Source organism: Streptosporangium sp. NPDC002524, assembly GCF_040295985.1.
GTDB lineage: Bacteria > Actinomycetota > Actinomycetes > Streptosporangiales > Streptosporangiaceae > Streptosporangium.
The window spans coordinates 226,796-284,018 of the sequence record NZ_JBEOWK010000004.1 but is presented as its reverse complement, the minus strand read 5'-3'; the positions used below and the strand labels follow the sequence as shown (position 1 = coordinate 284,018).

Here is a 57,223-nt window from a genome sequence, read left to right as displayed (position 1 = left end):
GCGTGCCGACACAACGGCGCCCGCGAGCCTCTACGACTCCTATGCCGAACGTCTCAACGACTACGCCCACTCGCTGCTGGGCGATCGTGAGGCCGCGGCGGGTGCCGTGCACGACGCCCTGGTCGCGGCCCAGGGCGGCGTGGACCGCCTGCGCGAGCCCGGCCGCCTGCGCGCGTGGCTGTACGCGCTCGTGCGGGTCCGGTGCGCGGACGAGGGACGCGGCGGCTCGCGGGGACCGGCGGCGCCGCCGCCCGACATCCACGACAACCCGGGCGAACGGGAGCTGGCGGCCCTCGTCCACGAGGCGATGGCGGAGCTGAGCGCGCAGGAGCGCGAGGTGCTCGAACTGTCGCTCCGCCACGACCTCGGCAGCGGCGAGGTCGGCGCGGTGCTGGGGCTGACCTCCCGCCAGGTCACGGCGAGGCTCGGCCGGGCCCGCGACCACCTGGAGAACGCGGCCGCCGCCGTGGTGCTCGCCAAGGTCGGCCGCGCGCACTGCCCCGACCTGTCGGCGATGGTGGACTCGTGGGAGGGGCCCCTCACCACGCTGCTGCGCAGGCGGCTGTCGGCCCACATCGGCCGCTGCGAGGTCTGCGTCGAGCGCAGGGACCGGCACGTCTCGGCCGGGCGGCTGCTGGACCTGGTCCCCCTGGCCTATCCCCCGCTCTCCCTGCGCCGCCGGGTGATCGAGACCTGCGTGAACCCGGAGGCGCGCGAGGAGCGCGCCGCCATCGTCGCCGGGAACGGCTTCGACAAGGCCGGTTTCCCCACCGCGGCCGAACGGCGCTCCGGGGGCCGCCGGTGGGGCGGGCGGAAGGGCGCGGGCAGGCGGGCGCGCGAGACCCAGGCCGCCGGAGGAACCACGCCCCCCGACGGCACCCGCTCCCGGCACGCGGCACCCTCCCCGGACGCGGGAACGTCACTCCCGGACGTGAGGGCATGGCAGGCCGGACCGGAGGCGCGGTACGAGGAGAAGTGGCCGGCCGGGACGGAGGCTCGATACGAGGAGAGCCGGGCGGGTCACGCGGAGACCGGGACACGCTCCCCGGAGAGCGTCCCGCGCCATCCCGGGACCGGGGCGGCGCCGAGATACGTGCTGCCCTCGCCCCCGGACGGCGAGCCCGGACGCGCGGCACCGTGGACGGACGCCGAGACCCCGCGCGCGTCATGGCCCGCGGACGGCCGGGCGCGGCACACGCCACCACCCGGGAACGTCGAGGCCTGGCCCGCGCCTGCCGTGAGCGCGGAGGCGTGGCCTGCGCCGACGACGAACCCCAACGCCTGGCCGGCGCCTCCCGCGGACGACGAGGCGTGGCGCACCGCACCGCCCGCGAACCCCGAGATGTCACCGGCGCCGTCCTCCGGCGGCGAGACCTGGCGCACGCCGCCGTACGCGAACACCGGGGCCTGGAACACGTCGGCCCCGGACGACGAACCGTGGTCCGCGTCATCCGCGGACGGCGCGGCATGGTCGGGAAAGTCCCGCGACGGCGCGGCCTGGGCAGGGGAATCCCAGAACGGCGACGCATGGTCCGGAGAGTCCCGCGACGGCGCGGCGTGGTCCGGGGAGTCCCAGGACGGCGAGGCGTGGCCCGCGTCGTCCCCGGGCGGCGGTGCGGCGTGGCCCATGTCGTCGGCACCGTCCGTATCGTCCCCGTCCTCCCCCTCCTCCACGTCGTCCGCGTCGTCCATGTCCTCCGCGTCCTCTGTGTCCTCCGCGTCCTCTGGCGACGGCGAGACGTGGCTCGGGGAATCCCCCGCGAACGGTGAGGCCCGGCTCACCCCGCCGGCCGGGGGCACCGAGGTCTGGCGTGCGTCACCGGCGGAGACCTCCGGAGTTTCCGGGACTTCCGGGACTTCCGGGACTTCCGGGACTTCCGGGGCCTCCGGAACTCCCGGCGCACGGCGCACGCCACCGGCGGGAAGCCCCGGCGCCCGGCGTACGCCTCCCTCCGGTGAGGGGAAGCGGAGGACGGAGACGCCTACCGCGCGGCGGCGGCGCGGGCGCAGGGGGCCCGTGCTGCTGGCGGCGGTGTGCGTGCTCGCCGCCACCGGGGCGGTGGTCGTGGTGGGCGGGCAGGACCTGGCCGGAGGGGCGTTGAGGGACCCCCAGGTCGCGCCGGGGACGGAACCCGCGCTGATCACACTGGAGCCCGGCCCCGGGACGGAGCCCGACCCGCTGCTGGAGGACCCGGAGGCGGAGGCCGCGCCGACGCCCACACCGAAGAGGAGCCGGAGGACCGAGGCTCCCGCTCCCGCCGTCCCCACCGCCACCGCGGCGCGGCCCGCGCCGAGCCGCGCGCCCACGGCGGGACGGCCCCGCCCCACCCGTACCGCCACCTCGCGGCCCGCGGCCGGGCGGCTGAGCGTCTCGTGTCCGGGCGACATCGGGGAGGGCGCCGGGCAGATCCGGCTCGCGGCGCGCAACGCGACGGTCTCGTGGTCGGCGAGCACCTCCGGCGGGCTCGACGTGCACCCCGCGCAGGGGCAGCTGAGGGCCGGTGCGAGCAGCGTGATTTGGGTCACTGCCAAGGACCCGTCGGAGAGCGGCGCCGGACGTGTCGCGTTCAGGTCCGCCGGGGGCAACGCGGGATGCGCGATCTCGTGGGAAAGCCCTGAACCCGACGCCTCCACGCCTCAGGACGACCCGCCCCCCGACCCGACTCCCACCCCCTCCGCCGGGGCGAGCTCCGAGGGGGCCACGGGCTGATTCCCGCGTCTCGTTTTACCTAACACCGAGACTTCTCCCTGGGATCCGGTAAACCATGGACTGGTGCCGAGCGTCGGCATTGACGTCCATGCTGAGTGATTGGTCACATGAAGAGCGCGATCAGTCACATCATTACCAACCAGGAGCTCGGAGATGTCGAAACGAAGGGTGCTCAAATGGGCACTCACCCTCGCATGTGTCGCGGGGGCCGTGATCGCCCTGGCCGACATCGACACTCCGTTACGCTTGATCCTTACGCCCCTGTTCCTGTTGGTCGTTCCCGGCGCCGCGGTGGTAGGACTGTTGCGTGATCGTGACCCGCTTGCGGCACTATCAGTGGGTGCGGCAGCGAGCCTGGTGGTGAACGTTCTCCTGGCCGCTGCCATGCTTACTTTTGACGCATGGTCGCCCCGTGCCGGAGTCGCGACGATCGCGGTGCTCGGCGGCTTCATATACGTACTACGCGTGTTGTATCGGGGGAGCGGGAGCTTGCAGACCGAACAGGGGGCCAGGTCAAGGTGAACATCGTCATCGTTCGCCCGGGTGACCTCGGAGAGTCCGAGATCTCGCGATGGCGGGAGTTGCAGGTGGCGGATCCGTCGCTGGACAACCCCTTCCTCTCCGTGGAGTTCACACTCGCCATGGGGCGGCTGCGTGACTACGTCCGTGTCGCGGTCGTCCAGGACGGCGGCAAGATCGTGGGTTTCTTCCCCTACGAGCGCCACAGCTTCGGGATCGGCAAGCCTCTCGGCGGTTTCCTGACCACCTGCCACGGGCTGATCGCGGTCCCCGGCCTCAAGCTGGACGTCCGGACCCTGCTGCGCGCCTGCAGGCTCTCCGTCTTCGACTTCGACCACCTGGTCCCCGGCCAGCCGACGTTCGCGCCGTACGAGTCGGACGTGCGACCGGCCCCGGTGATGGACCTCAGCGTGGGGTTCGAGACCTACATCGAGCAGGTGAAGGCCAACTCCCCGAAGAACCTCAAGACGGTCCGCTACAAGGAGCGCAAGCTCGGCCGCGAGCAGGGCGAGATCCGCTTCGAGTGGTACTCCGCCGACCCGGGCACGCTGCGCACGCTCACCAACTGGAAGTCCGACCAGTACCGCAGGACGGGCCGGGTCGACCGCTTCGCCCAGCCCTGGATCGTCCAGTTGCTCGACGAGATGCACGCGGCGCGGTCCGAGAGCTTCGCGGGCGTCCTGACCATGGTCTACGCCGGAGACAGGCCCGTCGCCGGTCACTTCGGCCTCCGGACGGCGACGACCCTGGTGGGCTGGTTCCCGGCCTACGACACCGAGTTCGCGCGTTACTCCCCCGGCATCATGCACCACCTGCACATGGCCGAGCACGCCGCCGCCTCCGGGCTGCAGCAGGTCGACATGGGCAAGGGCGGACGCGAGTACAAGAGCTGGCTGAAGAGCGGTGACCTCTTCGTCGCGGAAGGACGCGTGTCGCGTCCCTCCCCGGCCGCCGCCGTCCACTGGATCGGCCGCACCCCGGTCAACAAAGCACGAACGATCGTCACGGATCGCCCGAATTTGTACAGGCTTGCTGACCGTGTACTGAAGGGTTTCGGCCGTATGCGCTCCCCCGCGCAGAACCAATCAGGCACTCCGGTCGTCAAGGAACCATGGGGAGTGGGCTAGCCCGCTTCCGTTCATCATCACACCACCCGCCAGGACCCTCGCATGCATCCCTCATCGCATTCGCCATTTCCGCCGATCGCCCCGATCGGCCGTGGCCCCGGGTCCGTCCGCCAGTCGCCCCTGACGACCGACCGCCCGGAAGGACATCCGTCACAATGAGTCCCGAGATCACCAAGCACTACAACAACAGGAAGCCACCGCTGAGGGCGGTGCCACCCATCGAGCGGTTCACCCCGATCACCCCCAACATGGCGATCTCCCCCACCGTCAGCGTCGTCGTCCCCGCCATGAACGAGGCGGAGAACCTCCCGCACGTCTTCGCGACGCTGCCGCAGTGGATCGACGAGATCGTCCTGGTCGACGGCAACTCGAAGGACGACACCGTGGCCGTGGCCAGGAGGCTGCGTCCCAACGTCCGCGTGGTGCACCAGACGGGCAAGGGCAAGGGCGACGCCCTGTCGGCGGGCTTCGCCGCCTGCACCGGCGACATCATCGTGATGATCGACGCCGACGGCTCCACCGACGGCCGCGAGATCATCCAGTTCGTGGGCGCGCTGGTCACCGGCGCCGACTTCGTCAAGGGCTCGCGCTACGCGTCCGGCGGCGGCAGCGACGACCTGACCTTCATCCGCAAGTTCGGCAACAAGTCGCTCACCGCGCTGGTCAACAGGATGTACGGCACCAGCTACAGCGACCTCTGCTACGGCTACAACGCCTTCTGGGCCCGCCACCTGGACGTCCTCAACCTCGACTGCGACGGCTTCGAGATCGAGACCCTGATGAACGTCCGCGCCGCCAAGGCCGGTCTCAAGGTCCACGAGGTCCCCAGCCACGAGCGCTGCCGCATCCACGGCGAGAGCAACCTGCACGCCGTCCGCGACGGCATCCGGGTGCTGAAGACCATCATCCGCGAGTGGCGGAGCAACCCGGCTCCCGTCGTCCACGAGCCGGCCGCCGCCACCCCGGCCGCCGATCAGGGTGCCGCGTAGCCATGAGAAGCAGCGTCGTCATCTGCGTCTACACCGAGGACCGCTGGGATGACATCCGGGCGGCCGTCGAGTCGGTCGAGAACCAGACGCACGAGCCGCACGAGATCATCCTGGTCGTCGACTACAACCCGGATCTTCACCTGAGGCTCAAGAAGGAGTATCCCGGCGCGATCGTGGTGGAGAACGCCCAGGAGAAGGGGCTGTCCGGTGGCAAGAACACCGGCGCGGCGACCGCCTCCGGCGACATCGTGGCGTATCTGGACGACGACGCCGTCGCGGAGCCTGGCTGGCTGGAAGCGCTGGAGGAGGGCTTCCAGGACCCGACCATCGTGGGGGTGGGCGGGCTGACCAGGCCGCTGTGGGGCACCGCGACCGGGCGGCGGCCCGGCTGGTATCCCCACGAGTTCGACTGGACCATCGGGTGCAGCTACCTCGGCATGCCCAAGGAGCGGGCCCGGATCCGCAACGTCATGGGCGGCAACGCGGCCTTCCGCAGGGAGGCCATCGGCGGTGTCGGCGGGTTCCACACCGGCATCGGGCGCAGCGTGCAGGGACGCAAGCCCCGCCCGCTGGGCTGCGAGGAGACCGAGTTCTGCATCCGGCTCTCGCAGCGGATGCCGGGCTCGGGAATGCTGTTCGAACCGGCCGCGGTGATCGGTCACAAGGTGCCGCCCGTACGCGCGACGTTCGCCTACTTCCGCTCGCGCTGCTTCGCCGAGGGCCTGTCCAAGGCGCTGGTCGCCCAGAGCGTGGGAGCGGGCGACGGACTGTCGAGCGAGCGTGCCCACGCGATGAAGGCGCTGCCGCTGGGCGCGCTGCGCGGGGTCGGCGAGGCGCTGCGCGGCGACGTGTCCGGCCTCGGCAGGGCCGGGGCGATCGTCGTCGGCCTCGCCTGGACGACCTGGGGTTACGTCGTCGGCTCCGTCCGGCTGAAGCTGAAGCGGGTGCGTTCGTCATGATCCGCGTGCCGATCCTGATGTACCACTCGGTCTCCGACCGGCCCAACGCCGAGACGAAGCCGCTGGCGGTGCGCCCCTCGGCCTTCGCCGAGCAGCTGGCCTACCTGAAGGAGAAGGGCTTCACGCCGCTGACGGTGGCCGACCTGGTCGCCTCGATGCACAACAACAACGGCCGCTCCATCCCGGAGCGGCCGGTCGTGGTGACCTTCGACGACGGGTACGCCGACTTCCACAGCGAGGCGCTGCCCCTGCTCGAACGCTACGACTTCCCCGCGACGGTCTTCCTGACCAGCGGATGGGTCCGCGACGCGGGCAAGGACGCGGCGGGCAGGCCCCTCGACACGATGCTGTCGTGGAGCCAGGCCCGCGAGGCCGCCTCGTGCGGCATGGAGATCGGCGGGCACAGCCACAGCCACCCCCAGCTCGACCAGCTGCCCGACGACGAGCTCCGCCAGGAGCTGCGCCGCAACAAGGCCCTGCTGGAGGACAAGATCGGCGCCCTGGTCTCGACGATGGCCTACCCGTACGGCTACTCCAGCGTGCGGGTGCGGCGCGAGGTGCGGAAGGCCGGATACTGGGCCGCCTGCGCGGTGAACAACGCCATCGCCGCCGACCGGCACGACGTGCTCGCGCTGCCGCGCCTGACCGTCGCCGAGGGCACGTCGATGAGGATGTTCAGCCGGGCGGTCGAGGGAAACCAGGTCCCGCTGATCTACATGAGGGAACGCATGCTGACGAAGGGTTACGCCGTCGTCAGGCGCACGAGATACGGCCTGCGCAAGGTGCGCGGCCAGGCCTGAACGACCGGGTACGCCCCCGGGTGACGCGCGATCCGCGGGACGGGTCGCGCACCGGTGGCCCGCCCGGTGTGATCTGCGGTCCTCGCTCCGTCCGGTGCCCCCTCCCCCCGGGAGCGGAGGCGCCGGGAGAGGGTCCGCCCGGCCGCGGCCCGGCCGCGGCACCGCTTCCCAACGATCTACGCGAAGCGCCCGGACATGACGGATCCCCGCGGTGACTCGTCACACCCTGGTCCGCGTAGCCGCCATGATGTTAGACGTGAGGCAACGGGCAGGTAATGACGTGACGACGACGGGGGCGGCGGAGACCGCCGAGGTCGGGGAGATCGATCCCACCCACCCCGCGCCTTCGGACGGCACCCGGGCCGGGTCCGGCGGCGAGCCCACCGGCACGGCGCCCTCCGAAGCGCCTGGCGACGAGGCTCCCGCCGAGCTCCCGGACGACGAGCTCGCCGAGGGCGAGGCTCCGGGTGGCGAGACATCCGACGGCGAGACATCCGACGGCGAGCCTTCGCACGACGAGAGTCCGCATGACGAGGCTCTCGGCAGTGGGACGTCCGGTGGAAGGTCGTTCGACGAGAGGACGTTCGACGACGGGACGTTCGACGGCGCCACGTCTGAAGGCGAGGGCGGCGAGGAAGCCGAGGACGCCGAGCAGGCTTCGGGGGGCGACCTCCGAGACCCCCGTGACGGCGACGCGGCGGACGACGACACACCGCCGGACTCCACGAACGCCTCGGACGCTTCGGACGCTTCGGACGCTTCGGACGACGCCGCCGACGACGACGTGAACTCCACCGATGACGGAGACGCTCCGGACGACGCGGACGACACGCCGGGCGCCGCGAACACCGCGAACACCGCGAACACTTCGTACGACGAGGACACTTCGTACGACGTGGGCGACGCGAGCGACGTGGATGACACGGGCGACGCGGACGCTTCGCATGACGCGGACGACGCGCCGGATGACAGCGTCTACGGCGACGACCCCGAGGTCACCGCCATCATCAGGCTCCCCCTCCGCCCGGTCACCCCACCCCCGGCCAGCACTTCCGGGACCGGAAGGGCCGAGGCCCCGCCCGCGCCCGCCGAGGACGCGGCCGAGGGCGAGACCGCGACCGTGGACCCGGCTGAGGGTCCGACCGAGAGCGAGGCCGAGGACGAGGACAGGGCCGAGACCACGGCGGAGCTGCGCCTGCCCGGCCGGTCCGCGCCGCTCCTCAAGCCCACCTCCCCCCCTCGGAAGCCCTCGGAACCCTCAGAAGCAGAGCTCTCGGAACCTTCAGAACCCGAGGCAACAGAACCCGCGGACCCCTCGGAGCCCGCGGCACGCTCGGCGTCCTCAGGACCTTCGGCGCCCCCGCAGCTCCCGGAACCCCCGGACCCCTCGCCGCCCTCGACCCCCTGGAGGCCCGCCGGACCCGCCGGGCCTGCCGGTGACGAGGCGTGGGGAAGGACCGCCGGGGCGCCCAGGCAGTCCCTGGAGGACTCGAAGTCCCTTCCCGAGGTCACAGGGGCCCCAGCGGCCCACCAGGCCCCACAGGGCACGCAGAGGAGCTCGGGGACCGGCTCCGGGGCGGGAAAGGGAGCCGGGAAGGCGACCGGTAAGGGAGCGGGCAGAGGAGCCGGGAAGGCGACACCGGCGACCAGCGCCATGCCTCCGTTCGCGGCGGTCCCCGTCGAGGCTCCGGCCGACGCGTCCGCCACCAGGCCCTCACGCCTGCAGACGGTGATGCGGTCGGCCATGGTGTGGCTGCCGCCGGTCCTCACCATCGAGGGCCTGATCATGTACGTGCTGGCCCTGCGCGTGGCGCCGGGCCCGCTGCGGGGCGTCGACCTGAACGACATCGACGGCGTCGGCCTGATCTCGGCCATGCCGCTGACCGCGTTCGCCGCGATCCTGCTGATGCTCGTCGCGTTCTTCGTCACGATCGGCCAGAACACCGACCGCAAGTTCCTGCTGCTCTTCCAGATCGCGGCGATCACCTTCGCCCTGCACGGGGCCGCCGCCCTGATCGAGGACGAGGCCAGGTTCCACACGGCGTACGTCCACGCGGGCTTCGTGGAGTACATCAACCGCACCGGCGAGTCGTCGGCCCTCCTCGACGCCCGCCTGGCGTGGCCGGGGTTCTTCGCGCTGGTGGGGTTCGTCACGAAGGCCGCCGGGGTCACCGACCTGACGATGATCATGCGGTGGACGCCGCTGCTGTCGAACCTGCTGTACCTCCTGCCGTTCGTGCTCATCCTGCGGCAGGTCGTCGCCACCACCCGGGCCCGCTGGTTCGCCGCGCTGCTGTTCGTCATCGTGCAGTGGATCGGCCAGGACTACTTCTCCTCCCAGGGCTTCACGTACGCGATCTACCTGGCCTTCGTGGCGATCGTGCTGCGCTGGTTCGGCAAGGTGGAGCCCCGCGAGAAACCGATGCCCGCCAAGGGGTTCGTCCGGCGGCTGCTGGCCCGGCTGGACGGGCTGACACCGGGCGAGCTGCCGCACTCCACCGGCGTCTACGACCGGGCCATCATGCTGATCGTGCTGATCGGCCTGTTCGCGACCGCGACCGCCTCGCACCAGATCACGCCGTTCATGATGCTCGGCGCGCTGACCGGCCTGATCCTGCTGCGGCGCTCCTCGCTCAGCTGGGGGCTGCCCTTCTTCCTGGGCCTGATGGTGCTGGCGTGGATCAGCTACCAGACGGTCGCCTTCTGGAGCGGGCACATCGACCAGCTCTTCGGCGGCCTGGGCCGGATCCTGGAGAACCTGCAGAGCAACACCGGCGACCGGATCGACGGCAGCGACCCCAAGCACGCGCTCGTCCTCATGGCCCGCCTGGGCATCTGCGGCGTCATCCTGACGCTGGCCGCCGCCGGACTGTTCCGCCGCCTGCGGCGCGGCGTCGGCGACCGCGCGGCCCTGCTGCTGCTGTGCGTCCCGGTGCTCGCCCTCGGCCTGCAGAACTACGGCGGCGAGATCGGCCTGCGCATCTACCTGTTCGCGCTGCCCGGCGCCTGCATCCTGGCCGCGTACGCCTTCTTCCCGAACCTCCCGGCGGGCACCGAGGACGCGCCCGAGGAGACGGTGCCGATCCGCAGGCGCAACATCCGGTTCAACCCGGAGCTGACGCGGCGGATCTCGCTGCTGCTCGCCGCCGGGTGCGCGATGGTGCTGGCGATGGTCTTCCTCGTCGCCCGGTACGGCAACGAGCAGTTCGAGCGGGTCTCCGCCAGCGAGGTCGCGGCGATGCACTACGTCTACGACCACGACAAGCCGAGCGCCCGCGTCCTATACCTGGTCCCGCTGCTCGGTGAGGAGGTCACCCCGAGCATCCCGTGGGGCGAACGCGACTTCGACAAGATCTCCTACCAGCAGGTGCTGGTGGACAAGAACCCGGCCCAGCTCTCCTCGGTGATCGACAAGCTCCGGGTGTCGCCGCCCAACACCTACCTGGTGGCCACCCGGGGACAGGCCGGATACCTGCAGCTCAACCACGGCTTCCCGACGGACTGGGCGCCGAGGTTCCGGGCCGCGCTCGACGCCAACAAGGAGCTCAAGCGGGTCTTCAACGGTGAGGACGCCGCCGTCTACACGCTCAGGACCTTCCCCGAGGGGGCCGAGATCCCCGAGCCGGGGGTGCCGCTCGGCGGCAGCGACCCGACCTCCCCGTGGACGCCGATCGGCCTGGGCGCGCTGGGCGTGACGTGGATCGCGCTGTTCGGGTACGAGGTCGTCCTCCTGCGCGGCCGCGATCAGACGGCCAGGACGAGACGAACGAGGAGACGCGTCCTGTTCGTCGCGGTGCCCGCGTTCGTGCTGGCCGTGGCGGTGATCGTGGAGAGGTTCATCGTCATCGGGTCCGGGCCTCTGTGACGCGCTCTCGGGTCCGGGCCTCCGTGCAGGGCTCGTCGGGCCCGGACCTCGGTGAAGTCGGGCTCGGACTTCTGTGAAGTCGGGCCCGGACCTCTGTGAAGGACTCGCGGGTCCGGGCCTCCGTGAAGGGCTCATCGGGCCCGGATCTCTGTAAAGGACAAAGTCCCCCGGCGGACGATCGGCGCGCGTCATACTGAGCACCGTTCGCCGGGGGGCGTACGTCTCGGAAGCTGCTCGAAGGACGGTCGGATGCTCGCAGGGGAACCCCGTGGCCGGGCGGGGGCCTCCACCGGGGTGGCGGGGCGGCGGATCGCGGCGGTCGACGCGCTGCGTGGTTTCGCGCTGTTCGGCATCGTGGTGGTCAACATCACCTATCTCGCCTCGGGCTACCGGATGGCGGGACTGGCGGCGCCGTCGTTCTCCGCGCCGCTCGACTGGGAGGTGCGCTGGGTCGTCTCGGTGCTCTTCGAGAACAAGTTCTATCTGCTGTTCGCCTTCCTGTTCGGCTACAGCTTCACCCTCCAGATCGACTCGGCCCGCAGGTCGGCGGCGGCGTTCGTCCCCCGGTTCCTGCGCCGCCTGGGCGGGCTGTTCCTGCTCGGCATGGCCCACGCGATCCTGCTGTTCCCCGGCGACATCCTGGCGACGTACGCGATCGTGGGGCTGGTCCTGCTGGCGGTGCGGCGGATCACCCCGCGCACCGCGATGATCGCCGCGCTCGCGCTGACGGTGGCGCTGGCCGTGGGGGTGCTGCTGCTGGCCGCGCTCGCGGCGCTGGGCACCGACGCCTCCGAGGCCGTGTCGGAGAGCGCGGCGCAGGCCGCCGTGTCGGACCGGGCCCTGCACGGCTCCGCGTCCATGATCATCAACGAGCACCTGCACAAGCTCGCCAAGATCTTCGTGTTGCGGGTCTTCTTCCAGGGGCCCACCGTGCTCGCCGCCTGCCTGCTCGGGCTCGCCCTGGGCAAGCTGCGTCTGCTCACCGACCTGTCCGGGCACACGGCCACGCTGCGGCGGCTGCAGTGGGCGGGGTTCACCGCGGGGCTCGCCGGGGCGCTGGTCTACGCGCACTCGACCTGGTCGGGGGGCGGGCACGCGTACCACATGGTCGGCCAGGCGGTGAACCTGGTGACCGCGCCGCTGCTGGCCGCGGCCTACGCCGCCACCCTGCTGCGCCTGCTGCCCGCGGTGCCCCGGCTGGCCGGGGCGCTCGCGGCGCCCGGCAGGCTGGCGCTGACGAACTATCTGGGGCAGTCGCTGATCAGCTCGCTGATCTTCACCGGCTACGGGCTGAGCCTGGTCGACCGGCTCAGCCCGTTCCACGTGGTCTCGATCGGCGTCGGCATCTTCGCGGCGCAGGCCGTCTGGAGCCGGTGGTGGCTGCGCCGCCACCGCTACGGGCCCATGGAGTGGCTGCTGCGCTGGTTCACCAACCGCCGCAGGCCCGCCCGCTCCCCGGACGCCACCCAGTAGGACCTCGTTGGTTCAAGATTGTTTGGCGTCGTTCTCGGGTGGCTCCCTGTCCGCCCCGAGGAGCAGGTAGGGCGGTGCGGGGCAGCGGCAGCTCGACGAGGCGCGGGACCGGCTCGCCGCCGTGGCCCGCTACGACGACGATTGCCCCACCGGGAGAGACGCGCCATGCACAACCAGCCATGGACCGCCGCGCACCTGGTCGCCTTCGATCTGGAGGGCACCGGCGGCCAGGACCGCGAAGACGAGGCGATCCTGGAAGTCGGGGCGGTTCCGCTGCCCGATGGGCGCCCGGACGTAGGGGGTGCTTACCACTCGATCGTGAACCCGGGGCGGCACATCCCGCGCCGCCCCTGGTCCTCGCCCGGTCTCACGAACGATGTCCTCGCCTCCGCTCCTTCGCTGGAGCACGTCGTCCCGGAGCTGACGGCCCGCCTGGATGGCGCATACATCGTCGGCCACAACGTGCACGTGGACTGGCGGCTGCTGTCGTCGCGCTGCCCCGGCATCCGCCCGGCCGGACTGATCGACACGCTGAAACTCGCCAGGCGCGTCCATGAGGGCAAGCGGCCGCGGAGCCTCACCGCGCTCCTTGAGCGCTACCAGCTCACCAACGAGGTGACCCGGCTCGTCGGCGGGCGACCACACCGTGCCCTGTGGGACGCGACCGGCGCCGGCCTCCTGCTCGGCAAACTCCTCGCTGATCTACCCGGCGGCGGCGCTCTCACCGTCGTCGGGCTTCGAGACGTCGCCGGCTCACCGCTCGGCGACGGCGGCGAACAGCCCCTGCCGCTGTTTTGATCTCGTACGGAAAAGCCTCAGGGCGAATCCGGGCCGGTGGCGGCCAACGGTGGCCAGTCGTGACCTGCCGGGATCGCCGAGGCCCCCTCATGTGGATTCCGGCCGGTCAGGGATTTCCAAGGGGAGGGCCGCCCGGCACGGTGACGTCGCGGTCAGCTCGGGAACGGCTCGTGGCCGCCCGGCGGGCAGGACGGGTTGCACAGTACGTCGACCCAGACGTCGGCGACCGGCGCGGTGATCCGCTCGACGGCCTCGGCCGGGAGAACGTCGTCCGTGATGTCGGCCCAGATCGTGCGTACGGCGGCGGCCAGCGTGACGATGCAGGTGCCGCATCGCACGCATACGCGCACGTCGCCGGGCATGTCCAGGACGGACAGCGGGCCGCTCATCGAGATCCCGGCTCCACGCAGACGAACCAGACACTCTTGCCCTCGGGCGCAGACTCGACCCCCCACCGGTCCGCGTACGCAGCGACGATCGCCAGCCCGCGCCCGTGCTCCGCGTCCGGGCCGGCCGGGAGCGGGTTCGGCCATACGGCGCTGTGGTCGGTGACCTCCCCGCACACGATCCGGCCGTGCCGGTGCAGCGAAAGCGTGATCGGCGCCCTCCCGTGCACGACCGCATTGCTCACCAGCTCGGACACGACCATGGTCACGTCCTCCGTCACGGCGGAGATGGCCCAGGCGGCGAGGGTTTCTCGCGCCAGCCGACGCGCTGCGCCGACCGTTTCGGGATCGGCGGGCAGATCCCAGTACGCCTCCCGGCTGTTTCTGTCGTCTCTCACAGGGGGTGGAGGGATGAAGCTAGGGTTCTTCATGGGTCAGAGGGCTCCGAGTTCCTGATCCAGTCCTCGGGCTGGTGGTTGCGTCACCATGCCCGAGGACGCCGAGAATTGTTTGCACTCGTTGCTACAGAAACGAGCGCATTGCAGGCCACACGGCGGATACGTCCGGCCACGTGCCAGGTAGGCCCACAGGTGCGTTGACCGTCGGTCTGAGTCGCGATCAAGACCCGTCGTGGATCTACCTCGCCTCGATCTCGATGGACAGCGCGCCACGCATGTGTATGACTGACGTGCTCTCTATGCGCCGCTCGCGATCGTTCACAATCAACTCCTCTCACGCACGGTTACGGGTACCCTCTCGATAGTGACCGATCGCATAGATACTTTCAAGGCGATAGTTTCAATGCGCTAATATGTCCCATTTCCGAAATAAGAGAGGAAATCATGGCGAGTCCCACAGTCCGCCGACGCCGTCTCTCCGCCGAACTCATCCGTCTTCGCGAGCAGACGGGACTCAGCGTCGAAGAGGCGGGACGCCGACTGGAGTGGTCACGTGGCCGCCTCAACAAAATGGAGGCCAACAAGTGGACCAGGCCCGACCTGGGAAACATCCGGGCCCTTCTGGACCTGTATTCGGTGACGGACCCGACACAGCGCGAGGCCGTCCTGACGCTGGCTCGCCAGTCACGAGAGAAGGGATGGTGGGCTAACTACCAGGACATTTGGCGTGGTTCCCTAGCCGGATTCGAAGCAGAGACATCCTTGATCAACACCTACGAGGATCTCCGCGTGCCCGGGTTGCTCCAGACCGAGGAGTACGCCACGGCGATGTTCAAAGGTGGCCGGGTGATGGAAGACGCCCAAATTCGTCGCCGCGTAGAGGCGCGGCTGGCGAGGCAGGCCATCCTGCACAGCGAGACCCCGCCCACGCTGTGGGCGGTGATCGATGAAGCCGCACTGACCAAAACGGTAGGCAGTCCGCCGGTGATGCGTCGGCAACTGCGGCATATCATCGAAATGAGCGCCAGGCCAAACATCTACCTGCAGGTCCTACCGGATTCAGTCGGAGCCCATGCCGCCATGGACGGCGCGTTCACCATATTGAATTTCCCGGATCAAAATGATCCGAGCATTGTTTACATCGAGACCGCGACAAGTGACCTGTACCTGGAGACCTCCGAAGAGCTTGAGCACTACAGGCTCATCTTCGACCTCATACGCTCGTCCGCACTCGGCCCAGACTCGTCCGTGGCACGCCTGTCCAACCTGATAGATCAACTAGGTTAAGAGGTATTCATGGATTTCCCCCAGCCCCTCACCTGGCGAAAGAGTTCATATTCCGGTTCAGGTGATAACTGCGTCGAGGTCGCGGCGCTCCCCGGCGGAGGGCAGGCCGTACGGGACTCCAAGAACCCCACCGGCCCCGTCCTGAGATTCACCCCGGGCCAATGGAACGGCTTCCTCAGAGACGTCAAGGACGGCGAGTTCGACTAGGCGTCCGCCGCTAGGCTCCCGTGCGCTCGCTCCACCTGACCTCGTACGGCTTCAGCTGGAACTGCTTGCCGTCGACGACGGTGACGGCGTCCGCGGCGGTGGTGTTGACCATCACGAGCTGGCGCTCCTGGGCCAGGACCCGCACCTGCGTGTTGGAGGAGGTCACCGGCTCCAGCGTGATCCCGAGGGGGAACCACTTGGTGAAGCCGCTCATGACGCCCGCCATGGGCATCTCGACGCCGGTGGTCGGGTGCCACAGGCAGCCGGGGCAGGCCTGGTCGTCACCGGTGGACTTGCGCTGGGGGTTCCAGAAGAGCGAGGTGGTGACGCCGCTGGTCGCGAACTCCATCATCGCGGCCGTGTGGACGGCGATGCGGCGGTCCTCCTCCCAGTCGCTGTTCATGGGCTCGACGTACCACTCGGCCCACCAGACCGGCAGGTCGCCGCTCTTCTCCCTGAGCCACCTGGTGAGGGCGCCGAACTTGCCCAGAGCGGTGAACTCGTCGGGGAAGGCCCCGGCCTCCTTGGTGACCGAGGCGCCGTCGACGACGATGAAGTCGGCGCCCTTCTTCTTCTCGATCCAGTACTCGACCGCCTCCAGGTCGCGCTGGACGATGCTCCCCCACGGTCCCTGGATCTCCGCCCCCTGCTCGGGGGTGCTGGTGCTGCCGACCGACACGTAGGGGCCGCCGACCTTGATGTCCTTGTCGACGGCCTTCAGCGCGTCGTAGACCTTGTTGTAGAACTCGGTGTAGCCCTCGATGTCCCAGCGGTTCTGGGCCGTGTTCCAGAAACCCTTGAGCTCGTTCCACACCATGAAGTGCTTGACGGTGGGATAGCGCCTGGCGACGGTCGCGGCGAGTTTGGCGTAGTCGTCGAAGTGCTCGGGCCTCGGCGCGGTCTCCAGCTGCGTCCAGTCGGTCCTGCCCGAGCTGCCGCCCTTCATCCAGTCGGGCGAGCAGCACAGCGTGATGATCGGGATGGACTGGGAGCTGGACATGAACCTGATCCGGCGGTCGAGGTCGCGGAAGTCGTTCTTGCCGGGAGCCGGTTCGGGGTTGCCCGCGCCCCAGCCCATGATGTGCTGGTTCTGCAGCATCGGGACCCGGCTGAGCATGTGGGAGGCGGCCTCGGTGACCTCGCCGCCCTCGTTGTCGGCACTGAACTCCGTGTGGGTGATGCCCCAGCGCGGCCACTCGTGGACGGCCGGGGGCGCCGCGAGCACGGGTGCCGCCTCCGTCGGGGCCATCGTCATGGTCTGTCCGCGCGGAACGTCCGGCTTGGCGGCATAGGCGATGATGCCGACCACGAGTGCCGCCGTCACGACCAACGCTCCCAGTGCGACCGGCCAGGCCGGGCGCCGTCGCTGGTGCCGTCCGTTAGTCGGTATCACCGAATCCTCGATCCTCGCAGGTCAACGTATGTAGCGTTCCATAGCGGCATCGGACGTGACGGTGCCCCGGCATGGTTCACAGGCAAGCGTTACCGGCCGCGTCGCAAGCGTATCGGCGGCGGCTTGCATGACGCTTGAAACTTCTACGGTACTTCCCGCCCGGCCCCGGGCCGCCCGCCCCCGTACCGCCGGGTCTCCCGGCCCCCGGGCCCTCCGCCCCCGGGCCTCCCTGCCCCCCGGACCTCCTGCCCCCGGACCTCCTGCCCCCCGGACCTCCCGGCCTCGGACCTCCTGCCCCCGGACTTTCCGCTGACGCGAGGGAGCGCCGGGCGGTTCAGTCTCCCAGGACCCGCAGTGCCCGGTCGACGAGCGTGGGGACGGCGGCACCGATGTGCTCGAAGCCCTCGCCGACGGTCTTGCCCTGGGTGAACCTGGCGTGGATGCCCTCCACGATGACGGCGAGCTTGTAGTTGCCGAAGGCCACGTAGAAGTCCAGGTCGGACAGGTCGGCGCCGGAGACCTTGGCGTAGTGGGCGGCGAACTCGCGGGCGGTGAGGAAGCCCGGGGCCACGGTGACGCCCGCCGCGACCGGGACCGAGGCGCGCTCCTCGTCGCCGGGGTCCTGCCAGTAGGTGAGGGTGAGGCCGAGGTCGGCCAGGGGGTCGCCGAGCGTGGACATCTCCCAGTCGACGACGGCGAGGATGTCGGGATCCGGGGAGAGCCGCACGAGGGTGTTGTCGAGCCGGTAGTCGCCGTGGACCAGCGTCGAGGCGGAGCGCGCGGGCAGGCGCTCGCGCAGGCGGGCCACCAGGCGGTCGTACGCGGGCAGCTCGGCGGTCCTCGACCGTTCCCACTGCTGTCCCCAGCGCTCCAGCTGGCGGGCCATGTATCCCTCGGGCCGCCCGAAGTCCCCCAGCCCCACCTCCCGGTAGTCGATCGCGTGGATCCCGGCGAGCACCTCGGCCAGCCGTTCCGACAGCCGCCGGGTCTGGGCGGGGGTGAGCTCCAGGGCGTCCTCCCGGGTCCGCACGGACGCGCCGTCCACGTGTCCCATGAGGTAGAAGGGTGCCCCGATCACCTCCTGGTCGCCGCAGAAGGCGACCGGCTCGGGCACCGGGACCGAGGTCGGCGCGAGCGCCGAGATCACCCGCCACTCGCGCCGCATGTCGTGGGCGGTCGGCAGCACGTGCCCCAGCGGGGGGCGGCGCAGCACCAGACGGCGCCCGGAGGTCTCGACGACGTACGTCAGGTTGGATCTGCCGCCCGCGATCAGGGAGACCCCGGTAGGCTCACCGGCGTCGGGGACATTGGCCGCGATCCATCCGACAAGGCGCGGCCAGTCGATGCCAGGGGTGCTCATAGCCACCCATTAGAACGTCACTCTGGTCAGCGGCGCCAGCCGGGGTCGCCCAATGAGATCCCGAAACGTTGTGAGGGACACCACCCGCCCATGGTTCCGTCCTTTATCGTTACATTACGTCCCTACCAGCATTCTTGAGCTTTACGGCATTCTTCACAGGATGACGTAGGGGACCCCGCACATCCCAGTAGGAGCTCATGCGCGTCTCAGTTGTTCAGCCCCGTGACCTCGGCCCCGCCGAGATCGACCGATGGAGAACCCTTCAGGGCGCCGACCCCGCCTTCGACAGCCCGTTCCTGTCGCCCGAGTTCACCGTCACCGTCGGCGCGCTCCAGGAACGCGTCCGGGTGGCGGTGCTCCACGACGGGGCGGACGTGGTCGGGTTCTTCCCCTTCGAGCGCCACCCGATGGGCATCGGCATGCCGGTCGCCGCGGGCCTGACCGACGCGCAGGGGCTGGTCCACGCCAAGGACGTGGAGATCGACGCGCAACGGCTGATCAGGGAGTGCGGCCTGGCCGTCTACGAGTTCGACCACCTGATCTCCGGGCAGCCGCTGCTCCAGCCGGGGCACAGCAGGCATCCCTCGCCGATCATCGACCTGCGCGACGGCTACGAGCCGTACATCGAGACGATCAAGGTCACCTCCGGGAAGACCTACCGCTCGACCGCGTACAAGAGCCGCAAGCTCCAGCGCGACGTCGGGCCGATCCGGCACGACTACGCCACCACCGGCCTGGAGCCGCTGCGCACGCTGCTCGGCTGGAAGACCGAGCAGTACCGCCGCACCGGCCGCACCGACCGGTTCGCCCGGCCGTGGATCGTGGAGCTGGTCGAGCGCTTCCTCGCCACCGACACCGAGCACTTCGGCGGGGTCCTCGACATGCTGTACGCGGACGGGAAGCCGGTCGCCGGGCACTTCGGGCTGCGCACCGGCACCACCCTCGCGGGCTGGTTCCCCGCCTACGACACCTCCTTCGCGAAATACTCCCCCGGCCTGATCCACCACCTGGCCATGGCCGAGAAGGCCGCCGAGGCCGGGATCCAGGTCATCGACATGGGCCGCGGCGAGAAGGAGTACAAGGAGAAGCTCAAGAACGGCGAGTACGAGGTCGCGGAGGGCCGGATCGCCCGGCTGAGCCCCGGCGCCGGGGTCCACTGGATGCTGCGCGTCCCGGTGCGCAAGGCGCGTGGCACGGTCCTGGCCAGCCCCCTGCTGCGCACCACCGCCGACCGCGCCCTCAAGACGTACGGCCGCCTGCGGACGTCCATGCAGGCGTGAACCGGTTCGCCGCCGCGGCGTGGGAACGGTCCTTCCCCGCCGCGACGGCCCCGGGGCCCTGTCGTCCCGTCGCGGCGAACGTGACCGGTCGTCGTCCCGTCGCGGCGAACCCGATGAGCGGCCGTCCCGTCGCGGCGAACCTGATGAGCGGCCGTCCCGTCGCGGCGAACCCGATGAGCGACCGCTCCGGAGAACGCGCGGCCGGTCCCGCGAGCCGCCGGCCGATCACCGGGACCGACCGTCCCCGTGACCCCGCCGGGCGGCCCGGAGGGACCCCGGTCAGCCGATCAGCTCGGCGACCACCGAGACGCCCCGCCTGACGTCGGCCCGCGACGCGGAGCCGTAGCCGATCACCAGGCCGTGCCGCAGCCGGGGCCCGTAGTAGTGGCGGGCCATCGAGTCGAGCAGCACGCCCCGGGCGCGGGCCGCCTCGACCAGGGGCTCGACCGTTCCCTCGGGCAACTCCACCATGACGTGCAGGCCCGCGGTGTCGCCCATGACCCGGGAGCCGAGGAGGTCGACGATCACGGCGCGGCGGCGCGCGTACTCCAGGCGCGTCCGGCGCAGGTGCCGGTCCAGGTCCCCGTTCTCCAGGAGCACCGCCACCGCCTGCTGGGCCGGGCCGCTCGTGCGGTCGGCGAGGGCGTCCCTGGTCACGGCGAGGGCCTCGACGAAACCCGGGCGGGCGACCAGCCAGCCGACGCCGACGTCGGGGGTCAGGGCCTTGCTCAGGCTGCCCAGCAGCACCACCCGGTCGGGGTCGAGGCCGTGCAGGGCGGGCAGCGGGGCGACGTCGTAGCGGAACTCGGCGTCGTAGTCGTCCTCCACGACGATCGCGCCGGTGCGGCGGGCCCAGGCGAGGAGGCGTTCCCTGCGCGGGATGGGCAGGCGCCCGCCGAGGGGGTACTGGTGGGCGGGGGTGGTGTACAGCACCCGCAGGTCGCCGGGGAGGCCGTCGACGACGACGCCGTCCTCGTCGACCGGGCAGGGCACGAGCTCGGCGCCCCGCCCTGCGAAGACGTTCCTGGCGACGCGGTAGCCGGGCTCCTCGACGCCCGCCCGGTCACCGGGCCGCAGGAGGGTGGCGGCGACCAGGTCGAGCCCGTTGCCGGTGCCCCGGGTGACCATGACGTTCTCAGGACCGACGGGGATCGCCCTGGTCCTGCGGAGGTGCTCGGCCAGCGCGGCACGCAGCCTCGGCAGGCCGCGGGGGTCGGGATCGCTCGCCGGAGGCAGGTCGGCCGCCCCCCGCCAGGCCCTGCGCCAGGCCGCCCGGTCGTAGTCGTGGACCCACGGCCGCCCCGGACGCAGGTCGATCATCCCATGCCCGTTCTCCCTGACCGGCGCGGGAGGGACGGGAACCGGCGCGGGAGCGGGAATCTCGGCGGGGACCGCCATGTCGGCCACGTAGGTGCCCGAGCCGTGCCGCCCTTCGAGCCAGCCTTCGGCGTACAGCTGCTGGTAGGCCTCCGTGACGACGGTGCGGCTCACCGCGAGCTGGCGGGCGAGGGCCCGGGTGGAGGGCAGGCGCTCCCCCGAGGAGAGGGCGCCGCCGCGCATGGCGTCCCTGAGCCGGTCGCCGAGCTGGACGGCGAGCGCCGTGCCGGTCGCACGGTCCACCGATACGGGCAGGTCGACGGACGGGCGCGGCAAAGTGGTCTCCTGTAAGCGTGTGAAAGTGGACGTGTTGTCGGTGTCCACTTCTCCCTAGGTTAGTGCCATGCTCTCCACGACTCCCCGCACCACCCTCAACCGCGCGAAGGACAGGGGCCGAACCTCCCGCGAGGACCTGTACGCGGTGCTGGACGCCGGGCTCGTCTGCCACCTGGGCGTCCTGGCCGGCGGCTCCCCCATGGTGATCCCCACCGGGTACGGCAGGATCGGCGACACCCTCTATCTGCACGGCTCCACCGGCGCGACCTCCCTGCGCACCGCCGACGAGGTCTGCGTCACGGTGACCCACGTGGACGGCGTCGTGCTGGCCCGCTCGTCCTTCCACCACTCGCTCAACTACCGTTCCGCCATGGTCTACGGCCGCCCCCGCCGGGTGGAGGACGCCGAGGAGCGCCTGGCCGGGCTGCGGGCGATCACCGAGCAGCTCGCCCCCGGCCAGTGGGACGCCACCCGCGAGCCCACCCGCAAGGAGCTCGCCGCGACCACGGTGCTCGCCCTCTCCCTGGCCGAGGCGTCGGTGAAGGTGCGCCAGGGCCCGCCGGTCGACGACGAGGAGGACTACGACCGGCCGATCTGGGCCGGGGTCCTGCCGCTCCACCAGGTCTGGGGCACCCCCGAGCCCGATCCCGCGCTGACCTGGGACCTGGCCGTGCCCGAGCACATCGCGTCGCGAACCATGCCCGTTCGGTAAACCTCCCCGGCAAACCCGGCCCGCGCGCCGCGCGTCTCCATGACGAGGCCCCTATCCGGCCCCGGATTATGGAGGCGGCCATGACGGCCATCGGCTGGACACCCCCCGGCTACACCGAGCTGCGCCGACTCGGCGCGGGCGGCGGCGGGCGGGTGGTCCTCGCCCATCACGACGAGTCGGGCACCCAGGTGGCGATCAAATACCTCGCCGAGTGGCTCAGGGACGACCCGGGCTTCCTCGCCCGCTTCCGCGAGGAGGCCAGGCTCCTGGTCGAGCTGGCGGACGAGAACGTGACCCGGCTGTACGAATACGTCGAGGCGCCCGGCGGCGCCGCCATCGTGATGGAGGCCGTCGACGGCGTCTCCCTGCGCGCGCTGCTGCGCGAGCACGGCCCGACCGGGCCCGAGGCGGCGCTGGCCGTGCTCAAGGGCTCGCTGTCGGGGCTGTCCACCGCCCACCGGGCCGGGCTGGTGCACCGCGACTACAAGCCGGAGAACGTGCTCGTCGACGCCGGCGGCACCAGCAAGCTGGTCGACTTCGGCATCGCCGTGCGGGCCGGGGAGGGCGGCCGGGCCGCGGGCACCCCGCCCTACATGGCCCCCGAGCAGTGGGCGGGCGCGCCCGCCTCCCCCGCCTCCGACGTCTACGCCGCGACGGCCGTCTTCTTCGAGTGCCTGGCCGGGCACCGCCCGTACCCCTCCACCGAGCGGGTGGTGCTCATGCACCGGCACATGACCGCGCCGATCCCGGTGGACGAGGTTCCCGAGCCGGTCAGGCCCCTGGTCGCCAGGGGCATGGCCAAGCGGCCCGGTGACCGGCCGGCCACCGCCGCGGAGTTCCTGGCGGAGCTGGAGAGCGTCGCGGTCGCCGGATACGGGGAGGAGTGGGAGGAGCGCGGGCGGGCCAGGCTGGCCGCCCTCGTGACACTGCTCCCCCTGCTGTTCCCGCCCGGCGGTCCCGGCCCGGTGGCCGGGACCACGCTGTTCAGGACGGTGCTGGGCACGCTGCGGTCGAAGTCCGCCGGGGTGGTGGCGGGCGCCGCGGGGGTGGTGCTGATCGCGGGCGGCGCCGGCGTGTACGCCCTCGCCTCGGGAGGGCCCGAGCGGCCCCGCGTGATCGACGTGGTCGCCGCGACGCCACCCCTGCCCCCCTCCCCCGGTACGCGCGGCCAGGTGACGCCTTCCCTGCCCGCGCCCTCCTCCGCGGCCCTCTCCCCTCCCGCGTCCGCGGGACCCGCCTCACCTCCCGGCCCCACCGCGGGACCGGTCCCGTCGTCCGGGGAGTCCGGGGAGCCTGGGGTGCCCGGCCCCACAGGGGAGTCCGGCCCTGCTCCCGGGGAGACGAGCGCTCCCCCCGCCACCGGCACGCCCGGCGGCCCGACGCCCTCGGCGTCCTCCCCCCTCCCGGCCTCGCCGACCCCGCCACCGTCCTCCCCGCCGACGCCGACGACCGGTCCCTCCACCGCGCCGCCCGAGGTGGGGGTGCGCCGGGTGGAGGTGGTGCGGGCCGGCGTCGACGCGCGGGGCGCGGCCGTGGTGTCGGTCTCGGTCGGCACCGCGAACGCCCGGCAGGTGCGCCTGCGCGTGGTCTTCCGCGCCGGTCGGGCCGTGCGGAGGACGGTCGTGCCGCTGTCGGGCGCGACGAGCTACTCGCGCACGGTCAGGTTCGGCTTTCCCCGGGTGGGGTGCGGGGCCGCCTGGAACGTGGTGGTGACCGGCCTCCCCTCGGGCCGCACGAGCGGCGCGAGCGGCGCGACCTCCCCGTGCGCCGGGCCGACGCGCACCCCGAGGCCGGCCCCGACGGTGACCAGGACGGCCGCGCCCACCTCCGCGCCCACTGCCAGGCCCACTGTCAGGCCCACTGTCAGGCCCACTACCAGGCCCACTGCCGTGCCCACTTCCAGGCCCACGCGGAAGCCCACTCCGAGGCCGACCGTCACCCGCCCCACGCGCCCCGGACCCGAGGCGACGGCCACCCGTCCCGCGCGCCCCGGACCCGAGGCGACGGCCACCCGTCCCGCGCGCCCCGGGCCGGAGGCGACGGTCACCCGCACCGCGCGGGCCGGCGCGAACCCGTCGGCCACCCGTAGCACAGGACCGGAAATCGGTATTCCGGTCACACCCCCCTCACCAGGGGAATCAGGCCGCTCGTAGCGGATAACCACTGATCAGCTCCACACCGTGAGACCGATTCGCGGTTAATGAGCGGAATGCAGCTATCTATCGCTAGGCTACGGTCCGTCTGTTATGGGTGGGGGCCCAGACAACTGAGGAGACCGTATGTACGGCACGCCATCGGCCTGGCGAGTCCCCGGATACACCGAGATCCGCGAGTTGGGCGCCGGTGCGGCCGGGCGTGTGGTGATGGCCCGGCACGACGCCGACGACGTCCTGGTGGCGATCAAGTATCTGTCCGACGAGCTCAGGAACGACGTCGGGTTCGTGGCCCGCTTCCGGCACGAGGCGCGGGTGCTCAACACCCTGAGCAGCCCGCACTCCGTCCGGCTGTACGACTACGTCGAGACCGGCGACGGCGCCGCCATCGTCATGGAGCTGGTCAACGGCGTCGCCCTGCGGGCGCTGCTGCGCTCGGAGGGCCCGACCGGCCCCGAGGCCGCGCTGCTCGTGCTCAAGGGCTCGCTGCTGGGACTCGCCGCCGCGCACTCGGCGGGTGTGGTGCACCGCGACTTCAAGCCCGAGAACGTGATGGTGGAGGCCGACGGGAGGAGCAAGCTCGTCGACTTCGGCATCGCGGTCCGCTCCGGCGACGGCGACACCCCCGCGGGCACGCCGCCCTACATGGCTCCCGAGCAGTGGGTGGGCGGCCCCGCCGGGCCCGCCACCGACGTCTACGCCGCCACCGTCGTGTTCTTCGAGTGCCTGACCGGCACCCGTCCCTTCCGTGCCACGAACATCGCCGCGCTGGCCCGCCAGCACCAGGCCACGCCGCCGCCGGTCGAGGAGGTGCCCGCCGCCCTGCAGGGGCTGGTCGAGCGCGGCCTGGCCAAGCACCCCGCCGACCGCCCGCCGACCGCCAGCGCCTTCCTCACCGAGCTTGAGGCGGTGGCCGCCGACGCCTACGGCCCCGAGTGGCAGGAGCGCGGCCGCCGCCGCCTGGCCGGGATCGCCGGGCTGCTGGCCGCGATGTTCCCGCTGGACGTGCCCGTCCCGGGGGCCGACACCTCACTGGCCATGACCGAGCTCGGCGGCGGCGACGGCGGCACCGGCGACGACGGCTGGGAGAAGACCTCCTCGATCAGCAAGCTGAGCGTCAAGATCCTCGTCGGCGTCGGCTGCATCGCGGTGATCGGCGGGCTGACCGCGGTGCTGGTCGGCTCGGGCGATTCCACGGAGATCCAGTCGCAGAGTTCCGTCACCTCGCAGAGCCCGACCCCCTCGGACCCGCTGGAGACGCTCGTCCCCGGCGACGAGACCGACGAGACCGACGAGCCGGTGGAGGAGTCGCCGTCCGCGGCCACGCCGACGCCGACCCCGACGCCGAGCACCACCGCCACCTCGGGCCTGCCGCCCGTGGCGCCCACCGCGACGTCGGCGGCCGCCACGCCCACCCCGTCGGTGACGCCCACCAGAAGGCCCACCACGCGGCCGACGAGGAAGCCCACGCAGCAGCCGACTCCGCCCCCCACCCCGGAGAGCGACTCCACCCTGGACGGCCCCCGCGACCCCGGCCGCCCCACGACCAGGCCGCCGTCGCCCACCCCGACCCGGCCGACCACCGCACCGACCAGGCCGACCACCGCCCCCACCCGGCCGACCAGCACGCCGACCCAGCCCACCTCCACCCCCACCAGGCCGACGGACCCGCCCACGGAGAACCCGCCCTCCGAGACGCCGGACACCAGCCCGCCCCCGACCCTCACCTCCTCTCCCCTGCCGCCCGTGGAGACCGCCCCGGCCGCGTTCCTCGCGCTGGGCCTGGTGACGAGTGGTGCCGTACCGTTCACACTGGCCGTCAAGCGCGGCATGGCGGGACGGCACCGGAAACGCCGGTAGACAGGGGAACGATCGCGATATGAGCACCGACCGGGGAGGGGTCGCCGGGTTCCGGCTGACCGGTCGCACCTGGGTGGACGACCTGGGGATCTGGTCGTCGGCCGTCACGGCCGACGGGCGGCCGGGGAGCGCGCTCAGGTTCGATCCCCGGCTGGTCGCCGACCCCTCGGCGCGCGAGCGGCTGGTCGCGGCCGTGATCGCCGACCGCAGGCTCGCGCAGGGCGGCACGCCCGGGCTGGTCCCGGTCGCCGACCTCATCACGGCCGGGGACGAGGTCTGGCTGATCACCTCGGAGCCGGTCAGCCCGACGGTGGGCGACCTGCTGTCGTCCGGCCTGCCCGGGATCCCCCGGCCCGACGCGGGCAGCGCGGCCACGGTCCTGGTGGAGACCGCGCAGGCGCTGCTGGCCGTGCACGCCTCCGGGCTCGCGCACGGGGAGCTCCACCCGGGCACCGTGGTGATCGCCTCGGACGGGTCGGCGCTGCTCGCGGAGCGAGGGCTCGCCGACGCCCTGCTCGGCCGCCCTCCCGCGCCGGAACGCGACGTGGCGGCCTGGGCGTCGCTCGCCCGGGGGCTCGCCGCGACCTGGGCCTCGGCCGACCGCGGGGCAGCCGGGCTGCTGGAGCGGGTGGCGGCGACGGCCTCCATCAGGGGGCTCGCCCCCGCGCGCGACGCGCTGCTCGCCGGGCGCGACGTGCTGCCGTCCGGGTTCACCACCCGCGACAGGCTCGTGGCGACCCTGCACCGGTGGCCGGGGCACGAGGCCCCCACCCTGGGCGGGCATCCGGCGCCCGTACGTCCCGCCCCCGACGAGGGGGAGATCGTCACGCTGCTGCACGTCCCGAGGCAGGGTGATCCCCGCACTCCGGGGGGCGGCCCGGCGGGCGGCGACCAGCGTGGCCCGGCGGGCGGCGAGCGCCGGCCCGAGGACGTGGTCATGCGGTTCGGCCCCGGCGTGCCGTCGGAGACCACGGCCGCCCAGCTGTGGCGGGCCGGCCGGGACCAGCAGCAGACCGAGCCGCCGGGCGGCAGGCTCGCCGCCGCCGCGGCTCCCCGCGCGCGGCGCAGGCGCGGCCGTACGATCCTCGCGTCGGCGATCCTCGCGCTGATGGTCGTGGCCGCGCTGGCGCTCTGGCTGTTCTGGACCCCGGCGGCGCCGCTGGAGGTGTCGAAGGTGGACGTCGGCGCCCCGAAGAAGGCGCAGGGGTGCGACACGACGGTTAAGATCATCGGCGTGCTGTCCACCAACGGCGCGGGCGGTGAGATCCGCTACCAGTGGAAGCGGAGCGACCGCAAGGAGCCGATCGCGCAGACCGACCGGATCGCGTCCGGGGACGCCTCGCACGAGGTGAGCCTGGAGTGGACGGTCAAGGGTGAGGGAAATTTCAAGGGAACGGCCACCCTGACGGTGCTCTCCCCGGTCCCCCAGGGGAAGAAGATCCAGGACAGAGCCACCTTCACTTACAAATGTTCATGAGTGATCACCAAGGTCCACAATGCGGCACAAAGCCGTTCTTACTACTCTGGCGGCCATGACCACGCAGACCCCCTCCGGTTGGTACCCCGACCCCTACGGCTCACCGCTGTTGCGGTGGTGGGACGGCAGTGAGTGGACGGACGCCACCCATCAGACGGACGCTCCCACGGGGCAGGGCACGGGGCAGGGACCGCAGACCGGCCCCTTCTCCCAGCCGCACCCGGCGGGACCCGGCCCCCAGCAGACGGGTCCGCATCCGGCCGGGCCCGGCTCCCAGCAGACGGGGCCGCGCCCCACGCAGGAGGGCTCCCCGGGGACCGGCCCCTCCGGCTCCTTCCCCTCGGGCCAGTGGCCCCCTCCGGCCGCGCACCAGCAGGCCGCGCACCAGCAGGCCGGGCAGGCACCGGCGGGCGCGGGACAGCCGCACTGGGCCGGGCCGCCGAACAGCCACACGGCGCAGATGCCCCTCCCGCCGTACGACGGCTACCCCTCCGGGCCGCCGCCGCGCAAGAGCAGCCCCCTCCCGTGGATCCTGGGCGGCGGGGGCGTGCTGATCCTGATCGTCGTGATCGTGGTCGCCGCGATGTACCTGATCAACCCCGTTGGCAGGAACACCGCGAGTGAACCCACCGGCCTCTCGACACCGCCCCCCACCGCGTCCCCGGAGCCCAGCCAGGAGCCGACCCCCGAGGCGACCCCCGCGCCCTCGGGGAGCGCGCCGCCCCAGGCCGTCGACGGGCGCGTCACGGACCCGGTGACCGGCCTGTCGTACGAGATGCCCGGTGAGCCGTGGGAGGTGCCCCCCAGTGTCGGGGGCGGGCTCGGGTTCGTCTGGACCAGCGCGGCCGTCGCCGTCGCCCAGGAGAACTTCGACGGCAGGGGCGGCAACTGGCTCGGCAACGTGCTGACCGGCGAGCTTCCCGACCAGTACGGCTACCAGGGCGTCGACAGCATGCGTTCGGTCGCCACGACGCTGCTGCAGGTCGTGGAGCCCGCCTTCTACACCCCCCCGCACCGCCGGAAGATCATCGAGGACAAGGCCGTCAAGGTCAGCGGCAGGGACGCCTGGCTGTTCGTCTTCGACCTGGACTTCTCCGAGCAGGCGGAGGCCAACGGCTGGAAGTGGAAGCGGGAACGGGCCGCGTTCGTGATCGTCGACCGTGGCGAGGGCAGGCGCCCAGCGCTGGCCTACGTCTCCGTACCGGACAATCTCGACATATCCGTAGCAGACAAGGTGATCAAGTCATTCAAGCTCTCGTGAAGTGAGTACTACCCTGAGGGCTATGAGTGACCTGCTGGTCTGGATCGACTGTGAGATGACCGGGCTCGACCTCGGACGTGACGCGCTTGTCGAGGTGGCCTGCGTGGTCACCGACGGCGAGCTGAACCAGCTTGACGAGGGGGTGGACGTGGTCATCAAGCCCCCGCCCGAGTCCCTTGAGCAGATGTCGGAGGTGGTGCGGGGGATGCACACCGCCTCCGGCCTGCTGGACGCGCTGGAGGGCGGCGTCACGCTGGCCGAGGCCGAGTCCATGGTGCTCGAATACATCAGGGGCCACATCCGGGAGCCGAAGAAGGCCCCGCTGTGCGGCAACTCCATCTCCACCGACCGGTCGTTCCTCTCCCGCGACATGCCGGCCGTGGACGCGTTCCTGCACTACCGGATGATCGACGTCTCCTCGGTGAAGGAGCTGGCCAGGCGCTGGTACCCCCGGGTCTACTTCGCCTCGCCGGAGAAGCAGGGCGGCCATCGGGCGCGGGCCGACATCGTCGAGAGCATCCGGGAGCTGCGCTACTACCGCGCGGCGGTTTTCGTGCCCCTGCCGGGCCCCGACTCCGCCACCGCCAGGGAGCTGGCCGAGGGCGTGTCCACGCACAGAGCTTGAGCGTTTCACGAGAAACCCGGTACGAAACGACTCCCAAAGACCGCTACACTTTTCATGTGCTGCTGCGGCGGCGATGGTGGGTGTAGCTCAGTTGGCAGAGCGCTAGGTTGTGGTCCTAGATGCCGGGGGTTCAAGTCCCCTCACTCACCCCACGAGAACGGCCGGTCCCCAGGGACCGGTCGTTCTTCATTTCCAGCCTCATTACCCCCCAAAAGTGGATATTGCAGGTTATGCTCGCTGCTATCGCTACGCCGTTAGTATCGGGGGTTTCGGCGACCTGACCGTGTTGCAGCCACGGAGGCCGGATGAGAGTCGACGACGCCCCGTTCGACGCAGAGCCCAGAGTCGTGACGGGTCTGAGCAGGCGTGAGACCGAGGTCATGGAACTGATCGCGACGGGTCGCTCCAACGGGCAGATCGCCCAGCACCTGTTCCTGAGCGAGAAGACCGTGAAGAACCACGTGAACCGGATCTACGCCAAGCTCGGCGTCGACTCGCGGGTCACCGCGATCGACCTGTGGCTGGAACGGGCGGCAGGCGAGGAGGCCCAGCACTACTAGCGCCCGCCGGAGGCGAAGCCCCCGGTGCCCCCGGTGCCCCCGGTGCCCCCGGGCGCGAGGGACTCCGATGACGCCGGGCGGGGAGCCCCGTACCCCGGGCGTGGGGACCCCGATGACGCCGAGCGGAGGAATCCCGTACCGCCGGGCGCGAGGAACCCCGGTACCGCCGAGGGGAAGGGATCCGCTTGAACGGGAGGACCCCCGGTACCGCCCGGCGCGAGGAATCCCGTACCGCTAGGCGGGGAGGCGCAGGCAGCGGGAGGCCTCCAGGGCGCGGGCGATGGCGGACGTGCCCTCCGCCAGCTCCTCCGGGGTGATCGAGAGCGCCGGGCGCAACCGCACCGACCGCTCGCCGCAGGGCAGGACCAGCACGCCCTCCTCGTCCCGCAGCCGGGCCACCAGGAGGTCGCGCTCCACCGCGTCCGGCAGGTCGAAGGCGCACATCAGGCCGCGCCCGCGCACGTTCTCCGCGAGGTCGGGGAAGCTCTCCTGGATCTCCCGCAGCGCCGCGAGGAGCTCGGCGCCGAGCCTGCCCGCGCGCGGGATCAGGCCGTCGCGCTCCACGATCTCCAGGATCCGGCGGGACCGGACCATGTCGACCAGCCCGCCGCCCCAGGTGGAGTTGATCCTGCCGCTGACCTGGAACACGTTGCCGGGCACCGCGTCGACCCTGCGGCCCGCCATGATCCCGCCCACCTGCACCTTCTTGGCGAAGGCCACGACGTCGGGGCTCAGGCCCAGCTGCTGGTACGCCCAGGGGGTGCCGGTGGTCCCCGCCCCGGTCTGCACCTCGTCCATGACGAAAAGGGCGTCGTGCTCGTGGCAGAGCCGTTCCATCGCGAGCAGGAACTCCGCCCGCATGTGGTTGTCGCCGCCCTCGCCCTGGATGGGCTCGGCGATGAAGCAGGCGATGTCGTGGGGGTGGCGCTCGAAGGCCGCCCGCGCCGCGGCCAGGGATCTTTCCTCGGCCGCCTCGACGTCGCCGAGGTGGATCGCGGGCACCTCGATCCTGGGCCAGTCGAACTTCGGGAAGCGGTCGGTCTTGATCGGGTCGGTGTTCGTCAGCGAGAGCGTGTAGCCGCTGCGGCCGTGGAAGGCTCGGGTGAGGTGGAGCACCCTGGTGCCGAGGTCCGGGGAGCGTCCCCGCGAGGCGTTGAGGCCGCTCTTCCAGTCGAAGGCGCACTTCAGCGCGTTCTCCACGGCGAGGGCGCCGCCCTCCACGAAGAACAGGTGGGGCAGCTCGGGGTCGCCGAGCACCCGGGCGAACGTCTCGGCGAAGTCGGCCAGGTGGGTGGTGTAGAGATCGGAGTTGGAGGGCTTGTTCGCGGCGACCCTGCCGAGCAGCGCCAGGAACTCCGGATCGTCGTCGAACGGGTTCACCCCGAGGGGCGCCGAGGCGAAGAAGGTGTAGAAGTCCAGGTAACTTCGGCCGGTGTGGGCGTCGACGAGACGGGACCCCCGGCTTCGTTCGAGGTCCAGCACGAGCCGGTAGCCGTCGACGAGCAGGTGACGGGCGAGACGGCCATGAACGTCCATGTCCCCTCCACGGTGATCCGAGAAGATGATCCCCCGTCATTGACACATCTACATGGAGACATTACGCATTGGATCCGATTCTCATGAAGATTTTCTTGTCCCCGTGCGGCCGGGACGCGGGAATCCGGGCGCCGGGACCGTACGGCCACCCTCCCCCGGGTGCCCCTTCCCTTCCCGAAGATCGCCCCTCCCGAGCCCACAGACCGGTCAAATCGGCTTATCGTGCGATAAGGCAGTACAACCGCCAGGAGGAAACCAGATGTCCCTTCGCGAATCCGCAGCCGACATGCGGGACGAGCTGGTCCGCCTCCGGCACGCCCTGCACCGGGAGCCGGAACTCGGCCTCGACCTGCCGCGCACGCAGGAGAAGGTGCTGACGGCGCTGTCGGGCCTGCCCCTGGAGGTACGGCTCGGCGAGGGGCTGAGCTCGGTCACCGCCGTGCTGCGCGGCGCCCTGCCGGGTCCGACCGTGCTGCTCAGGGGCGACATGGACGCCCTGCCGGTCACCGAGCGGGGCGACGCGGCGGTCACCTCGCGGCTGGCCGGGCGGATGCACGCCTGCGGCCACGACCTGCACACCACCATGCTGGCGGGCGCGGCGCACCTGCTGGCCGCCGGGCGCGACCGGCTCGCGGGGAACGTGATCTTCATGTTCCAGCCCGGCGAGGAGGGCCCCGGCGGCGCGAAGATCATGATCGACGAGGGCGTGCTGGACGTGACGGGTGAGCGCCCGGTCGCGGCCTACGCCCTGCACGTGATCAGCTCGATCCTCCCCCAGGGTGTCTTCGTGACGAGGAGCGGCCCGATCATGGCCGCCGTGGACAGGCTCACGGTGACCGTACGCGGCGCCGGGGGCCACGGCGCCTCCCCGCACCGCGCCAAGGACCCCATCCCCGCGGCGTGCGAGATGGTCACCGCGCTGCAGACCATGGTGACGCGCGCGTTCGACGTGTTCGACCCCGTGGTCGTCACCGTCGGCAGCTTCCACGCGGGCAGCGCCGACAACGTGATCCCCGAGGAGGCCCGCTTCGAGGCCACGGTCCGGTCGTTCTCCTCCGCCGCGCACGCGCGCGTCCAGGAACGGGCGGTGGCCCTGGTGAAGGGCATCGCGGCGGCGCACGGGCTGGAGGTGGACGCGGGCTACGAGGTGAGCTACCCGGTCACGGTCAACGACGACGCCGAGGCCCGCTTCGCGGGCGCGGCCATCCGCGAGGTCTACGGCGAGGGGCGCTTCGTCGAGGCTCCCCAGCCGTTCACCGGCTCCGAGGACTTCTCCTTCGTCTGCGACCAGGTGCCGTCGGCCTTCGTGGCACTCGGCGCCTGCCCCGCGGACCTCGATCCGGGCAGGGCCGCCTACAACCACGCCCCCGAGGCGAGGTTCGACGACGCGGTGCTGCCCGACGGGGCCGCGCTCTACGCCGAGCTCGCGACCCGCCGCCTCGCCCTCGCCGCGAGCTGAACCGCGAACCTGAGCCGCGAACCAGAGCCGCGAGCCCGAACCGCGAGTCTGGGCCGCGAGCCTGAGCCGCGAGCCCGAACCCCTGGCCGAGCGGACCGGACGGAGCCCGTACCACGGCGGCCCGTCCGGTCCGCGCCACACCACCGCGCCACACCACCGCGCCACACCACCGCGCCACACCACCACGTCACACGGCCGCGTAGACCACCAGCGAGACCGCCACGTACTGCGCCAGGTAGGCGGCGACGGTGAAGGCGTGGAAGACCTCGTGGAAGCCGAACCACCGGGGAGAGGGGTCGGGCCTGCGCGTGCCGTACACGACCCCGCCCGCCGTGTAGAGCACCCCGCCGAGGAAGATCAGAGCCACCGCGGTCACCCCCGCGCCCGCCACGAGCTGGGGCAGCACGAAGACGGCGGTCCAGCCGAGGGCGATGTAGAGCGCGGTCGAGAGCCAGCGGGGGGCGCCGGTCCACAGCACCCGGAAGAGGACCCCGGCGATCGCGCCGCTCCAGATCACGCCGAGCACCACCGCGCTCGCTAGCCCGTCCAGGGCGAGCAGGGCGAACGGGGTGTAGGTGCCCGCGATGATCAGGTAGATGTTGGCGTGGTCGAGGCGCCGCAGCACCTCCTCCGAGCGCGGGGAGAGCGTGCCGCGGTGGTAGGTGGCCGAGATGCCGAAGAGCAGGCCCGAGGTGATCGCGTAGATCGCGGCGGCGAACCTCGCCTCCAGGGTGGGGCCCAGCGCGACGAGGACGAACCCCGCGACGAGCGCCACGGGCAGCGCCCCCGCGTGCAACCAGCCGCGAAGGCGGGGCTTGACGGACTCTGCGAGCGTTTCGGCAAGGATCGGGGCCATGAACTTACGGTAGCGTAAGTTACGCAGCCGTAGGTTGTGATCTGTCCTACACCGACCTCAACCGGTCGCGACTGCGCATATGGTTTCCCCTTCGGGTTCACATCAGGCGGGTTCACATCGGGTGGGTTCGCATCAGGGAGAAGAGGACCGGACCGATGGGCAGGCGGGAAGCGCGGGAGCCGATGCCGGGACGGTATCCGGTGACCTTCGGCGAGGTCGATCTCCTGCGGGACCTCGACCGCCCCTCCGGCTGGGTGGTCTCCAAGGACGGCGTCCCGCAGTCGTACGTCGACCTCGACGACGCCACCTACCTCGACTTCGAGTACGTCCGGCTGATGGCCGACGTCATCGACCTCCTCGACGAGGGCCCGCTGGACGCCGTGCACGTGGGCGGCTGCGCCTGCACCCTGCCCCGTTACGTCGCGGCGACCCGCCCCGGGTCCCGGCAGATCGTCGCCGAGCCGGACGAGGGGCTCGTCCAGCTCGTCAGGGACCAGCTCCGGCTGAAGTCGGTACCACGGCTCAAGGTCAAAATCCTCGACGGCCGCACCGCGACCGCCGGTCTCGGCGACGCCTCGGCGGACCTGCTCGTGCTGGACGCCTTCAGCGGCGCCACGATGCCGCTCGACCTGGCCACCTCCGAGTACATGGGGGACGTCGCCCGCGTCCTGCGCGCGGGCGGCACCCTGCTGGTCAACGTCGCCGACGGCAAGGGGCTGGCCTTCGTCCGCCGGGTGCTCGCCACCGTCCGCGGCACCTTCCCCCAGGTGGTGCTGCTCGCCGAGCCCGGCGTCATGCGGGGACGCCGCTTCGGCAACCTCATCGTCGCCGCCTCCCGCGTACCCCTGCCCGTCTCCGACCTGACCCGGAGGGCCGCGGGCGGCCTCACGCAGGCCCGCTGCGTGTACGGCGAGGACATCGTCAACTTCGTCGCCGGGGCCCGCCCGCTGAACGACGGCGACGCCGTGGTCATCCCCGTCCCCCCACCGGCGGTCTTCGGCTGACCCGGTCGCCACGCCCCTCCCCCTTGGATCCGGCCCCTCAGCCCGGCGCGGGGACCCAGGCGCCGACCAGGGTGCCCTCGCCGGGCGCCGAGGAGACGTCGAGGCCGCCGCCGAGCGCGGCCAGCCGGTCGGCGAGCGCGCCCAGGCCCCCGTGGCCGGGCGCGCCCCGTTCGAAACCCCTGCCGTCGTCGGAGACCGTGGCCCGTAGCCGCCCGCCGGACCAGGCCAGCCGCACCTCGATCCGGGAGGCCCCGGCGTGCTTGAGCGCGTTGGCGACGGCCTCGCTGACCGTGAAGTACAGGGCTCCCTCGATCTCGTCGGGGAAGCGCCGCGAGCGGAGCTCCCGGTCCGCCGTCACGACCGTGGCCACCGGCAGCCGCGAGCAGCGCTCCTCGACCGCCTCCGCCAGGCCGCCCTGGCTGAGCACGGACGGGTGGATGCCCGCCGCCAGCTCCCGCAGGTCGGTGAGGGTCTGGCGGGCCTGCTCGCGCAGGAGCGCCAGGCTGCCGGGGCCGCCGCCGGTGGCGCGGGCCAGCTCCAGCCCCGCGATCAGCGCGACGAGCTGCTGCTGCGCCCCGTCGTGGATGTTGCGCTCGATCCGCCGCCGCTCGGCCTCCTGCGCGTTGACCAGGCGCGCCGCCAGCCCCGCGCTCTGGATCGCCAGCCCGATCGGCACCGCGAGCGAGCCGAGCAGCCTGCGGTCCTCGGCGTTGAGGCGCCCCGCGACCTTGGGACCGCAGGCGATGTGCCCCAGCCCCGCCGGGACGGTGAGCACAGCCTCCCCGCTCTCCCCGCCCGCCACGACCCGCGTGCCGTCCGCGAGCGTCACGGCGGCCCACCGCGTCTCCAGGCCCGCCCGTACGGCCTCCGCCAGCCTCCCCAGCTGCTCCACGGGGTCCGCCTCCTCCAGGCCCGGCCCGAGCTCCGTCAGGAGCTCGTCCACCGTCGGCCTGAGGTCGAAGACCAGGAAGAGCCTGGAGCCCCTGACCGCCACCCGGATGTCGAGCAGGTTGTGGCGGAACACGACGGTCGCGATCACCGCGGGCAGCGCGGCCACCGCCGTCACGACGCCGACCCAGCTCACCGCGTGGCCGCCCTGCCCGAAGATCATTGTCACCACGGAGCCGCCCAGGGCGGCCACCGTCCCGAGGATCATCCAGCGGAGGCGGCGCCGCTCGACGAGGGTGCCGCGCCGCCCTCGCAGCACGAGGGAGGCGAGCACCGACAGCGCCACGAGGAAGACCACCACCTGCCCGAGCCCGCCCACCGTGGCGGCGAGCAGCCCGGCGACGCCTTCGAGCCCCAGCGGGTTGCCGTACGAGAAGGCCGAGGCGTAGACCTCGTCGGGGCTCAGCAGGACGCCCAGCCAGTGCAGGAGGATCGCCACCCCCGCGATCCAGGCGACCGGGCGCCAGCGCGGCGAGGGCAGCCTGCCGTCGGGGAAGATCAGCGGGATGAACACCCAGCTCAGACCGTAGAAGCCGGAGAACAGCGAGGTCAGCAGCGTGCCGGTCACGGCGAGGGCGCCGTGGGCGTCGCCGTACGCCACCAAGACGCCCACGCCGAGGCAGCCGAGACCGAGGCAGACGGCGGTGGCCAGCAGCAGCCAGCCGTAGGGGTTGTCGGGGCGCCTGACCGCGATGAGCAGGCCGACCGAGGGCAGGATCGCGCAGGCCACGATGAACAGCCACTGGCTGAGCGGCGCGGGCATGCCGACCTCCAGCAGGCCGCCCGCGACCATTCCGGTCACCGACACCGCGGCCATGGACACGGCGAGGGCGCGGACCGGGGCGGACGCCGGCGGGCCCGGTGGCGGCGCGGGTGCCGGAACGGTTCGGGAGGCCGTGGACGTCATGGGACGTAGGGTGACCTGCCGCGGGCTCCGGCGTCCAGGGGGTTGTCCGCACATCCGGTGCGGTTCGCCGCACCCGCGAGACGGAGGACCGCCGGGTGTCGCGAGCCGGGAGCGCTTCCTAGTTTCGGACGAGGGCCATCGGGGAGGTGGCCGCAACGCCGGAGAACATCCCGAAGGAGCATCTCATGCGGTTGTCGTTCCGATCGAAGCGCCTGCTGGCCCTCGCCGTCGCCGTCGCGGCCGTCCCGGCGACGGCCCTGCCGCTGGCCGTCCCCGCGTCGGCTGTCGCGGCTGAGACGGTCGCGGCCGAGACGGTCACGGCCGAGACGGTCACGGCGGGGAGGTCCTTCGCCGGGCCGGAGATTCCGGACAGCCCCGCGGGCCGGCAGCTGCGCTGGTTCCTCGGCGCCCCGGACCGGGCACCGCTGCCGGAGAGCGAGCTCGGGGAGCACCTCAACTCCGGCTACCTCTCGTCGCTCACGGTCAACGGCGTCAACGCCTTCCTCAAGGCGTCGAAGGGGTTCCGCCTGGAGAAGCTGACCAAGGAGACGCCGTCCGCGCTGGCCGGGACCGGGGCGATCGGGGAGCAGCCGTTCACCCTGCAGCTCGGCGTGGACGGCGACGGGAAGATCAACCTGCTCGGGCTGACGCCTCCCGAGCCCTCCGTACCCGCCGCTCCCAAGAGCTGGAAGAAGCTCGACGCCCGGCTCCGCGAGGTCGCGCCCCGGGTGGGCTTCCTCGCCGCCGAGATCGACGCGCGGGGCAGGTGCGACGTCGCGCACGCCGTGGCGCCGGACACGGTCCGGCCACTGGGCTCGATCTTCAAGCTGTACGTGCTGGGCGCCGTGGCCGAGAAGATCCGCGACGGCGGGCTGCGCTGGGACACCAAGCTCACGATCAAGCCCGAGTGGAAGAGCCTGGGCGAGGACGGGCTGACGGGCCGCCCCGACGGAAGCACCACCACGGTCGAGGAGGCCGCCAAGCTGATGATCTCGATCAGCGACAACACGGCCACCGACATCCTGATCCACACGGTCGGCCGCAAGGCCGTGGAGGCCAAGGTACGGCTGTGGTCGGGCCATCCCGAGCGGAACATCCCCCTGCTCACCACGCGCGAGATCTTCCTGCTCAAGGGCGTGAACCACCCCGCGCAGGCCCGCGCCTACCTGGCGCTCGACACCGCCGGCAAGCGCGCCTACCTGAAGGACACGGTCGCCAAGCAGTCGCTGTCGGACATCGTGCTCTGGCAGAAGCCCAGGGAGATCGACACGCTGGAGTGGTTCGGCTCGCCTCGCGACGTCTGCCGCGCCTACGCCGGGCTTCTCAAGCTGGGCGGCAAGCGGGTGAGCGCGGTGATGTCGGCCAACGACGTCGGCCTCGGGCTCGACAAGAAGAAGTGGCCGCTGGTCTGGGCGAAGGGCGGTTCCGAGATGGGTGTCCTCGACCTGTCGTACCTGGCCCGCTCGGCCGGGGGGAGGACCCACGTCGTGACCGTGCTGACCAGCGACCCGGCCGGCGCGCTGGACGAGCGGGTCACGGCCCCCGAGCTGATCTCCCTGAGCCGGGGCGGGTTCGCGCTGGCCTCCGGGAGGTAACCCCGGCCGGGGACGCCGGGAAAGACCCGGCCGGGGACCGGGGAACCGCCACCGGCCAGCCGACGATCTTCACCCTTCACCCTTCACCGCCGAGACCGTGGCACCTCGTTGCCACGGTCTCGCTCGTCATGGTCTCGTTCGTCGCGGTCTCGTTCGTCGCGGAATAGTTGAAACATCAACTGAGTTATCACCGGCGAACATCGCAGGAAGGAAACCGCAATGCCGGCCGTGACCGTAGAGAACCCGCTGACCCTGCCCCGCCTGCCGCAGCCGCTGAACGCCACCCGCGAGCGCCAGGTGCTGGCCGTCACCACCGCACCGAGCGGATTCGAGGGAGAGGGCTTCCCGGTCCGCAAGGCACTCGCGACGATCAGGTCCCAGTACCTCGACCCGTTCATCATGATGGACCAGATGGGCGAGGTCGACTACGCGCCGGGCGAGCCCAAGGGCACCCCCTGGCACCCGCACCGGGGCTTCGAGACCGTCACCTACATGATCGACGGCGTGATGGACCACGCCGACTCGCACGGTGGCGGCGGCACGATCTCCGACGGCGACACCCAGTGGATGACGGCCGGCGGCGGCATCCTGCACAAGGAGGCTCCCCCGGAGTGGCTGGTCCAGAAGGGCGGCCTGTTCCACGGGATCCAGCTCTGGGTCAACCTGCCGGGCAGCGAGAAGATGGTCGCGCCGAAGTACCAGGACATCGGCAGGACCAACGTCGTGCTGCTCAGCAGCCACGACGGCGGAGCGCTGGTCCGCCTCATCGCGGGCGAGGTCGGCGAGTTCACCGGCCCCGGCTCCACCCGGACGCCGATCACCCTGCTGCACGCCTCCCTCAGCCCCGGTTCGCGGCTGACGCTCCCCTGGCGCAAGGATTTCAACGCGCTCGCGTACGTCCTGTCGGGACGCGGCACCGCCGGCGGTGACCGGCAGCCGATCGAGTCGGGCCAGCTGGCCGTCTTCGACGGTTTCGGCAGCCTTCCCGGGCTGGGCACCGACGGCGAGACCATCACGCTGTCGGCGGCGGGCACCCAGGAGAGCCGCAGCCCCAACCTGGAGGTCATCGTGCTCGGCGGCCGCCCGATCGGCGAGCCGGTCGCGCACTACGGGCCGTTCGTGATGAACACCCAGGCGGAGCTGGCGAAGGCGTTCGAGGACTATCAGGCCGGTCGTCTCGGCACCATCCCCGCCGGCCACGCCTGATCGCGTAGCACGGCCACGCCTGATCACGTAGCACGCGGCCCCCGCACCGGGATCCGGTACGGGGGCCGACGTGCGGGGTCTCCGGTGCGGGACGACGCCCGGGAGCCGACGCGAGGCCCGGCGTCCGGCGCGGATCGGAGCATCACGGCCGGTGAGGTCATCGCCCCGGCACGGGGCCCGGCTGCCGGGGCTAGCGTTCGGTGAGGGTGACGCAAGCGACGCGGGGGCCGGCGGTGCCGGCGTCGGCGCCGGTGGTGCGGGTGGGCTTGGCGTGGATCACGAGCGACCTGGGCAGCCGGCCGGGGACGAGCGCCCAGTCCTGGGTGGTGGTGGCGATGGCGTCGCCCCGGACGTCGGTGGTGAAGTCGAGCCAGACCTCGTTCTCGGCGGTCGCCTGGGTGTGGGAGTGCTGGTAGTGCGGCCCGGCGTCCTCCGGTTTGAAACCGCACGCGTTGACGTGCAGGTGCGCCCCGTACGTGCGGCTGTGCAGCATGCCCTTGACGACGACCCTGGCGGTGGCGAGGACCGCCCCCGACTCCATGGTGACCTGCGCCGACGCACCGGGGGGCACCAACGCGGTGTCGTAGACGATGGCGGAGGCGCGCGGCGCGGGACTGGTGAACGTGCCGCCCCCGGCGAGGCGGATCCCCTCGGCGCTCGGACCCGCGCCGGGGCTGTGCCCGGCCGGATGAGGCGCGGCGACCTGCTCGCCGCAGCCCGCGCAGAGCAGGACGACGACGGCGGCGAGAACTCCCAGAATGCGCATCCACGATCTCCTTGACCGGGCCGGAGAAGAGCAGCGCCCACCATATCGAGTGATCATATGACCACGCTGGGTATTGACCGCTCCCGGCCACGCCGCCCCGGAGATCCTCGACGGGAACCCGGCGGGGATGCGGTGATGATTCGGCGAGGATTCGGCGGGCGTCCGGTGAGGACCGCGCGATGTCCGTGCGGTGTTCGTGCGATGTCCGTGCCGCGCGTGGAAAGGCGGAGATCACGGCAAAGGGCGAGCCGCCCTCGCCCGGTCCGTCACACCGGAACCGCCTTCATCGAGCCCGTCACGACATCGGGCCCGCCACCACGTCCGACCCCTCACGACATCGGGCCGTCGCAGCGTCGAGCCCCTCACGACATCGAGCCCGTCACAACGCCCGGCCCGTCACGACATCGAGCCCGTCACGACGGCGACGATCGTGGTGTCCTCGGGGAAGGCCCCGCGTTCCGCGAGGGTGAGGACGCCCCACATCATCTTCGCCACGTAGATCCGGTCGAGTGACATCCCGTGCCGGTCGGCGAAGTCGTCGGCGAACGCGTCCAGCTCGGGAGCGCGCCTGGCGTAGCCCCCCGCGTGGAAGTCGTGGTCGATCGCCCAGTTGGCCGACACCTCTCCGTAGGTGGCCGCCTGGAGCCTGGCGACGTCGCCGTCCAGGGACCGCGCTCCCCTCAGGACGGAGAATCCCAGGGCCCGCCGCCCGGCGGGCAGCCCGGCGGCGATGCCCGCGAGCGTGCCTCCGGTGCCGACGGGGCAGCACACGACGTCGAACGGCACGCCGATCTCCCCGGGGAGCTCGGCGCAGCCGCGGACGGCCTGCTCGTTGCTGCCGCCCTCGGGCAGCAGGTAGAACCGGCCGAACCTCCGGCGGAGCGCCTCGACGACGGGCGCGGTGTCCTTGGCGCGGTAGGTGGTGCGGTCCAGGTAGACCAGCCGCATCCCCGAGCCCGCCGCGAAGGCCAGGACGTCGTTGAGCGGCAGGTGCTCCTCGCCCCGGATGACGCCGACGGTCCGGAACCCGAAGCGGGCCCCGGCCGCGGCGACGGCCCGCACGTGGTTGGAGTAGGCGCCGCCGAAGGTCAGCAGGGTCTCGTGGCCCAGCTCTGCGGCCCGCGCCAGGTTGTACTTGAGCTTGCGCCACTTGTTGCCCGGCAGGAGCGGGTGGATCAGGTCGTCGCGCTTCAGGATCACGCGTACGCCCGCGCGGGCGAGGCGGGGGTCGTCGAGCTCCACGAGAGGCGAGGGCGGCGTCCGGCCGAACTCCGCGAGGGACGAGAGCGACATCCGGTCGGGCTCCCTGAGGGGTGAGGGCGGCGTCCGGTCGAGCTCCGCGAGGGACGAGGGGGACGGTCCGCCGAACTCCGCGAAGGGCGAGAGCGACATCCGGGCGAGCCCCACAGGGGACGGGGAAGACGTCCGGCCGGGCCGCGGCGGTCCGGGTTCCGGGTGGGTCATGGTCGGCCGGGGAGCGGTTCAGGCGTTGGCCGCGGCTATCTCGTCGATGCGGGCGGCGAGGGTGAAGTCGAGCTCCGTCAGGCCGCCCGCGCTGTGCGTGCTGAGCGCCAGGTGGAGGGTGCGCCAGCGGATGTCGATGTCGGGGTGGTGGTCGAGTTGCTCGGCCTCGACCGCGATCTCGTCGACGATGCGGATCGCGGTCGGGAAGTCGGTGGCGTCGATCGTGCGGCGGATCTCGTCGCCCTCGCGCCGCCACTCGGGCAGGCCGGTCAGCCGATCGTCGACCGCGGAGTCGTCAAGCAGGTTCATCCTCCCAGGAGATCATGTCTCCGGCGAAGACGCCAAGCCTGGGCAGGCTTCCGGCGCGCCGGGCCATGGCCATGATGCCCTGGGCCATGGACGTGGCGTGGCTGGCCTGGTCGAGGAGGGGCTCCAGCTCGGGCAGCAGGCCGGGCAGCCGGGCGAGGCTCCACTCGTGCCAGTCCGACAGGCGGGTGCCGCCGCTGTCGGGGTCTTCGGCGCGGTAGGCGGCCAGGACCGGGCACTCCCGGTGGATGCGGAGCAGCCATCTCTCGATGTCGGCGTTGAGGGCGGCGATCCGGGAGGGGGCGGCGTACAGCCAGCCGTCGTCGCCGATGCGGTCGGACTCGCCGGGGGCGGCCGGGTAGGAGCGGACCACCGTGCCGTGCAGGAACAGCCCGCTGGCCACCATCAGCTGGCGGCCCTCGCACCAGTCGAGCGCCCCGCGCAGGGGCACCGGGACGGTGTCGACGATGACCGCGCGCTGGGAGGTGCTGGGCTGCCGGGCGAAGCGTACGTGCACCTCGGCCCACATGTAGTAGCTCGCCTCCCCCGCGCCGAAGAAGGGGAAGGGGAAGTCGGGGTCGTGGTGGGCCATGTGTCGGGTTCTCCGCGGGGAGGGGACAGGAGTCGTTCCGAATATGAACGACTCCCGACGGCACTCCCGGGATTACTCGCCGGAACTCTTAATCTGACCGGATCCGGTCATTTGACGGCGCCGGAGGTGAGACCCGACTGGATCTGGCGCTGGAAGATGATGTAAATGATCATCACGGGGATGATGGCCATGCTCAGCGCGGCGAACAGGCCCGGCCAGTCGGCCTCGTACCCGGCGCTGGTGGAGATGTTGGCGACGCCCTGGGTGATCACCCACTTGTCCTCGACGTTGCCGGAGAGCAGCACGATCGGCAGGAGGTACTGGTTCCACTGACCGAGGATGTTGAAGATCGTGATGCTGATCAGGCCCGGCTTGGCCATCGGCATCATGACCTGGAAGAACGTCCGGGTGTGCGAGCAGCCGTCCATCATCGCCGCCTCGGCCACCGAGGTGGGCAGCGTCTTGAAGAACGCCGACAGGAAGAAGACGGTGAACGGCAGCGAGTAGGCGATGTAGACCAGGATCAGGCCGAGGTGGGTGTCGATCAGGCCCAGGTTCTTCACCACGAAGAACAGCGGGACCAGCGCGAGGAAGACCGGGAACGTCATGCCCGACACGAACAGGAAGTAGACCAGCCTGTTGCCGGGGAAGGTGTAGCGCGCCAGCACGTACGCGGCCATCGAGCCCAGGAGCATGGTGCCCGCCGTGCTGCACGCCACCACGAAGACGGTGTTCAGCATGTACTGGCCGATGTGGGCCTTCTCCCAGGCCCGGCCCCAGGCGTCCCAGCCGAAGGTGGCCGGGAGGGTGATGGCGTCCCCGAAGATCTCGGTGTTGGTCTTGAACGACGACAGGAACGTCCAGACGATCGGGCCGACGATCAGGATCGCCCAGACCAGCAGCGCGACGTGGGACAGCGCGCCGAAGACCCCCAGCGGGTTCTTCGCGCGGCGCCCGACGGGCGCGGGGGCGGCGGGGCGGGTGGCGTCGGGCTTGCGCGCCGTGTCCGTGGCCATCAGAACTCGATCCTCTCGCGCCGGGTCACGCGCAGGGTGAGGGCGGCGAACGTGATGGTCATGAAGAACAGCGCCACGCCCATCGCCGACGCGTAACCGAACTTGGAGAAGTTGAACGCCGTCCGCCAGATCTCCATCGGCAGCACCGTCGTGGAGTTGTCGGGCCCGCCCCGGTCGACCGAGAGGACCTGGACCAGGGCGAAGGCGTCGAACGCGGCGATGCCGAGATAGACCCAGGCGACCTGCATGGTGTCCCACAGCAGCGGGATCGTGATCCTGAAGAACAGGGTGAACCGGCCCGCGCCGTCCAGCGCGGCGGCCTCGAACACGTCCTTGGGGATGGAGGACATTCCCGCCGAGAACAGGACCACGTAGAAGCCGACGGCCTGCCAGACCATCACCGCGATGATCGAGAGCAGGGCGATGTCCGGGTCGATGAGCCAGCCGACCGGGCCGACGCCGACCTTGCCGAGCAGGCCGTTGATCACGCCGGTGCCGTCCGGGCGGTAGATCGCCTGGAAGAGCACGCCGACGATGGCCACGGCCAGGACCTGGGGCAGGAAGAAGATCACACGATAGACCTTCGAGCCCCAGATCCCGGTCATCCGGCCGCCCCGCTGCCCGCCGCTCAGGTTGAGCAGGAAGGCGAAGAACAGGGCGATCACGATCGTGACCAGCGGCATGACAAGCAGCAGAACACCGTGGTGCCGCACCGCGGCCCAGAAGACCTCGTCGTCAAAGAGCCTGGTGAAGTTCTCCAGGCCGATGAACTGAGGGTTCGCCGAGATGCCCTTCCAGTTGGTCATCGAGATGTAGAAAGCCTGGATGTACGGGCTGATCACGAAGACCACGTAGAGGAGGACCGGCGCGGCCAGAAAGCCGACGATGAACGGATACTTGCCCTGCCGCATCGGGAGCTACACCGTCCGGTTCTGCTTGGTGATGGACGAGTCGGACTTGGTCTTGTCGGCGGCCTTCTGCATCTTCTCGCAGAACTCGTCGGCGGAGATGCGGCCGAACATGAGCGCGTTGGTCTGCTTGCGCAGCTCGGTCTCGAACTCCTTGTACCAGTTCTCGAAGCTGCTGAAGGTGACGATGTTCTGGCCCGCGGCGGTCTGCGCGGCGCTGAGGCTCGCGTTGCCGGGCGACAGCTCCAGGCCGTCGGCGGCACCGGTCACGACGGTGATGTTGCCCGACTTCTCGGTGAAGCCCCTCGCGCCCTCCTTGGAGAGCATGATGCGCAGGTACTCCAGGCCGCCCTTGGGGTTCTTGGCCTTGGCGGGGACGATGTAGGCCTCTCCGGCGGCGGCGCGGATGGCCTCGAACGGCATCTTGTCGGCCGCGGTGACGCTGGGGGTGGGCGTCAGCGCGTACTTGAAGGTCTCCGGGGTCTGGGCCTTCTGCTCGTTCTCCAGCCAGGAGCCGGAGGGGTACAGCGCGACCTTGCCCTGGTTCTGGCGGAGCTGCACCTCGGTGTGGATCAGGCCCTCGAAGGACTTGTCCATGTACTTGGCGATCTCGGCCCAGGCTGCGGCGGACTGCTTCATGGCGTCGCGCTGCCAGACACCGTCGACGAGGTTGTCGACGTCGACCAGGATCTGGTTGCCCTCGATCTTCGCGGCGGAGATGAGGATCATCCAGTACGCGTAGTAGGCGGCGTTCTTGCCCGCGTACGCGAAGGGGGTGATCCCGGCGGCCTTGGCCTTCTCGGCGAAGGTCTTGAACTCCTCGAAGGTCTTCGGCGGGGTCCAGCCGTTCTTCTCGAACAGCGCGGAGTCGTACCAGAGGCCGTACGCGGAGAAGACGTAGTTCATCAGGTACGGCTTGCCGCTGATGAGGCCCGACTCGACGGTGCCCGGCGCGACCATGTCGCGCACCTTCTTGCTCGGGTCGTCGATCGAGGGGGCGTCCCACAGCTCGGTGAGCTCCAGGAGCTGGCCCTCCTGCTGCAGGGCTCCGTTGTCCATCAGGTCGGTGCCGGAGTTGGCGATCATGTCGGGGACGTCGCCGCCGGCGAACCGCGGCTGCAGGGTCTGCGCGATCTGCTGGGTGGCGACGTGCTTGACCTTGGCCTGCGGGAACGCCTTCTGGTACAGCGGCTCGTGGACCTCGGTCGCGTAGCTGTCGCCCAGGCCGCCCTTGAAGATGACGACCTCGAGGGGCGCGTCGGCGGCGACGCCGAACGGGTTCGCCGCGGAGACCGCGCCGCCCGCGGAGGGGGCCGCGGAGGCCGGTGCGGCGGGGGCCGCGCCGCCGCCGGTGGCGCAGGCGGTGAGCAGCCCGGCGCCGGGACCGGCGACCAGAGCGGTCATGCCGATCCGGCGGAGCATCTGCCGCCGAGTGATATCTCCGGGCGTACCAGCCGATTTGGACATGTAACCCTCCTGGACGGGGGATCAATTAGGAAAGTTTCCTAAACGTTTGCCCGAAGGTACGTACCCCCGGAGTCCACCGTCAAGAGCTCGTAGCCGGTCTAGACCGAGCCGTGATGTCCTCGCGACATATCCGGTAGAAACCAAACGCCAGGGAAGTGCAATCCAATGACAGAACGGCACACAGTAGCCGATATTTCCCGGCAAACCGTTGACGTACGGTCCATGGGAGGGTAAAGGAACCGTGCTCTCCGGCCATCGTGGATCGACAACCGGTCTAGACCAGATAATGGGGGTTTGCCGCCCAGTACCGCAACCCCCTACTTTTGGGAACATGTTGCTGGCCGAGCAGCGCCGACTGCTGTGTGAGTACGGCCACCGGGCCGCCGCGACCGGGCTGGTCGTCGGAACCGCGGGAAATCTCAGCGTGCGCGCGGGCGACCTGGTCGCCGTGACGCCCAGCGGCGTCTCCCTCGACCGGCTGGAGCCCGAGACCTGCCCGGTCGTCGACATCGAGGGACACCTCGTCGAGGGCGACCTGCGGCCCTCCTCGGAGACCCCCATGCACCTGGCGGTCTATACGACCACCGGCGCGGGCGCCGTCGTGCACACCCACTCCGTCTTCGGCACCGTGGTCGCCACGACCATGAGCGAGCTGCCGCCGATCCACTACAACGTCCTGCTGCTCGGCGGGACCGTCAGGGTCGCCGAGTACGCCACCTACGGCACCCCCGAGCTCGCCGCCTCCGTCAGGACCGCCCTCAAGGACCGGCGGGCCGCGCTGCTGGCCAACCACGGCGGGGTCACGATCGGCGACGACCTGGACGGGGCCTTCGAGGCGACCCGGCTGCTGGAGTGGCTCTGCGAGGTCTACGTACGGGCCAGGAGCGTCGGCGAGCCCCGCGTGCTCACCGAGGAGCAACTCGCCGCGGTGGTCCGGCGCGCCTTCGACCCGCCCGCCTTCCCCCGCCGCGAGGACTGACCACGGCCCGGCCGCCGCCGCCTCCGGCCCGTACGCCACCGGCTCCCCCACCGCCTCGCCGCGCGAACCGGCCGCGGCCCGACCACCCGCCCGCCCGGCGCACCGCCGAACTTCCCGTCGCGAGGACTGACCGCATGCCCCTCCAGCTCACCGGCGCCCCGAGCGATCCGGACCTCATCCGCCTGCCCTGGGACGTCCCGCTGGAGCAGTGGCCCGAGCACCGGCTGGTCTCCCTGCCGCGCGGCATCTCCCGGCACGTGGTGCGCTTCGCCCGCCTGTCGGGCAAGGTGTACGCGATCAAGGAGATCAGCGAGTACTACGCCAAGCGCGAGTACCGCCTGCTGTGGGACCTGAGCCGGATGGACACCCCGTCCGTCGAGCCGGTGGCCGTGGTCACCGGACGGACCGACGCGGACGGCGAGCCGCTCGACTCGGCGCTCGTCACCCAGCACCTGCAGTTCTCCCTGCCCTACCGCGCGGTCATGTCCGGGACGGTCCGGCCGGAGACGCTCAACCGGTTGCTCGACGCCCTGGCCGTGCTGTTCGTGCGGCTGCACATCAGCGGCTTCTACTGGGGCGACTGCTCGCTGTCGAACGTCCTGTTCCGCAGGGACGCGGGCTCCTTCGCCGCCTACCTGGTCGACGCCGAGACCGGCGAGCTGCACCCCATGCTCAGCGAGGGCCAGCGGCTGTACGACATCGACGTCGCGCACACCAACATCTTCGGCGAGATGCTCGACCTGGAGGCGGGCGAGCTGCTGCACCCCTCCATCGACCCCGAGCAGATCGCCGACTCGGTCGTCCGGCGCTACCACCGCCTGTGGGGCGAGCTCACCTCCGACGACATCATCGACGAGGTCGACTGGCACATGATCGACCAGCGGATCCGCCGGCTGAACTCCCTGGGGTTCGACGTCGCGGAGATGATGGTCCGCCGCAAGGCGGGCACCGGGCGGCTGATCGTCCGGCCCAAGGTCGTGGACGCCGGGCACCACCAGCGCAGGCTGCTGCGGCTGACCGGCCTGGACGTGGAGGAGAACCAGGCCAGGCGCCTCCTCAACGACCTCGACTCCTTCCGCGTGTCGCACGGCCTCCGCCACGAGGACGAGGCGATCGTGGCCCACCGCTGGCTCGCCGAGGTCTTCCAGCCCACGGTGCTGGCCGTGCCCCAGGAGCTGCGGGGCAAGCTGGAGCCCGCCCAGTTCTTCCACGAGGTGCTCGACCACCGCTGGTACATGTCGGAGGAGGCCGGGAACGACGTCGGGCTGCCCGCCGCGGTGAATTCCTATGTGAAGAACATTCTTGTTTTCAAGCCGGACGAAGAGGCACTCATCACCGACGACCCAACGGGTTGATTTCCACCCGGGGTGTATTACTTCCCACTCGGTTGGAGAATCGTATGCCTTCTCCTATCAAAGCCCTAGTCAGGAAGGTCGGTTCCCGAGCGTTTTCCCTACGCTGACCGGGCGACGCCTGAAGTCGCCGGCAAGGGAGAGCACGTGCTCGGAATAGAAGACTGCCTCACCGAGGTGATGGCCATCCCCGGCGCCCTGGACGCGATCCTCATCGATCAGACCAGCGGGACCGCGGTGGCCACCGGCGGTGTGAGCCGCCACGCCGACGTGGAGAGGTCGGCCGCGGGGCTGAGCGAGACCCTGCGCGCGACGCTCGACGGGCTCGTCCTCACCTCGCCCGGCGGTACGGTCCGGATCAACGACATGATCATCACCACGGACGGCGGCCACCATCTGCTGCGGCCACTGGAAACGCCTTTCGACGGCCCCCTGGTCGTTTACGTCAGGCTCGATCTCGAACGCTCGAACCTGGCACTCGCCCGCCACCGCCTCCAGGCCCTTTCCGGCCGCCTGATGTCGACGTGAGACATGCCAAGCGTCGGGAACATCCTCAGCGGGCTCGCCGGCGACCACGCCACCGGCTCCCTGCGGCTCGGCAAGGCGGGGGTCATCTACCTCACCGACGGCCGGGTGACCTACGCCGAGAGCGCGGCCGCCCCCCGGCTGGAGGACCTGCTCGCCGCCCGCCGGGGGATATCCGCCCACGCCGTACGGCAGGCCAGGCAGGCCGCCTCCCGTCAGCAACCCGGCTCGCGGCCGTCGGGAGGTGAGCGGCTGGTCGCGCAGGGCCTGCTCACCAGGGGGGAGCTGGAGTTCTGCGTGCTGAGCACGGTGCTCGACGCCGCGTACTTCCTGCTGCGGGCCACCGGGCACCGGCCCAGGTTCCGGCGGGGAGAGCGGCACTGGCTCGGACCTCAGTGGTACTTCGACGCGACCGGCCTGCTCCGGGAGTGCGAGCGGAGGAGGGCGCAGTTGGAACAGACCTGGCCGTCCGCGGAGCTGGACACGCTCCCGGTCGTCCCGCTGGCGCGCATCGGCGCCCAGCGGGTGGTGCTGAGCTCGCTCCAGTGGGAGGTGCTGGTCGGCGCCGACTCCACGGCCACCCCGGCCGAGCTGGCGCGCAAGCTGGGCCGTCCCGCGTACTCGGTGCTGCTCGCCGTACGGCAGCTCGCCTCGTCCGGGCTGCTCCGCGTCCCGGAGCCCGGTCCGGCCGAGGTTCTCGGGGCTCCGGAGACCCCCGAGGCCCTTGAGGCTCCCGCGCCACCGGACCCGCTGCCCAGGCGGACGAGGGGCGCCACGGAGATCCCGGCGGCCGGTACGGGCTCCTCCGAGACGCGGGAGTGGCTCCCCAGGGCGAACGGGGACCCGTCCGACGTCAACCTGCTCATCCGGCTCAGGAACGCATTGGAGGCCATGACTTGAGCGACTTGAGCGACTTGAGCCCGGTCACATGCCGATAAGGCTGCGGACGCCGAAGCTGATCGGAAGGAGGATGCCGGTGGAACTGCGCGAGGAGATCCGGCGCGAGATGGCGGCGCTGCGAGAACGCGTACCCGACGTGAACGGGAGCATCGCGTGCAGCGTCGACGGTCTGACGATAGCGAGCGACCTGGAGAGGGACAGCGAGCAGACCGGCGCGCTCTCCTCCGCGGTGCTGGCCCTCAGCCGCCGGATGACGAGCATGGCCGGCAAGGGCACCTTCGAGGAGACGCTGATCTCCGGCACCAACGGCTACGCGGCGTTCTACGCCGCCGGACCCAAGATCGTCCTCACGGTCCTGGCGCGCCCGGGGACCAACCTCGGGCTGCTCCGGATCGAGGGCCGCAAGACGGCGGCGAGGCTGGCCGCCGTCAGCTCACGCGTATCGACACCCCAGTGATCGGAGACAGCAATGGGCAACATGGACGTCTCGCTCAAGGAGATGATGACGATCGACGGCGCCATCGGCGCGGTCGTCGTCGACTACAACAGCGGGATGGCGCTGGGCGCGCTCGGCGGGTCCAAGGACCTCGACCTGCAGGTCGCGGCGGCGGGTAACACCGAGGTCGTCAAGGCCAAGCTGCGGACCATGGAGTCGCTCGGCCTCAAGGACGGCATCGAGGACATCCTCATCACGCTCGGCACGCAGTACCACATCATCCGCCCGATCTCGGGCCGGAGCGGCAAAGGGCTGTTCCTCTACCTGGCTCTCGACCGGAACCGGGCCAACCTCGCGCTCGCGCGGCACGTCCTGCGCGGCATCGAGGAGAAGCTCGAAGTGTGATCCTCCGGTGCGGCCCGCGCCCCGGGAGGCACGGACCGCACCGGAGCCCTCCCGGAGCCTTGCGGGCTTCATCCCGAAGCCTTCACCGAGTCTCCCCGGGCCTCCCGAAGTCTTCTTGGAGCAGCTCTCTTGGAGCAGCCCTCGCCGAGCCTTCCCGGAGCCCTCCCGGCGCTTTACCGGAGAGGCCGGGGAGAGCGGGGCGTGCCGGAGGTCACCGCCCGGAGTCCGCGGCGGCGGTGAGCTCGTCGATCGCGTCGACGACGGCGGGCCAGAGCTCGGCGGGCAGGTCGTGCCCCATGCCGGGGAAGGTGATCAGCCGGGCGCCGGGGATCGCGTCGGCCGTGGCGATCCCGGCGGGCAGCGGGACGAGCGGGTCGTCCTCCCCGTGCAGCACGAGAGCCGGGACCGCGAGCTCCTTGAGCCGGGGCGCGCGGTCGCCGGAGGCCATGATCGCGGCCACCTGCCTCGCCGTGCCCGCCGGGTCGTACGACCGGTCGTAGCCCAGCCCGGCGATCTCGGCGTTCCACTCCCGGTCGAACGGGTAGCCGGGCGAGCCGACGGCCGCGCAGTTGTCGAGGGCCCGCCGGATCGCGCTCTCGCGGTCGGGCGTGAAGGCCGGCATGAGCACGTCCGGATCGGTCAGCAGGGCGGCCCGCGGGCTCGGGGTGGACATGATCGAGGTGAGGCTGCGCACCCGGCGCGGATGGCGGATCGCGAGTGACTGCGCGATCATCCCGCCCATCGAGAGGCCGATCACGTGGGCCGTGTCCCAGCCGAGCGCGTCGAGCAGCCCGGCGGAGTCGTCGGCCATGTCGTCCAGCAGGTAGGGGACCTCCCCGCTCCCGTCCAGGGCGGGCGTCCCCGCCTCGTTCAGGTGGGTGCTCTCGCCGCTGTCGCGGTTGTCGAAACGCACCACGTGGTACCCGCGGTCCGCGAGCAGCGCGCAGAACCTCTCGTCCCACTGGATCATCTGGCAGCCGAGGCCCGTGATCAGCAGGAGGGGGCGGCCTCCCGGAGAGCCGAAGGTTTCGTAGGCGATCTCGATGCCGTTCGCCGGGGCCCGCAGAGTCATGGCGCTCCTACCGTCCTTGCTGGTTCCGCGGGACAGAATGCCATTCGGGGGAAAGCGGGTCACCGGCGGGGTGGGCTCCGGGGGGAGAACCTCGGCCGGGGGCCCCGCCGGACGGGAGCCCGGTGGGCCGGGTCTCCGCGGAAGGAAGGCCGGGAGCCGGGGAAGCTCCGGCCAGGGGGTTCCGGCCAGGGGGTTCCGTTCAGGCGAGAGCCTGGTGGGCCTGGTCCCCGTAGGAGGGAGGCCGGGAGCGGGGAGGCCCCGGCTCAGCCCTTCCCGGCTCAGCTCTTTCCGGCGCCGATCGCGGCGGCTCGGGCGCCGGCGGCGGCCGCGTCGGCCTGCGCGTGCCAGGAGGCGGGCTCGACCATGACCTTGGGCTTGCCGGCCCACGGCCGGGCCGCGGCGCTCGCCAGCTGGGTCTGCACGCCGATCCCCAGTTCCTGGGCCTTGGCGAAGACGACCGTCGGGGGCTTGGCCGGGCTGGTGTCCCTGCGGCTCCAGGCACCGGTGGAGAACGCGACGGGGTGGTTCTTGATCCCCGTACCGCCACCCCACTTGGTGACCACGTACTTGATGTCGATGTGGCCCATGCCGCCGTTGCCGTCCACGCCGAGCGTGCCGGCGTTGAACGTTCCACCGGTCAGGTCGGCGAAGGTCTTGGCGTCGATGTCGATCATGATGCCCTGGTTCGAGGGGGAGCCCGGACCGCGGTCGCCGACGAAGAACTTGGCCTTCTTGCCCTTGTAGATGATGTAGCCCTCGGTGAGCAGGGGCCAGCTCGGGCTGGCGATCATGCCCTTCTGCATCGGCCTGCCGCTGGCGGGCAGCCCGGTGTCACCGGCCCGGCCGGAGGAGTCGTCCCAGAAGTAGGAGGCCGTGGTCGCGCCCTGGAGGAGGACGGTCTCGGCACTGGCCTTCGCCACGCCGACCTCGGGGTCGGCGGTGGCGGCGAAGCAGGGAGTGGCGGGCAGCGCCAGGGCGACACCGGCGGAGGCGAGGACGCTCGCACCGATCAGGGCGGCGGCCGCGAGACGCTTGCCGCGAGGATTGTCGTTCTGCCAGGTGGACTTGCTCAGGCCGTTCTTGTGCATACCAAAGATGGGGCGCATGGAGAAAAGGCTCTTTCGCGAGGGAACGGGGCAGCCGTGTGCGACACACCGAAGGGGGTGCACTGGCGGGGACGCGCTCGTCGGAAAAGGGGGCGTAGCCGGAATCTCAGGCAATCGCTACGCGGAGCACGATCTGGAGGACGCCGCGATCGGGGCGGCGAGAGGGTCGGGGGGACGGGGGATGTCGGGGGGCGGAAAAGTCAGGTGGCCGGCACGAACACGGGGTACACCGACGTGGTGACGCGGTGATCCATGAGGGGATCTCCTCTCCATCTCGTCTACCGGGTTAGCTGACGGGTTCGGGCGGTGGAGTTGCCCTACCGCCGCGCTGTCGCGGCGGATTCACCCCGGAAAAGTGGTTCCCCGGCTCCGGAGCCCGTACGGGCTCTCGGGATTCGACGTCGGCCGGCCGCTCCCTCTTGTGAAGGGCAGGTCGCCTACCGATAACTGTGGACACTACCTACCAAAACCGGACAAAGCAAAGCAAACACCATGAAAACCCCAGAAGATCTACCTAGTACCTTCAAGGAAGCCTCATCGATCGCCACGCCAGGCCAACACCCGTCCTACCAGCACGGATGTCTCTCCCATTTCGGGAACAGCCCCCGGAACCCCGTCTCAGGCCCTGTTTCCGGACTCCGTCCCGGCCCTCACGCCCGGGGGTCCGTACAGGGGAATCCCCACCCGGAGGTCCGTACGGAGAAATCCACGCCCGCGGCTCGACCTCGCCCGGCCGGTCCCGTTCCGGGAACCTCGCCCGAAGGCCTCGCGAGCCGGCTGCGGCCCGCCGGCCCCCCGCCCCGCTCAGTCCCACCAGAACGACCAGGCGTTCCTGCCCTTGATCTGCTCGGCGTAGCCGATGAGGTTCCCCGCCCCCTGGATGATGCTGTCGGGGCAGAACGTCCAGTGCTCCGCGGCGACGTGCAGGGCGTGCTCCGAGGTCGTCGGGGGCGCGGCGACGCTGAGGTCGAGGGTGTTGAAGCCCATCCCGACCACCCGCACCCCGAACCTGTCCTCCCAGCTCCGTACGACGGCCGCGAGCGGGACCATCCACTCGTTGTGGTTCAGGGCGCCCTGCCAGCCCATGACGGCGAGGGCGTCGGCCCCGCGCTCGACCGCGACGAGCCCGAGCGGGGTCCTGCGCTCGGCCACCAGACCGGCGTACCAGTCGGCGACCACGCCGGGATCGGCGGCGAGCCTGCCCGAGGGGGCCGGGCCGGGACACTCGGGGCCAAAGGGGTCGAGGAGCTCCAGCTGGTCGAGGTTAGCCTTGGCGATCCAGTCGGACCACACCTCGGCCATGAACGCGGCGGCGTGGTAGTTGTCGATCTGACCGGCCGTGTCCGGGGCGATCTGACCGGCCGACCAGGGCTGGACGGAGTCCTCCAGCAGCACCGGCCACAGGCCCGACCGCTCGTGCTGGGCCCTCAACCGGGCCCAGTACTCGCCGGAGACCGCCACCTCGCTGAGCCAGAACGCCGGACGGCGACGGACGGCGAGCTGAGCGTAACCGGGGTCGGGCCACACCACGTCCCCCGGCGGCAGCTCCACCGAGAGCCTCCTGCCCGCGCCCTTCCCGGCCCCGTCGCCGTCCTCGCCCCCGTCGGCTCCCCCGGCCCCGTCGGCTCCGTCGGCGAACAGCTGGCCCAGAACTGGCGGAAGTCGCTCACTCTCGCAATCGCTCATCTCTACCGATCCGATCCTGACCACGGACCAATTTTGGCCTGTCAACCGCCCCAAGGGACAGTTCTGCCCTGGTCCAGGCAAAAATTATCGGTATCGCGGAGAACGGAACCGGGTGGGTGTCCGTCCTCCACCGCCCCACCCGGCCGCCCGGCCGCCGCTCCGCACCGGGGCGCGCACCCGGCGAGAGGCCTGCGAGATCGCGCCCGCCACTCCCCCCCGCCAGGACCTTCACCCGCCGACGACGGGTCCCCGGAAGCCTCCCCGTTACCGGGGGCGGGCCACCGGTTTGTTGTGCAGTGCAGAACGTTGTGCTGCAAAGTGGCCACAGGGCGGCGGACTCGCCTACCTTGACCAGGTATTCGATTGCCGGATCACAATGGGAAGCCTCGATGAGTGAGCCCGCTCCCGAACGCAACCAGTCGGCCTCGCTCCGACGCGCCCTCGCCGTCCTCGCGCACGTGCGCGACCACGCGGGCGCGGGCCACGGCCTGTCGCTCACCCGGCTCGCCGAGGCGCTCGGCCTGTCCAAGAGCACGGTGCTCCGGCTGACCGCCCCGCTCATCGAGGCCAGGCTCCTGGAGCGCGACCGCAGGAGCGGCGCGTACCGGCTGGGCAGCGGCGCCCTGCACCTCGGGCAGGCCTACCTGTCCACCCTCGACCTGCGGACGGTCGCCGCCGAGGAGTCGCACCGCCTGATGGCGGAGGTCAGGGAGACCGTCCACCTCGTGGTCTACGACCCGCCCGACGTGGTCTACATCGACAAGGTCGAGAACGAGACCAACGTGCGCATGGCCTCGCGCATCGGCAGCCGCAACCCCGTCTACCGCACCGCCGTGGGCAAGGCGATCCTCGCCTGGCAGCCGGAGGAGGCCGTCGAGGAGATCGTGGCCGCCGGGATGCCGCACGTCACCCGGTACACCATCACCGACGGCGCGCGCCTGCGCGCCGAGCTGGGCCGGATCCGGCAGCGGGGCTACTCGGTCGACGACCGGGAGAACGAGCCCGAGGTGCGCTGCGTCGCGGCGCCGATCTTCAACCACAACGACGTCGCCACCTCGGCGATCTCCATCTCGGGCCTCACCTCCCGGATCACCGCCGCGCGGGTGCGAGACCTGGGCCCCCTGGTGGCCGAGGCGGCCCTGCGCATCTCCAGAAAGCTCGGGTCGACCCGATGATCGACGAAATCCACCCGCCGACTCCCTAAGGACCCGTTTTCCATGACTGATCTGGTAACGCTCGGTGAGAGCATGGCGCTGTTCAGCGCGCGGCGCACCGGCCCGCTCAGGCACGCCCGCGACTTCGGGCTCGGCGTGGGCGGCGCGGAGTCGAACGTGGCCATCGGCGTCACCCGCCTCGGCGGGCGCGCGGCCTGGATCGGCAGGGTGGGCGCCGACGAGTTCGGCGAGCTGCTGCGTTCGACACTGGCCGGTGAGGGCGTCGACGTGCGCGGGATGCGGGTCGACCCCGGGGCGCCCACCGGCCTGATGATCAAGAGCAGGCGCACGGCCGAGATGGTCGACGTGCGCTACTACCGCTCGGCGAGCGCCGGATCCCGGCTGCGCCCCTCCGACCTGGACGTCTCGCTGATCCGCTCGGCGCGCGTGCTGCACGTCACGGGCATCACGCTCGCGCTGTCGGCCTCCGCGGCCGAGGCGGTGCGGGCCGCGATCGCCGAGGCCCGCGACGCGGGCGCGATCGTGTCGATGGACATCAACTACCGTCGCGCCCTGTGGACGCCCGCCGAGGCGTCCGCCGCGCTGCGGGAGGTCGTGGCCTCCGTGGACGTCCTGTTCGCGACCGAGCCCGAGGCCCGGCTGATCGTCGAGGGCGACGACCCGCTCACCCTGGCCGGGGCCCTGTCGGCCCTCGGCCCGCGCCACGTCCTCATCAAGCGCGGCGCCCTCGGCGCGATCGAGCTCTCCGACGGCGCCGTACGGCACGCGGAGCCCTACCGGGTCGTCGAGCTCGACCCGGTGGGCGCCGGGGACGCCTTCGCCGCGGGCTGGATCGCCGAGACCCTCGCCGGGGCGACCTCCGAGCGGCGGCTGGCCACGGCCTGCGCGGCGGGGGCCTTCGCCGTCACCGCCGACGGCGACTGGGAGAGCCTGCCCCGCCGCGCCGACCTGGACCTGCTGCGCCCGGCCGACGCGGTCGACACGGTGGACGCGGTCAGCCGCTGACCCGGTGACCCGCTGGCCCGGGGCCCGGTGGCTCGCTGGCTCGCTGGCCTGCTGACTCGCTGACTCGCTGGCTCGCTGGCCCGCTGGCCCGGTGACCCGGTGACCCGGTGACTCGGTGGCCCGCTAGCCCGCTGGCCCGGTGACCTGCTGGCCTGCTGGCCCGCTGGCCCGCTGGCCCGCTACGGCTCGAAGAGGACCAGGGGGTGGCGGCGCACCATTTCCAGAACCGCTCGGCACACCTCTCCCGCCCGGGGGAAGACCGCGCTCATCAAGACGAAGTCCTCCCCCACGGTGAGCGGTTCGGACCACGGCGAGGCGCCGTAGTTCTCGGCGGTCAGGTCCGGGAAGAGCGCCGTCAGCTCCTCGTAGAAGGCCGCCACCTCCGGGCGCGGCTCGCCGGGGGCGGCGCCGCTCGCGTCCCAGACGAGATAGCGGTGAAGGGCCTCCCGCGCGGTGAGCGGTTCGGCTCCGAACCAGACTCCGAGATCAAAGCTCACACCACATCCCCGTCATCCCCGTCATCGTCGTCCTCATCCCGGTCGTCCGGCTGTCGGATACTACGGGTCCGGCGAACGTCCGGCAGCCGCGTCCGGACACGCGGGAAATGCCCTGCTAAAGAGGATCGATGCGTACCCCGGCGAAGAACACCCCGAAGGCGCCGCGAGCCGGTCTCCCCTACCTGTGCGGGGCGGTGGGCGGG

General features: G+C 71.4%; 50 protein-coding genes, 1 tRNA gene and 1 riboswitch (2 of these 52 cut by a window edge). Of the genes, 32 read left to right on the top strand and 19 right to left on the bottom strand.

All coding sequences use genetic code 11. The features are described from left to right. The 8 genes from ABT053_RS08335 to ABT053_RS08300 form a co-directional block, all read left to right on the top strand. Positions 1-2,710, top strand: the 3' portion of a protein-coding gene (locus tag ABT053_RS08335; protein WP_350968215.1) for a sigma-70 family RNA polymerase sigma factor. Its footprint begins 59 nt before the window's first position; 2,710 of the gene's 2,769 nt are visible here — the last part of the coding sequence; its start codon lies beyond the left edge, outside the window; it ends in the stop codon at positions 2,708-2,710. A gap of 587 nt (positions 2,711-3,297) precedes the next feature. Next, entirely contained in the window at positions 3,298-4,356 is a 1,059-nt protein-coding gene (locus ABT053_RS08330; protein ID WP_350968214.1) for a GNAT family N-acetyltransferase, read from the top strand. 155 nt (positions 4,357-4,511) lie between these two features. Beyond that, complete coding sequence (locus ABT053_RS08325; RefSeq protein ID WP_350968213.1) at positions 4,512-5,345, top strand: glycosyltransferase family 2 protein; 834 nt, start codon at positions 4,512-4,514, stop codon at positions 5,343-5,345. A gap of 2 nt (positions 5,346-5,347) precedes the next feature. Continuing rightward, a complete protein-coding gene (locus tag ABT053_RS08320) occupies positions 5,348-6,304 on the top strand; it encodes a glycosyltransferase family 2 protein (protein ID WP_350968212.1) in 957 nt (318 codons plus the stop codon). Continuing rightward, positions 6,301-7,104 (top strand): polysaccharide deacetylase family protein, encoded by an 804-nt coding sequence (locus ABT053_RS08315; protein WP_350968211.1) that lies wholly within the window; start codon positions 6,301-6,303, stop codon positions 7,102-7,104. The genes ABT053_RS08320 and ABT053_RS08315 overlap by 4 nt, the downstream gene beginning before the upstream one ends. Before the next feature lie 280 nt (positions 7,105-7,384). Next, on the top strand, positions 7,385-10,969 hold the full coding sequence (locus tag ABT053_RS08310; RefSeq protein WP_350968210.1) for a hypothetical protein: 3,585 nt from the start codon (positions 7,385-7,387) through the stop codon (positions 10,967-10,969). Between the two features lie 249 nt (positions 10,970-11,218). Beyond that, positions 11,219-12,442, top strand: a complete 1,224-nt coding sequence (locus ABT053_RS08305) for a DUF418 domain-containing protein (protein WP_350968209.1) — start codon at positions 11,219-11,221, stop codon at positions 12,440-12,442. 165 nt (positions 12,443-12,607) lie between these two features. After that, the gene (locus ABT053_RS08300) at positions 12,608-13,240 is read left to right on the top strand and encodes a 3'-5' exonuclease (protein ID WP_350968208.1); all 633 of its coding nucleotides are present in this window, start codon (positions 12,608-12,610) and stop codon (positions 13,238-13,240) included. Between the two features lie 152 nt (positions 13,241-13,392). Here the strand turns inward: ABT053_RS08300 and ABT053_RS08295 are convergent, their stop codons facing one another. Beyond that, positions 13,393-13,629: a hypothetical protein gene (locus ABT053_RS08295; protein WP_350968207.1), complete on the bottom strand. Its 237-nt coding sequence runs from the start codon at positions 13,627-13,629 to the stop codon at positions 13,393-13,395. Further along, positions 13,626-14,024, bottom strand: coding sequence for an ATP-binding protein (locus ABT053_RS08290; RefSeq protein ID WP_350968206.1), 399 nt, complete (start codon positions 14,022-14,024; stop codon positions 13,626-13,628). The genes ABT053_RS08295 and ABT053_RS08290 overlap by 4 nt, the downstream gene beginning before the upstream one ends. A gap of 444 nt (positions 14,025-14,468) precedes the next feature. On the opposite strand from ABT053_RS08290, the gene ABT053_RS08285 reads away from it, so the two are divergent. Together ABT053_RS08285 and ABT053_RS08280 are read left to right on the top strand one after the other, a co-directional pair. Then, the gene (locus ABT053_RS08285; RefSeq protein ID WP_350968205.1) at positions 14,469-15,311 is read left to right on the top strand and encodes a helix-turn-helix domain-containing protein; all 843 of its coding nucleotides are present in this window, start codon (positions 14,469-14,471) and stop codon (positions 15,309-15,311) included. Between the two features lie 9 nt (positions 15,312-15,320). After that, positions 15,321-15,518, top strand: coding sequence for a DUF397 domain-containing protein (locus tag ABT053_RS08280; protein ID WP_350968204.1), 198 nt, complete (start codon positions 15,321-15,323; stop codon positions 15,516-15,518). Between the two features lie 10 nt (positions 15,519-15,528). On the opposite strand, the gene ABT053_RS08275 is transcribed toward ABT053_RS08280, so the two are convergent. Both ABT053_RS08275 and ABT053_RS08270 read right to left on the bottom strand, forming a co-directional pair. Next, positions 15,529-16,842, bottom strand: a complete 1,314-nt coding sequence (locus ABT053_RS08275) for a GH39 family glycosyl hydrolase (RefSeq protein WP_350968203.1) — start codon at positions 16,840-16,842, stop codon at positions 15,529-15,531. A 403-nt stretch (positions 16,843-17,245) separates the two neighbouring features. Beyond that, the gene (locus tag ABT053_RS08270) at positions 17,246-18,271 is read right to left on the bottom strand and encodes a phosphotransferase family protein (protein ID WP_350968202.1); all 1,026 of its coding nucleotides are present in this window, start codon (positions 18,269-18,271) and stop codon (positions 17,246-17,248) included. Between the two features lie 197 nt (positions 18,272-18,468). Between ABT053_RS08270 and ABT053_RS08265 the strand changes: the two genes are divergently transcribed. Beyond that, complete coding sequence (locus tag ABT053_RS08265; RefSeq protein WP_350968201.1) at positions 18,469-19,551, top strand: GNAT family N-acetyltransferase; 1,083 nt, start codon at positions 18,469-18,471, stop codon at positions 19,549-19,551. A gap of 279 nt (positions 19,552-19,830) precedes the next feature. Here ABT053_RS08265 and pdxR read toward each other — a convergent pair whose 3' ends face one another. Next, on the bottom strand, positions 19,831-21,204 hold the full coding sequence (pdxR, locus tag ABT053_RS08260; protein WP_350968200.1) for a MocR-like pyridoxine biosynthesis transcription factor PdxR: 1,374 nt from the start codon (positions 21,202-21,204) through the stop codon (positions 19,831-19,833). A gap of 67 nt (positions 21,205-21,271) precedes the next feature. Between pdxR and ABT053_RS08255 the strand changes: the two genes are divergently transcribed. The 8 genes from ABT053_RS08255 to ABT053_RS08220 all read left to right on the top strand — a co-directional run bounded on the left by ABT053_RS08255 (position 21,272) and on the right by ABT053_RS08220 (position 29,852). Continuing rightward, complete coding sequence (locus tag ABT053_RS08255) at positions 21,272-21,916, top strand: pyridoxamine 5'-phosphate oxidase family protein (RefSeq protein ID WP_350968199.1); 645 nt, start codon at positions 21,272-21,274, stop codon at positions 21,914-21,916. Positions 21,917-21,996: 80 nt separating this feature from the next. Next, complete coding sequence (locus ABT053_RS08250; RefSeq protein WP_350968197.1) at positions 21,997-24,069, top strand: serine/threonine-protein kinase; 2,073 nt, start codon at positions 21,997-21,999, stop codon at positions 24,067-24,069. Positions 24,070-24,195: 126 nt separating this feature from the next. Beyond that, positions 24,196-25,929, top strand: coding sequence for a serine/threonine-protein kinase (locus ABT053_RS08245; RefSeq protein WP_350968196.1), 1,734 nt, complete (start codon positions 24,196-24,198; stop codon positions 25,927-25,929). A gap of 19 nt (positions 25,930-25,948) precedes the next feature. Beyond that, positions 25,949-27,406 (top strand): protein kinase family protein, encoded by a 1,458-nt coding sequence (locus tag ABT053_RS08240; RefSeq protein ID WP_350968195.1) that lies wholly within the window; start codon positions 25,949-25,951, stop codon positions 27,404-27,406. A 55-nt stretch (positions 27,407-27,461) separates the two neighbouring features. Beyond that, a complete protein-coding gene (locus ABT053_RS08235; protein WP_350968194.1) occupies positions 27,462-28,667 on the top strand; it encodes a DUF2510 domain-containing protein in 1,206 nt (401 codons plus the stop codon). 22 nt (positions 28,668-28,689) lie between these two features. Further along, positions 28,690-29,292 carry an oligoribonuclease gene (gene orn, locus ABT053_RS08230; protein ID WP_350968193.1) on the top strand — a complete coding sequence of 201 codons (603 nt, stop codon included), beginning with the start codon at positions 28,690-28,692 and terminating at the stop codon, positions 29,290-29,292. A 76-nt stretch (positions 29,293-29,368) separates the two neighbouring features. Beyond that, positions 29,369-29,444 (top strand) — tRNA-His (locus ABT053_RS08225). Positions 29,445-29,597: 153 nt separating this feature from the next. Continuing rightward, complete coding sequence (locus tag ABT053_RS08220; protein WP_350968192.1) at positions 29,598-29,852, top strand: helix-turn-helix domain-containing protein; 255 nt, start codon at positions 29,598-29,600, stop codon at positions 29,850-29,852. 234 nt (positions 29,853-30,086) lie between these two features. Here the strand turns inward: ABT053_RS08220 and lat are convergent, their stop codons facing one another. Next, positions 30,087-31,388 carry an L-lysine 6-transaminase gene (gene lat, locus ABT053_RS08215; protein ID WP_350968191.1) on the bottom strand — a complete coding sequence of 434 codons (1,302 nt, stop codon included), beginning with the start codon at positions 31,386-31,388 and terminating at the stop codon, positions 30,087-30,089. A gap of 259 nt (positions 31,389-31,647) precedes the next feature. Here lat and ABT053_RS08210 point away from each other — a divergent pair, with 259 nt between their 5' ends. Then, positions 31,648-32,847, top strand: a complete 1,200-nt coding sequence (locus tag ABT053_RS08210; protein WP_350968190.1) for a M20 metallopeptidase family protein — start codon at positions 31,648-31,650, stop codon at positions 32,845-32,847. A 187-nt stretch (positions 32,848-33,034) separates the two neighbouring features. On the opposite strand, the gene trhA is transcribed toward ABT053_RS08210, so the two are convergent. After that, positions 33,035-33,703 carry a PAQR family membrane homeostasis protein TrhA gene (gene trhA, locus ABT053_RS08205; protein WP_350968189.1) on the bottom strand — a complete coding sequence of 223 codons (669 nt, stop codon included), beginning with the start codon at positions 33,701-33,703 and terminating at the stop codon, positions 33,035-33,037. A gap of 155 nt (positions 33,704-33,858) precedes the next feature. On the opposite strand from trhA, the gene ABT053_RS08200 reads away from it, so the two are divergent. Beyond that, a complete protein-coding gene (locus ABT053_RS08200; RefSeq protein ID WP_350968188.1) occupies positions 33,859-34,707 on the top strand; it encodes a spermidine synthase in 849 nt (282 codons plus the stop codon). A gap of 37 nt (positions 34,708-34,744) precedes the next feature. On the opposite strand, the gene ABT053_RS08195 is transcribed toward ABT053_RS08200, so the two are convergent. Next, positions 34,745-36,562, bottom strand: a complete 1,818-nt coding sequence (locus ABT053_RS08195; protein ID WP_350968187.1) for a sensor histidine kinase — start codon at positions 36,560-36,562, stop codon at positions 34,745-34,747. Between the two features lie 185 nt (positions 36,563-36,747). Between ABT053_RS08195 and ABT053_RS08190 the strand changes: the two genes are divergently transcribed. Both ABT053_RS08190 and ABT053_RS08185 read left to right on the top strand, forming a co-directional pair. Continuing rightward, positions 36,748-38,157, top strand: a complete 1,410-nt coding sequence (locus ABT053_RS08190; protein ID WP_350968186.1) for a serine hydrolase — start codon at positions 36,748-36,750, stop codon at positions 38,155-38,157. 219 nt (positions 38,158-38,376) lie between these two features. Beyond that, positions 38,377-39,363 (top strand): pirin family protein, encoded by a 987-nt coding sequence (locus ABT053_RS08185; RefSeq protein WP_350968185.1) that lies wholly within the window; start codon positions 38,377-38,379, stop codon positions 39,361-39,363. A 190-nt stretch (positions 39,364-39,553) separates the two neighbouring features. On the opposite strand, the gene ABT053_RS08180 is transcribed toward ABT053_RS08185, so the two are convergent. The 7 genes from ABT053_RS08180 to ngcE form a co-directional block, all read right to left on the bottom strand. Next, positions 39,554-40,129 carry a superoxide dismutase family protein gene (locus ABT053_RS08180; protein ID WP_350968184.1) on the bottom strand — a complete coding sequence of 192 codons (576 nt, stop codon included), beginning with the start codon at positions 40,127-40,129 and terminating at the stop codon, positions 39,554-39,556. A 396-nt stretch (positions 40,130-40,525) separates the two neighbouring features. After that, a complete protein-coding gene (locus ABT053_RS08175) occupies positions 40,526-41,521 on the bottom strand; it encodes a 1-aminocyclopropane-1-carboxylate deaminase/D-cysteine desulfhydrase (RefSeq protein WP_350968183.1) in 996 nt (331 codons plus the stop codon). A 90-nt stretch (positions 41,522-41,611) separates the two neighbouring features. Then, positions 41,612-41,902, bottom strand: a complete 291-nt coding sequence (locus ABT053_RS08170) for a 4a-hydroxytetrahydrobiopterin dehydratase (protein ID WP_350968182.1) — start codon at positions 41,900-41,902, stop codon at positions 41,612-41,614. Continuing rightward, positions 41,889-42,491 (bottom strand): hypothetical protein, encoded by a 603-nt coding sequence (locus ABT053_RS08165; protein ID WP_350968181.1) that lies wholly within the window; start codon positions 42,489-42,491, stop codon positions 41,889-41,891. The genes ABT053_RS08170 and ABT053_RS08165 overlap by 14 nt, the downstream gene beginning before the upstream one ends. 107 nt (positions 42,492-42,598) lie before the next feature. After that, positions 42,599-43,507, bottom strand: coding sequence for a carbohydrate ABC transporter permease (locus tag ABT053_RS08160; protein WP_350968180.1), 909 nt, complete (start codon positions 43,505-43,507; stop codon positions 42,599-42,601). Beyond that, positions 43,507-44,418 (bottom strand): carbohydrate ABC transporter permease, encoded by a 912-nt coding sequence (locus tag ABT053_RS08155; RefSeq protein ID WP_350968179.1) that lies wholly within the window; start codon positions 44,416-44,418, stop codon positions 43,507-43,509. Before ABT053_RS08155 ends, ABT053_RS08160 begins: the two co-directional genes overlap by 1 nt. 6 nt (positions 44,419-44,424) lie before the next feature. Then, a complete protein-coding gene (gene ngcE / locus ABT053_RS08150) occupies positions 44,425-45,882 on the bottom strand; it encodes an N-acetylglucosamine/diacetylchitobiose ABC transporter substrate-binding protein (RefSeq protein WP_350968178.1) in 1,458 nt (485 codons plus the stop codon). Positions 45,883-46,213: 331 nt separating this feature from the next. Between ngcE and ABT053_RS08145 the strand changes: the two genes are divergently transcribed. The 6 genes from ABT053_RS08145 to ABT053_RS08120 all read left to right on the top strand — a co-directional run bounded on the left by ABT053_RS08145 (position 46,214) and on the right by ABT053_RS08120 (position 50,479). Further along, positions 46,214-46,861, top strand: a complete 648-nt coding sequence (locus ABT053_RS08145) for a class II aldolase/adducin family protein (protein ID WP_350968177.1) — start codon at positions 46,214-46,216, stop codon at positions 46,859-46,861. A gap of 134 nt (positions 46,862-46,995) precedes the next feature. Next, positions 46,996-48,216 (top strand): DUF4032 domain-containing protein, encoded by a 1,221-nt coding sequence (locus ABT053_RS08140; RefSeq protein ID WP_350968176.1) that lies wholly within the window; start codon positions 46,996-46,998, stop codon positions 48,214-48,216. Between the two features lie 144 nt (positions 48,217-48,360). Further along, positions 48,361-48,741, top strand: a complete 381-nt coding sequence (locus ABT053_RS08135) for a roadblock/LC7 domain-containing protein (RefSeq protein ID WP_350968175.1) — start codon at positions 48,361-48,363, stop codon at positions 48,739-48,741. A 3-nt stretch (positions 48,742-48,744) separates the two neighbouring features. Next, positions 48,745-49,638, top strand: coding sequence for a hypothetical protein (locus ABT053_RS08130; RefSeq protein ID WP_350968174.1), 894 nt, complete (start codon positions 48,745-48,747; stop codon positions 49,636-49,638). 76 nt (positions 49,639-49,714) lie between these two features. Next, entirely contained in the window at positions 49,715-50,095 is a 381-nt protein-coding gene (locus tag ABT053_RS08125; protein ID WP_350968173.1) for a roadblock/LC7 domain-containing protein, read from the top strand. A gap of 12 nt (positions 50,096-50,107) precedes the next feature. Next, positions 50,108-50,479 carry a hypothetical protein gene (locus ABT053_RS08120; protein WP_350968172.1) on the top strand — a complete coding sequence of 124 codons (372 nt, stop codon included), beginning with the start codon at positions 50,108-50,110 and terminating at the stop codon, positions 50,477-50,479. A 211-nt stretch (positions 50,480-50,690) separates the two neighbouring features. Here ABT053_RS08120 and ABT053_RS08115 read toward each other — a convergent pair whose 3' ends face one another. From ABT053_RS08115 to ABT053_RS08105, 3 genes are all read right to left on the bottom strand, one after another. Then, positions 50,691-51,551 (bottom strand): alpha/beta fold hydrolase, encoded by an 861-nt coding sequence (locus ABT053_RS08115; RefSeq protein ID WP_350968171.1) that lies wholly within the window; start codon positions 51,549-51,551, stop codon positions 50,691-50,693. Between the two features lie 278 nt (positions 51,552-51,829). Next, the gene (locus ABT053_RS08110; RefSeq protein ID WP_350968170.1) at positions 51,830-52,639 is read right to left on the bottom strand and encodes a hypothetical protein; all 810 of its coding nucleotides are present in this window, start codon (positions 52,637-52,639) and stop codon (positions 51,830-51,832) included. Between the two features lie 278 nt (positions 52,640-52,917). After that, positions 52,918-53,068: riboswitch (cyclic di-AMP (ydaO/yuaA leader) on the bottom strand. A gap of 393 nt (positions 53,069-53,461) precedes the next feature. After that, complete coding sequence (locus ABT053_RS08105) at positions 53,462-54,343, bottom strand: DUF4253 domain-containing protein (protein ID WP_350968169.1); 882 nt, start codon at positions 54,341-54,343, stop codon at positions 53,462-53,464. Positions 54,344-54,732: 389 nt separating this feature from the next. On the opposite strand from ABT053_RS08105, the gene ABT053_RS08100 reads away from it, so the two are divergent. After that, positions 54,733-55,518, top strand: coding sequence for an IclR family transcriptional regulator (locus tag ABT053_RS08100; RefSeq protein ID WP_350968168.1), 786 nt, complete (start codon positions 54,733-54,735; stop codon positions 55,516-55,518). Between the two features lie 42 nt (positions 55,519-55,560). Then, complete coding sequence (locus tag ABT053_RS08095; protein ID WP_350968167.1) at positions 55,561-56,523, top strand: sugar kinase; 963 nt, start codon at positions 55,561-55,563, stop codon at positions 56,521-56,523. A gap of 179 nt (positions 56,524-56,702) precedes the next feature. Here the strand turns inward: ABT053_RS08095 and ABT053_RS08090 are convergent, their stop codons facing one another. Continuing rightward, positions 56,703-57,020 (bottom strand): hypothetical protein, encoded by a 318-nt coding sequence (locus ABT053_RS08090; RefSeq protein ID WP_350968166.1) that lies wholly within the window; start codon positions 57,018-57,020, stop codon positions 56,703-56,705. Between the two features lie 128 nt (positions 57,021-57,148). Here ABT053_RS08090 and ABT053_RS08085 point away from each other — a divergent pair, with 128 nt between their 5' ends. Further along, positions 57,149-57,223 carry the start of a DUF998 domain-containing protein gene (locus ABT053_RS08085; protein WP_350968165.1) on the top strand. 627 nt of this gene lie beyond the right edge of the window, so only the first 75 of its 702 coding nucleotides appear in the window; its start codon is at positions 57,149-57,151; its stop codon lies off the right edge, out of view.

Coding starts and splice junctions, on each gene's coding strand:
- ABT053_RS08095 (WP_350968167.1), top strand. CDS start 55,561: ATGACTGATCTGGTAACGCTCGGTGAGAGCATGGCGCTGTTCAGCGCG.
- ABT053_RS08325 (WP_350968213.1), top strand. CDS start 4,512: ATGAGTCCCGAGATCACCAAGCACTACAACAACAGGAAGCCACCGCTG.
- ABT053_RS08210 (WP_350968190.1), top strand. CDS start 31,648: ATGTCCCTTCGCGAATCCGCAGCCGACATGCGGGACGAGCTGGTCCGC.
- ABT053_RS08250 (WP_350968197.1), top strand. CDS start 21,997: ATGACGGCCATCGGCTGGACACCCCCCGGCTACACCGAGCTGCGCCGA.
- ABT053_RS08220 (WP_350968192.1), top strand. CDS start 29,598: ATGAGAGTCGACGACGCCCCGTTCGACGCAGAGCCCAGAGTCGTGACG.
- ABT053_RS08180 (WP_350968184.1), bottom strand. CDS start 40,129: ATGCGCATTCTGGGAGTTCTCGCCGCCGTCGTCGTCCTGCTCTGCGCG.
- ABT053_RS08265 (WP_350968201.1), top strand. CDS start 18,469: ATGCGCGTCTCAGTTGTTCAGCCCCGTGACCTCGGCCCCGCCGAGATC.
- ABT053_RS08320 (WP_350968212.1), top strand. CDS start 5,348: ATGAGAAGCAGCGTCGTCATCTGCGTCTACACCGAGGACCGCTGGGAT.
- ABT053_RS08270 (WP_350968202.1), bottom strand. CDS start 18,271: ATGAGCACCCCTGGCATCGACTGGCCGCGCCTTGTCGGATGGATCGCG.
- ABT053_RS08240 (WP_350968195.1), top strand. CDS start 25,949: ATGAGCACCGACCGGGGAGGGGTCGCCGGGTTCCGGCTGACCGGTCGC.
- ABT053_RS08115 (WP_350968171.1), bottom strand. CDS start 51,551: ATGACTCTGCGGGCCCCGGCGAACGGCATCGAGATCGCCTACGAAACC.
- ABT053_RS08105 (WP_350968169.1), bottom strand. CDS start 54,343: ATGAGCGATTGCGAGAGTGAGCGACTTCCGCCAGTTCTGGGCCAGCTG.
- ABT053_RS08165 (WP_350968181.1), bottom strand. CDS start 42,491: ATGGCCCACCACGACCCCGACTTCCCCTTCCCCTTCTTCGGCGCGGGG.
- ABT053_RS08255 (WP_350968199.1), top strand. CDS start 21,272: ATGCTCTCCACGACTCCCCGCACCACCCTCAACCGCGCGAAGGACAGG.
- ABT053_RS08280 (WP_350968204.1), top strand. CDS start 15,321: ATGGATTTCCCCCAGCCCCTCACCTGGCGAAAGAGTTCATATTCCGGT.
- ABT053_RS08140 (WP_350968176.1), top strand. CDS start 46,996: ATGCCCCTCCAGCTCACCGGCGCCCCGAGCGATCCGGACCTCATCCGC.
- ABT053_RS08305 (WP_350968209.1), top strand. CDS start 11,219: ATGCTCGCAGGGGAACCCCGTGGCCGGGCGGGGGCCTCCACCGGGGTG.
- ABT053_RS08110 (WP_350968170.1), bottom strand. CDS start 52,639: ATGCACAAGAACGGCCTGAGCAAGTCCACCTGGCAGAACGACAATCCT.
- ABT053_RS08245 (WP_350968196.1), top strand. CDS start 24,196: ATGTACGGCACGCCATCGGCCTGGCGAGTCCCCGGATACACCGAGATC.
- ABT053_RS08195 (WP_350968187.1), bottom strand. CDS start 36,562: ATGACGTCCACGGCCTCCCGAACCGTTCCGGCACCCGCGCCGCCACCG.
- ABT053_RS08295 (WP_350968207.1), bottom strand. CDS start 13,629: ATGAGCGGCCCGCTGTCCGTCCTGGACATGCCCGGCGACGTGCGCGTA.
- ABT053_RS08190 (WP_350968186.1), top strand. CDS start 36,748: ATGCGGTTGTCGTTCCGATCGAAGCGCCTGCTGGCCCTCGCCGTCGCC.
- ABT053_RS08285 (WP_350968205.1), top strand. CDS start 14,469: ATGGCGAGTCCCACAGTCCGCCGACGCCGTCTCTCCGCCGAACTCATC.
- orn (WP_350968193.1), top strand. CDS start 28,690: ATGAGTGACCTGCTGGTCTGGATCGACTGTGAGATGACCGGGCTCGAC.
- ABT053_RS08315 (WP_350968211.1), top strand. CDS start 6,301: ATGATCCGCGTGCCGATCCTGATGTACCACTCGGTCTCCGACCGGCCC.
- ABT053_RS08145 (WP_350968177.1), top strand. CDS start 46,214: ATGTTGCTGGCCGAGCAGCGCCGACTGCTGTGTGAGTACGGCCACCGG.
- ABT053_RS08300 (WP_350968208.1), top strand. CDS start 12,608: ATGCACAACCAGCCATGGACCGCCGCGCACCTGGTCGCCTTCGATCTG.
- ABT053_RS08100 (WP_350968168.1), top strand. CDS start 54,733: ATGAGTGAGCCCGCTCCCGAACGCAACCAGTCGGCCTCGCTCCGACGC.
- ABT053_RS08130 (WP_350968174.1), top strand. CDS start 48,745: ATGCCAAGCGTCGGGAACATCCTCAGCGGGCTCGCCGGCGACCACGCC.
- ABT053_RS08160 (WP_350968180.1), bottom strand. CDS start 43,507: ATGGCCACGGACACGGCGCGCAAGCCCGACGCCACCCGCCCCGCCGCC.
- ABT053_RS08120 (WP_350968172.1), top strand. CDS start 50,108: ATGGGCAACATGGACGTCTCGCTCAAGGAGATGATGACGATCGACGGC.
- trhA (WP_350968189.1), bottom strand. CDS start 33,703: ATGGCCCCGATCCTTGCCGAAACGCTCGCAGAGTCCGTCAAGCCCCGC.
- lat (WP_350968191.1), bottom strand. CDS start 31,388: ATGGACGTTCATGGCCGTCTCGCCCGTCACCTGCTCGTCGACGGCTAC.
- ngcE (WP_350968178.1), bottom strand. CDS start 45,882: ATGTCCAAATCGGCTGGTACGCCCGGAGATATCACTCGGCGGCAGATG.
- ABT053_RS08185 (WP_350968185.1), top strand. CDS start 38,377: ATGCCGGCCGTGACCGTAGAGAACCCGCTGACCCTGCCCCGCCTGCCG.
- ABT053_RS08155 (WP_350968179.1), bottom strand. CDS start 44,418: ATGCGGCAGGGCAAGTATCCGTTCATCGTCGGCTTTCTGGCCGCGCCG.
- ABT053_RS08170 (WP_350968182.1), bottom strand. CDS start 41,902: ATGAACCTGCTTGACGACTCCGCGGTCGACGATCGGCTGACCGGCCTG.
- ABT053_RS08200 (WP_350968188.1), top strand. CDS start 33,859: ATGGGCAGGCGGGAAGCGCGGGAGCCGATGCCGGGACGGTATCCGGTG.
- ABT053_RS08235 (WP_350968194.1), top strand. CDS start 27,462: ATGACCACGCAGACCCCCTCCGGTTGGTACCCCGACCCCTACGGCTCA.
- ABT053_RS08175 (WP_350968183.1), bottom strand. CDS start 41,521: ATGTCGCTCTCGCCCTTCGCGGAGTTCGGCGGACCGTCCCCCTCGTCC.